Source organism: Sediminibacterium sp. GW821-FHT12F12 (assembly GCF_058806635.1).
Genome location: NZ_JBXAPW010000008.1, coordinates 95,760 through 153,430, shown reverse-complemented (window position 1 = coordinate 153,430; position 57,671 = coordinate 95,760). Strand labels below are relative to the sequence as shown.

Below are 57,671 nucleotides of genomic sequence, written 5' to 3'. Positions count from 1 at the left end.
AGATACGTTCAGCTTGATTTCTCTTGCCGTTGCATCAACGGTGGCGGTTATCACTACGGTTATTTCATTGGATGCCTGCTGACAGCCAAATCCATCTGTAACAACCGACTTGTATCTGCCTGCTTTGGTAGGTTTGTAACTCGCTTTATTGGCCAGGTTGATACCTGTATCATTGTAATACCACTGGTTGCCCGCGGCAATACTGCTTACGAGAGAGTCTCCCTGCTGACTGATTACCGGTGCAGCAATAGTGGCAGCTACTACCGGGATCCTGTCGCTTGTGCAGGCGCCGGTATTGATCTTCATATCATAAAAGAAATAGTAGAACTGACTCTGGGTGGTACCCGCACTGTTACCGGTGATCGATAAGATATTGGGTATGGAAATGGGGTAAGTATTTGCACCCGTAATACCATTGTTACGGAAAATGGTAGCTCCAAGATTAGTAATGGTATCAACATTTCCGTTTCTGTCTAAACATTCAGTTATGATGATGTGGTCACCCACAGAAGCTACCGGCAGGTCTAAACGGAAGATCGCTCCCGTATCAGCTGCCGTGTTTGAGGTTACGGCACCGGGGGTAGGGGTGCTGGTGGTGGCATAGGCATCCACTGTTGTTACTGCTAATGGCTGGTAGCTGAAAGAGGTAGAAGTTTCTGACAGTAGATTAGCCAGTGTAAACTTCACTTTACCAGGGTAACCGATATACAAGCGGGCTGTTTCTATCACCAACGGTACCGCATTATTGATTTTAACATAATTACCTCTAAAACTATTGTACCCACCTGTAGCAGCGATGGTGGTTTTGTTCACCGGCCCAATGGTTGTTTTTGCTTCCCTGGCAACATAATACGTTTTATCACTGGTGATGGTAGTGGTAGTAGCCGAGGGACCATTTGCGAAAGGTAAATTGCTTGTAGCGGAAGTGTACCAGAAATAATTAGAATTATCCGGACTGTTTATTTTCAGATTAACAGTGCTGCCGCAGATACCGGCTGCCGCAGATACCGATGCTGGTTTAGGCGCAGTAGTGATAGCGGAGGTAAGTGAGTTATTGGCTGTATACTGGTCGTTGGTTTTGTTAACCGCAGCCACAATGGTATAAGCCGTTGCCCCGTTGGTAACGATAGGGGTCTGGAAAGTATAGGTTTCTGTTGTTAACGGGGTTATCGGACCGGGATAGGTAAACGACAGGCTGGCCACAGTACCGGATGTGGTACTGATGGTTGCTGTAATGGGGATACTGCTTTGTGTGATTGAACCATTGTTACGGATCTTAACCGTTACATACTGGGCACCACTGGCACAATCATTACCGGCCGGAGCAACAATTTCGCTGATAGAAAGATCGTTGGAAGGACTGATTACCCTTACGCGGTAATCCTGTGTTTCACCTTTGCCATAAGGGCCGCAGGCGGCTACATCTCCTGCCACAGTGGTTTCCTGCACAATTACACGCATCAGGCAGATATTGCCAATGGTAACGGTACCCGGAGTAATGATATTGGCCGTAAATGTTTGTGCGGCTGAAGTTAATACGCCGCTGGTGGCTGCCAATTCAGTGGCAGCATCAAATACACCATTGTTATTGTAATCGATAAAGATCTTTACGATACGGCTGGCGGTAGTGGCATCTGCCGTACTTACCCTCACACGTACCGGGATGGTTTCTGCAGGTTCCACATCCGCCACAAAACGGGTATTATCGGTATAGGTTTTAGAACCGGCTGTGTTGGCAACCTGAATGCCTTTGAAACTCACACTGTCAATTCTGGCACCACCGCCACCAGATGCTGATGTACAAAATGCCGTTCCACCCACGCCGCTAACGAGCAAAGAATACGCCTGCGAACCCCTTGCCAGTGTACCCTTGTGTGATACAGTAATGGTATAGGTTTGACCCGGTACGGTGCTGTCAATATCAATTCTTTCTACATTATCGATGGTATTGTCGCCAGGCACAGCAGCTGCTCCCGGGTTGTTTACATCCAACGTCCATGGCAGATAAGTGCGGGTTCCTTTGGTGATACGGATATCCAGATCATTCACCAGATTTTTAGCGCGGTTATTCAGCAGATTTACTTTGTCTACGGAACCTTTTACATCCGTCCAGCAGATAGTAGCCTGCAAAGCACCTTTACCCGATGCAATCACCGTGGTGGTGAAACTTTGTCCCTGCGTTAAAGTATTCTCATACAAGAGGTGGTTACTGGTAGTTGCATTATTAGAGCTTACCGCTGCATTCATGGCCACCGCTGCTTTTTGCACATTCAATAAACCCCAGCCAAATTGGTAATCCGGTCCGGCAGCAATACCGGCTTCATCGGCTGTATGGATGGCCAAGCCTTTGAGGGTGGCTGAACGTAGAAAAGCCGTAGAGCTGTTTTTAAGTTTTGAATAATATTCCTGCAAAAGAAACAGGGATCCGGTTGCATTGGGTGCCGACATAGAAGTTCCGCTATACGTGGCATAACTGGTGGTAGAAGTAGCAATGGGAGATAAAAGGTTCACACCATCTGCCACCAGGTCAGGTTTAATCCTTCCATCATCGGTAGGTCCCCAGGAACTGAAGGCACTCATTACCACATCATCCACACGACTGTAACCGGAGGGGATACCATTTACTGCACCAACGGTTAAAATATTTTTAGCACCACAATCCCAGGAAATAATATCATAACCATCATTACTACTGATACCCGCCGGGCGGTTTCCGGCAGTAGTCATCTGTCCGCTTGCATTGCGGCGATAATAAGGCTGCCCAACTTCCGGTCCGTTCTCATTCCGGTTATTACCAGCTGATTTTACGATCAGGTAAAAAGGGGCATTGTAAGCGATAGAGTCCAGCGCCTGTGAATCATCGCTGTAATAACCGAATTTATAATCTTCTGTATCATCGGGGCGGCCATTGAATTCCCACCGGCTCTGGGTACTGTTATAACTCCATCCGGAAATAATAGAATAAGAGTGGTTGGATAAAAGCAGGGTGGAAGATTCATTCGCAATTTCTGCGAGGTCACTGGTAAAATCATAGGCTACAATACCGAGTGAGCCATAAGCCATTCCTTTGGCACTGCTGTTTACACCACTGGCGATCATGGTGCCGGCAACGTGTGTACTATGATCGCTGGAAGAAGAAGGATTGTCTTTTTGCGTAATGCGACCCGTTAATTCTACGTGCGAGCCCAGAACAGAACCTCCATCCCAGATCCCGAGTTTATTTTTGAGGTAAGTGGAACTGCCAGACAGATTCAAACCCGTAGCACCTCCTGGCCATAGCTGACTGGCCCGGGTTGTAGCTGCCGCGATAGTATTGTTATTGGTCATGTAATATTTGGGAAACCCAAAATCATCTACTCCTACCAATACCCCTTTTCTGCCATCACGTGAGAGAATGGTCAGGTCCCAGCCCTTTCTTTTGGCCAGTGAGAGGGCTTTGGCATAATTGGCCTCAAACGCCAGTTTATATCCTACCGAAGCCTGTTTCAGGATCCGGGTGTTGGTAGTTGTTTGGGCGGTAACAAAAAGTGCCAATCCAAAAATCACTACAAAAGACCCAACAATTTTTTTCATCATAACCTTAGAGATTTTCCTTCCGCCCTGTTTTGAAAAAATAGGCGTAATATTCACTAAATTAGATACTTTCATCATTCAAAGTGAGGTATGAAACACATTCTTTTTTTTCTTTTTACCGCCAGTTTGGTGCTCTTGGCCTGTTCGTCGGTAAAAAAGACAGATTCATCGGCCATCACCCAGGGAATTACCGGCCGGGTAACCGAACAAACCGGTAACCGGATGCCGATGAAAGATGCGGTGCCAGAAACACCTAAAGGGGTGGTTACCACTGTATTGATCTATGAACTCACCCATATCAGCCAGGTATCCCGCGAGGGTACTGCACCCATATATACGGCCATTCGTACCAAACTGGTTGCTTCTGTAGATACAGACAGTACCGGCAGTTTTACCGTTGCCTTACCCGTTGGAAATTATTCCCTCTTTGTGAAACTTGGACAGAACTTTTACGCCAATCTGTTCGACACCAATAACAATATCGCACCGTTTGCAGTAGAAGAAGGAAAATTAACCCAGGCTAACCTGTCGGTCAGCAACCGTGCCAGTTTCTAAGGTCGGGCAGGCTTTATAATGTTCTTCCTACTCATTATCTTTGCCCTCTTTTGTGAAGGAATTGATTAAGCGGATATGAATTTGAATGTGTTGCTGGAGCAGTATCAGAATTCCCCCCACCTTTTTCAGCTGGCGGACAGGTTATCATTTGCCCAAACCCAGCAACTCTTCCTCAAAAATTTACAGGGCAGCAGTTCAGAATTTGTGGTAAGTGCTGTGTTTATGCATCCCAACTGCCAGCAGTTGAATCACCTGGTGGTATTGAACGATGCGGAAGAAGCCGCTTATTTTCACAATACACTCGAGAACCTGACCCACGCGCTGGATCTGTTCTATTTTCCCTCGTCTTTTAAAAACCGCAAGAACTTCAGGTTGCTGAATAGTTCGCATGTAATGCTTCGGACTGAAGCATTAACCAAACTTTCCAACGGAGGTAATAAAAAGATCATCGTAACCTACCCTGAAGCATTATTTGAAAAAGTGGTGTTGCCCAAAACGCTCAGCAGTAATATCATCAGCATCAAAGCCCATGATACCATCAATCCTGACAGCCTGATGGATCTGTTTGTGATGTACGGATTTGAGCGTACCGACTTTGTGTATGAACCCGGCCAGTTTGCCCTTCGGGGAGGCATCCTCGATATTTATTCTTTTGGCAATGAAAAACCTTACCGGGTTGAGTTATTTGGGAACGAGGTAGATAGTATCCGCATCTTTGATCCGGAAACACAGTTGAGTGAAAGGAAATTGTTGCAGGTAAATATTATTCCGAATGTAGAAACACAGTTCGAAAGCGGGGAGAAAGTATCCATTCTCGAATTTCTTTCTGAGAATACGGTGGTATGGCTGAAGGATTGGGACGTGATCAGGGAAAAGATAGATGAGCAGGAAGCAGATATGCAGGGTTTCCGGGCTTTGCTGGATACGGGTTTCCGGATGCAGAACAATGAGGAAGAAGATGATACGCGGATCCTGAAAGAAGTAAAGGAAGCCGACTTTGTGAAAAGCAGTATCCTTGAAGAGCAGTTACAAAAAAGACATATAGTTGAGTTCGGTTATAAACCACAGATGGCAAAGGTGGAGATCGAATTCAAAACCCGTGCCCAACCTTCTTTTAACCGGCAGTTCGATCTGCTGATCAAAGACCTGAAAGCCCATGAAGCTGCGGGTTACGGACTGTATATTTTTGCAGAACAGGCCCGACAGCTGGAAAGACTGAACAGCATTTTTGCCGACCTGCATACAGAGATCCAGTTCGTGCCGGTGGCTACCGGGATTCATGAAGGGTTTATTGATGAGGAACTGAAAGTGGTCTGTTACACCGATCACCAGATTTTTCAGCGCTACCATAAATACAAGGTGAAACAGGCTTATAATAAGAACAAAGCCATCACCTTAAAAACCCTGCGCGATCTGCAGCCGGGCGATTATGTAACACATATCGATCATGGTGTGGGCACTTACAGTGGTCTGCAGAAAATTGAAGCCAATGGCAAAGTGCAGGAAGCGGTACGTATTATTTACAAAGACAGCGATATTCTGTATGTGAATATCAACTCACTGCATAAGATCTCGAAATATACCGGCAAGGAAGGAACGGTTCCCAAGATCAATAAACTTGGGTCGGATGTGTGGAATAAACTCAAAGAGAAAACCAAGACCAGGGTTAAGGAAATTGCGTTTGATCTGATCAAGCTATACGCGCAAAGAAAGGCACAGCATGGGTTTGCGCATACGCCTGATAATTATATGCAGACCGAGCTGGAAGCTTCTTTTATTTACGAAGACACTCCCGACCAGAGCAAAGCCACCGCCGATGTGAAGAAGGATATGGAAAGCGAAAGTCCGATGGACCGATTGGTTTGCGGTGACGTAGGTTTTGGTAAAACAGAAGTAGCCGTTCGGGCTGCTTTCAAAACCTGTGTGGATGGCAAACAGGCTGCTGTACTGGTTCCTACTACCATCCTGGCATTCCAGCATTTCAAAACTTTTCAGGAGCGACTGAAAGATTTCCCGGTAACAGTGGATTATATCAATCGTTTTAAATCGGCCAAAGAGAAAAAAGAAACACTGAAAAGACTGGAAGAAGGCAAGATCGATATCATCATCGGCACACATGGAATCCTGGGCAAGGAAGTAAAATTCAAGAACCTGGGATTGATGGTGATTGATGAGGAACAGAAATTTGGCGTGGGACATAAGGAGAAACTGAAGACACTGAAAACAAATGTGGACTGCTTAACGCTCACAGCCACCCCTATCCCGCGAACGCTGCAGTTCAGTTTGATGGGAGCAAGAGATCTTAGCATTATCAATACACCACCACCCAACCGGCAGCCGATACAGACAGAAGTACATGTATTCAACGACGACTTTATCCGCGATGCGATTTATTATGAAACGGAGCGTGGCGGGCAGGTATTCTTTATCCATAACCGCGTGCAGGGTTTGCCGGAAATGTGTGCGTTGATACAGGGGCTTTGCCCGGATCTGAGCATCGGCTTTGCCCACGGCCAGCTGGAAGGGCATGAACTGGAAGAGCGGATCCTTGATTTTATTGATAAGAAATACGATGTACTGGTTTGTACCAATATTGTGGAGAGCGGCGTAGATATTCCGAATGTGAATACCATCATCGTTAACAATGCCCATCACTTCGGCTTAAGCGATCTGCACCAGTTACGCGGCCGGGTAGGCAGAAGTAATAAAAAAGCATTCTGTTATCTGCTCGGTCCGCCAATGAGTACCATGCCCACCGATTCGAGAAAACGTTTGCAGACGCTGGAGCAATTCAGCGATCTGGGCAGCGGTTTCCAGATAGCCATGCGGGATCTTGATATCCGCGGTGCGGGTAACCTGCTGGGTGGCGAGCAAACGGGTTTTATGGCCGAGATCGGCTTTGAAATGTACCAGAAGATCCTCGAAGAAGCCATCCGCGAACTGAAGCGTACTTCGTTCAAAGACCTGTTCCAGGAAGAGATCAGTAAACAGGATGATTTTGTGAGCGATTGTACCATAGATACCGATCTGGAAATTCTGATCCCGGATAGTTATGTAGAAAGCATCACAGAGAGATTGTCTTTGTACACCCGTTTGGATAGCTGTGAGAAGGAAGAAGAACTGCAGGATTTTCACAAGGAAATGCTGGATCGTTTCGGTCCGGTACCGGCGCAGGTTGAAGATCTGTTTACTACTGTTCGCTGCCGCTGGCTGGCGGTGCAGTTAGGATTTGAGAAAATGGTCTTGAAAGATGAGACGCTGCGTTGCTATTTCATTAACCGCCCGGATTCTCCTTATTTCGAATCGGACCTGTTCCGCAAAGTGCTGGCTTATTTACAAACCGGCACCAATAAAGCCCGCCTGAAGCAGACCGGCCGTATGTTTATGCTGATTGTGGAGCCGATGAAAGACATGGTATCCATGCATCGTTTTCTCGAACATATGCATGGCGAAGTGGTTGGCAAAAAAGCCTGATCAGTCTTTTTTGATCAGGTTGATCAGGATCAGTTTGGCAACACGTGGGTCAACAATCACATTATCGTGTTCAAAGTCGAGTTTTAAGCGCCATTTCTGCATGGTATTAGCACCAATAATCACTTCTTCACTTAATCCAGGTACTACCAGAAACTCATCGCTCAGTCTCACTTCTTCATGATAAAAATCCAGCGTTGAGCGGTTGTTGATCTCCATATAAGTATGATCACTGGCCGTAGCTAACCGCATGGGGGTATGAAGCGGGGTTAATATCTCCAGATCCTCCACCAATGATTCATTGATACAGGAATAGGTAGCACCACTATCGAACAAAGCATAGAGATGTTTTTCTCCTTTGCTGCCTTCGAAACGTAAGGGTAAGCGGATAATCATGGATGGTGCTTTGTTCAAAATTAATCAATTCCCTTATTGGCAAACCGGGTATTAACCGCAGGTGAAAACACGGGATTACATAAAAAATCCGGCCCTGAAAGGGCCGGATCTAATCTCGTATCATTATGGCTTAGAAACCTTTTTTAGCAACACCATCAGCGATGGCCTGTAATGCTTTGGCTTCGCTCATGATAGCGGCCATTTTATTGCCTTTGCCATCATGACCGCCTGCCATATAACCACCTTTGGCAGTTTTGGTGATAACGGCATCCTGCATAGGAACGTTTTTTTCCTTTGTTTTCAGGCAATATGCTTTGATCATTTTTGAAGTGTCCATGTTGTTAGAATTTAAAAGTTAGTAGATAAACAATGGGTTATAGCGCACAATCTACCAATTTTTTTCAGGAAAGTGAAATTTCAGGGCTGAGGGGCTACTTAAACTCCGACAGCAGGTTAACAATGGAAAGGGAAAATAAAAAGCCGGTGCAGGGCACCGGCTTTCACTATTGTTTCATAAATCAGCTGTTTTTAGCTCATTTACACGTCGATTTTTGCGTATTTCGCATGACTTTCAATGAATTCACGGCGGGGGGCCACATCATCGCCCATCAGCATACTGAATACCCTGTCGGCTTCCGCGGCGCTTTCAATGGTTACCTGTTTCAGGGTACGGCGGGCTGGGTCCATGGTGGTTTCCCAGAGCTGGTCGGCGTTCATTTCACCCAAACCCTTGTATCGCTGAATGGTAACGCTATCGTCTTTTCCGCCCCCCAGTTTGGCTACCCAGCCTTTTCTTTGCTCTTCGCTATAGGCATATTCCTGGTCCTTTCCTTTTTTAACGAGGTATAAAGGCGGTTGAGCGATATATACATACCCCTGCTCCACCATTTCTTTCATATAACGGAACACAAAAGTCAGGATCAGTGTAGCGATATGCGAACCATCCACATCGGCATCGGTCATGATGATGAGTTTGTGGTAGCGCAGTTTGGCCATATTCAGGGCTTTGGGATCTTCCGGTGTGCCTACTGTAACGCCAAGAGCCGTGTACAGGTTACGGATCTCCTCATTTTCGTAGATCTTATGCTCCATGGCTTTTTCTACGTTCAGGATCTTACCACGTAAGGGCAGGATGGCCTGGTAACTTCTGTCGCGACCCTGTTTGGCCGTTCCACCCGCAGAGTCTCCCTCCACCAGGTATAATTCGCATTTCTGTGGGTCTCTTTCGCTGCAATCGGCCAGTTTACCGGGCAAACCGCCGCCGCTAAGTACCGTTTTACGCTGCACCATGTCCCGGGCCTTTTTGGCCGCTACCCTTGCCTGCGCTGCCAGAATGATCTTGGAGATCACATTTTTGGCTTCTTTGGGGTTTTCTTCCAGGTAAGCCTCCAGTGCACGGGCCACTGTGGTTTGCACGATCCCGCTTACTTCGCTGTTACCGAGTTTGGTCTTGGTTTGTCCTTCGAACTGCGGTTCAGGCACTTTTACAGAGATAATGGCGCTCAATCCTTCGCGGAAATCGTCTCCCTCAATGGTTACCTTGGCTTTTTCGAACAGGCCCTGTTTATCACCGTAGGTTTTGAACACACGGGTAAGCGCCTGGCGGAAACCGGTAACGTGGGTACCGCCTTCAATGGTATTAATATTATTTACATAGGAGAAGATATGCTCCTTGAAATCGTCGTTGTACGTTAAAGCCACTTCTACCGCAATATTGGAAGCTTCATCATGGCCATCCACATAAAGAGGAGAAGGAATCAGCGCGTTACGGTTACCGTTTTTGTCCAGCATTTCTACAAACTCAACGATACCGCCTTCGCTATAGAAGTTTTTGGAGTAGGCATTGCCGTCAGCATCCAGATCGCGCAGATCGGTGAGGGTGATGCTGATGCGTTTGTTGAGGTAGGAAAGTTCGCGCAAACGTCCTTCCAGGATCTCTTTGCGGTAAACGGTTTCCTGGAAAATGGTGGCGTCGGGCCAGAAATGAACAAGCGTACCGGTTTTATCGCTGGTGCCGATCTCTCTTACGGCATATTGCGGTACACCGATCTTGTATTCCTGTTCAAATATTTTTCCTTCGCGGTGTACGGTTACGTGCAGGGTGGTACTTAATGCATTCACGCAACTCACCCCTACACCGTGCAAACCACCCGATACTTTGTAAGTGTCTTTATCGAACTTACCACCGGCATGCAGCACGGTCATAACGATCTCGAGGGCACTTTTCTTTTCCTTGGTATTAATACCGGTAGGGATACCCCGGCCATCATCCTGCACACTGATGGAATTGTCTTCGTGGATGGTTACGGTAATATTCTTGCAATAACCGGCCAAAGCCTCATCAATGGAGTTATCTACTACTTCGTATACAAGGTGGTGGAGACCTTTGATGCCGATATCCCCGATATACATGGCGGGCCTTTTCCGCACCGCTTCCAAACCTTCCAATACCTGTATGCTGTCGGCGCCATAATTCCTGTTCTGGGCGTCGTTGCTATTCTGTTGTTCCTGGGTCATAAATGCTGATCAGTCCTGAGTTTTAACAATTTTTCAGAGGTGGGCAAATCTAACGAAAATAAAGGGGCTTTTTGGGCCAAAACAAGCCTATTTTTCCCCATTTTCAGGGCCATTGTGGATGAGAAAATGACGCTTGTATGACAGGCCCGGGAATGATGGGCTTGCAAAATAGATGTTTATACATTAAATTTGCGTTTGCATGTTACAGGTAATGGACATATTAAAGGTTTCGCAGCGCAGCGGTATTGAGCCCAGCATGGATCTGCTGTACGAGAAAGAGCAGAACATTCCGGGTTCCATTCAGTACAGCATCAAGCGTTACTACGCCCAGCATTCATGGGTGGCAGAAGATACCGGTATGATGGTATATCATTACAATGCCAAAAAGCCTGCTGAGAATTATCTTGAGCTCCGTTATTGTACTACCGGTAACCGCTATTGTGAAGAAAGAAGCTGCGGCCAGTGTAACCAGTTACCCACCAATAACTGCAGTGGTAAACACCAAACGGTGGATGTATTTACTTTCCATTTTACTTCCACATTTTTACACCAGTTCGTGCACAATGTGAAGATGAGTAACCGCAAGGATGAAGTGCTTGCGTTCAAACATCCACATGCTTTTACCAAAGTGTTTCCGCTGTGTAATAAAAAAAGAAACGTACTGGATGGATTACTGAACCACAGTTATTCCGGCTCGCTCGAAAATATTTTTGTGAATGCCAAGATCCATGAGCTCTTACTCTATAGCCTGGAATGCCTGGTTGACGAAAAAGAAGAAGGGTTTACCTGTAAGTTCCTGGCCGACGAAAGTGGTCGCGAAAGAATTTACCAATCGAGAGAAATTCTCCTGCAACATATCGGCGATCCCATTACCATCAAGGAACTGAGCCGCAAAGTGGCCATGAACGAGTGTTACCTGAAAAAAGGATTCAAAGAAGTGTTCGGCACCACCATCTTCGATTTTTACCAGCAGCAAAGAATGGAACACGCTAAATACCTTTTGTACGAGAAAGGATTAAGTGTTACAGATGTATCTGCTTTGCTTGGTTACTCTTCTATCTCTCATTTTTCCGCTGCTTTCAAAAAGCATACAGGGTTGAAGCCTTGTGAGCTGTTAAAGTAGACTGCTCCCTGCGGGAGAATATCGAATGTCGAACAGGGAATATCGATCACCGAAGTGAAAACATCCGAATTTCTCTGTGTATCTACTAACCTCTGTTTCTCTGTTTTGAAAAACACGACTATATTCCTATCATTCTACATTATCTGCCTGCTCTCAACATTGCTACCTGGAGATACAGAGGATTACAGCGTTTTAGATAGATCATCGAGTATTTTGTGGGTTAGAAATGATGTTTAAGGATAAACAACCTTACAACTTCGACATTCGACATTCCCTGCTCGACATTCGATATTCCCTCCTCCTCCCTATCTTTATCTCACTCAAACCATCACTATGCGAAAATTTCTTTTCCTGGGCATCCTCTTTGCCATCAGTTCCTGCTCCAGCTCCAAAGTAGACACCATCATACACCACGCCGTGGTTTACACAGTGGATTCTGCTTTTACCATGGCAGAAGCAATGGCGGTAAAAGACGGTAAGATTGTAGCAGTAGGAAAGAATGAGGAGATCATGGGCAAATACACGGCTACGGATAATATCGACGCCAAAGGCGAAGCGGTGTACCCGGGTTTCATTGATGCCCATGCGCATTTTGTGGGATATGGCCGTTCCCTGTTCCAGGCCGATCTGTTTGGTACCAATAGCTGGGAAGAAACGGTAGCCCGCATTAAAACTTTTGGAGAGGCACATCCCGATCTGCCCTGGATCCAGGGGCGGGGCTGGGACCAGAACCGCTGGCCGGGTAAAACCTATCCTACCAATGAGGAACTGAATAAACTGTTCCCGGATAAACCTGTGGTGATTACGCGGGTGGATGGACATGCATCTATTGCCAACCAGAAAGCACTGGAACTGGCCGGGATTGAAGCAGGGCAGACGGTGGTAGGTGGATCCATTGAAGTAAAGAACGGGAAACTGACCGGTGTGCTGATAGATAATGCCGATAACAAAGTACATGCACAGATTCCGGAGCCTACCAAAGAAACCTATCTGCAGTGGTTACAGGCGGCACAGAAGAATTGTTTTGAACAGGGACTGACCACTATCACCGATTGCGGACTTAGTTATCAGGATGTGGATGCCATTGATGCCTTACAAAAAGAAGGCAAACTGGATATGCGTTTGTTTGTGATGTTAAGTGATAATGATGATAATATTAGCCGGTACGTAAAGAAGGGGCCGTATAAAACGGATAAGTTATTTGTGAATGGATTCAAAGTGTATATGGATGGAGCGCTGGGCAGCCGCGGTGCCTGTTTGCTGGCGCCGTATGCAGATAAAGCAGGCTGGTCTGGTTTTTTGCTCCGCAATCAATCGCACTATGATTCTTTGGCCGGGGTGTTGATCAATACTTCGTTTCAGATGTGTACGCATGCCATCGGCGACAGTGCTAACCGCGAGATCCTGCATATTTACAACAAATACCTGCAGGGTAAAAATGATAAGCGCTGGCGGATTGAACATGCACAGATCATCAACCAGAATGATTTTAACCTGTTTGGTGCTGCCAATATCGTTCCATCGGTACAACCTACGCATGCTACCAGTGATATGTATTGGGCTGAAGAAAGACTGGGAAAAGAAAGACTGAAAGGCGGGTATGCTTTTAAACAATTACTGCAGCAGAATGGCTGGTTGCCATTGGGTACCGATTTTCCGGTGGAAGATATTTCTCCTTTCAAAACTTTCCTGGCGGCTGTGGCACGTAAGGATGCCCAGGGGTTTCCGGCAGATGGTTTTCAGAAAGAGAATGCTTTGAGCAGGGAAGAAACTTTACGGGGTATGACCATCTGGGCGGCCAAGGCCAGTTTTCTCGAAAAAGAAGTGGGCAGCCTGGAAGCGGGTAAAAAAGCTGATTTTATCATACTCGATAAAGACATTATGAAAGTAGCGGAGAACGCTATTCTGCAGGTGAAAGTAAATGCTACTTATCTGGGTGGCAAAAAAGTTCACTAAGAAGCACCAGGTTTACAGTGCCAATGCACAGATTTGCAAAATCTCTATTTTGTGGATCTGTGCATTTTCGTTTTCCATCTAATGGAATGGGGCTGCAAAGTTGTTTTCGTTACAAGCTGAAAAAAGCTAACTTTAAAACGATAAACGAATTGCTGTATGAGACTCCCCCGTCTTTCCAAACTTTCGTGGATAGTAACTATTCTCGTGCTGGGTGCAGCGGGTTTTTCGTTTATGATCTCCGGTCATACGGTTGATTACAATACAGAAGTAAAACCCATTTTCAACAAAAAATGTATTACCTGCCATGGCGGTGTTAAACGCCAGAGCGGGTTCAGTCTCTTATTCCGTTCCGAAGCATTGGCGGTGAATAAATCCGGAAAAGCGGCCATCATCCCCGGCGATCCCTCGCACAGTGAACTGGTCAGGCGTTTAACACTGAAAGATCCGGAAGAGCGGATGCCGTATAAACATCCTCCACTATCGGATGATGAAATCAATACCCTGAAAAAATGGATCAAACAGGGTGCCCCATGGGGAGATCACTGGGCTTATGTGCCCGTTGAAAAAACAACGGTTCCGAAAGTAGATAACTGGTTCTTCGGTACTACCGGTGGTGGTGATTGGGCGAAAAACGATATCGATCATTTTATTTACCAGCGTATGCGCGAAGAGGGGCTGACACCCTCTGCTGAAGCCGGCAAAGCCACGTTACTGCGAAGAGTAAGTTTGGATATTACCGGGTTACCCGCTTCTGTTGCAACCGCAGAAAAGTTTCTAACCAATAACAAAGCCGATGCATATGAAAAACTCGTAGACGAGCTGTTGGCCAATCCGCATTACGGAGAACGCTGGGCAGCCATGTGGATGGACCTGGCGAGATATGCCGATACCAAGGGCTATGAAAGAGACGACTGGCGTTCTATCTGGCGCTACCGCGATTGGCTGATACAGGCATTTAACGAGAACAAACCCTATAACCTTTTTTTAACAGAGCAACTGGCAGGAGATCTGTTACCTGATCCTACCGATGCGCAATACATCGCTACTGCCTTTCACCGCAACAGCATGACCAATGATGAAGGTGGAACAGATAATGAAGAATTCAGAACTGCTGCCGTGATTGACCGGGTGAACACTACCTGGGAAACCCTGATGGGTACCACTTTTGCCTGCGTACAATGCCACAGTCATCCCTATGATCCCTTCCGGCATGAAGAGTATTACCAGTTCATGGCTTTCTTTAATAACACAAGGGATGAAGACACGTATGATGATTATCCTTTGCTAAAAGAATTTCACAAAGAAGACAGCACTAAGTTCGTTCAACTGAAAACCTGGTTGGAAAAACAGGCGCCTGAAAGAGAAAAGGAACTGATCAAATTTGTAAAGACCGGACAGCCGGCCATTAACTCCATTGCAGCGGATCAGTTGGTGAATGCGGCTTTAACGGATACCAAATGGCTGGTCTTACGAAATAAAGCGGTTGCGAGAATTCCGGCGGTGGATTTTCAGAACCATACAGAACTGTTATACCGCTACAAAAGCTGGAAAACCGGTGGTACATGGGAGATCCACTTTGACAGGCCCAATGGTCCGCTGGTGAATGCTGTACAGGTAGCAGATACGAAAGGAGGTTGGAAGATCACTACATTGAGTCTGCCTGCCAGCTCCGGCGCTCGTGATCTGTTTTTTACTTACCGCAACAATTCACTCAGCAATGCAGAAGAAACCGGCATGCAGTTCGACTGGTTTTTTATCACCGATCCCTTTCCGGGAAAAGACAAACCGGGTCATGACAGTGCCGCTAAATATTTCAATGACCTGCTGGTTTCTCAACAGAAAACCATTACGCCGGTGATGGTAGAAAATCCTTCTTCTTTATTCCGTGCTACTTATCTGTTTGAAAGAGGTAACTGGCTCACCAAAGGGAAAAAAGTAACAGCCGCCGTACCGCGTTCGCTGGGAGCATTACCTGTTAATGCGCCGAAGAACCGGTTAGGACTGGCTGCCTGGATAACGGATAAAAAAAATCCGCTTACGGCCAGAACCATTGTGAACCGGATCTGGGAACAGTTCTTTGGGCAGGGTATTGCAGAAACATTGGAAGACCTGGGAACACAGGGGATCCCACCTACGCATCGGGAACTGCTGGATCATCTTTCCTGGAAACTAATGTATGAGTACAATTGGGATCTGAAAAAACTGATGAAAGAAATTCTCTTATCTGCCACTTACCGGCAGGATTCAAAACTGGATAAGGAAGCAACAACAAAAGATCCTTTTAATAAATTCTATGCAAGGGGTCCACGGGTTCGTTTATCGGCAGAGCAGGTGCGCGACCAGGCATTGGCGGTAAGTGGATTGTTATGCGAGAAAATGTACGGTCCAGGCGTATTTCCTTACCAGCCGGAAGGTATCTGGATGTCGCCATGGAATGGTGGAAGCTGGAAAAAAAGTGATAGCTGCGACCAGTACCGCAGGGCATTGTACACGTACTGGAAACGTTCTGCACCCTATCCTTCCATGATCAGTTTTGATGGCACATCGCGCGAAGTGTGCACACCAAGGCGGATCCGTACCAACACTCCCTTGCAATCGCTCACTACTTTGAATGATTCGGCGTATACAGAAGCTGCACAATTTTTTGCCTACCGGATGCAGGCAGAGGGTGGACAGGAATTAAAAACACAGATCAGCCGGGGGTATGAACTGGCCATGCACCAACCGATCTCTCCAGCAAAACTCGCTGTGTTTGAAAAGTTATATATGACAGCTTATAAAAGTTTCCGGACTGATACAGCGAAAACGAGATTGATGGCCGGCGCAGTTCTGAATAAACAAAACCCAACCACAGCTGCCCTGGTAGTAGTGGCCGGTGCTATGATGAACCTGGATGAATTCATTACCAAAAACTAAACCGCATGTCAAAGAACAACCATCGGATATTCAACGAAGCCAGGAATAAAAAACTGGAACTGGAAACCCGCCGGTTGTTTCTGAAAGAATGTTTATTGGGCATGGGCGGATTAGCCATGGGTTCGGTATTGGGTGGATGTAACTGGTTGGGAGGAAACGATACAGCAGCCGGCCAGTTGTATAACAGTGCCAATCCTTTGTTACCGCATTCACCACATTTTCCAGGTAAAGCACGATCAGTGATTTATCTGCACATGGCCGGTGCCCCCTCGCAGCTGGAATTGTTTGATTACAAACCAGACCTGATGAAATTAGACGGACAGGATTGTCCGCCCTCTTTACTCGAAGGGAAAAAATTTGCTTTTATCCGTGGTGTTCCTAAAATGATGGGGCCGCAGGCGGTATTTCAGCAACGGGGCCAGAGTGGCGCCTGGGTATCGGATCACTTACCCCATTTTGCCAAAGTAGCCGATGAAGTCAGTTTTCTGAAAGCGGTACAGACCGATCAGTTCAATCATGGTCCTGCCCAATTACTGATGCATACCGGAACCCCGCGTTTGGGAAGACCTAGTATCGGTGCCTGGTCTACTTACGGATTGGGCAGCGAGAACAGTAATCTCCCCGGATTTGTGGTACTCACTTCCGGCGGAAAATTTCCGGATGCGGGTAAGAGTGTGTGGGGCAGTGGTTTTCTTCCTTCGGTGTACCAGGGTGTGCAGTGCCGGAGTGAGGGTGATCCGGTATTATTTATCAAGGATCCCGCGGGCATGGATCGTGATCTGCGTAAAGCTTCTATTGATGCGATCAATGAAGCCAATCGCCTGAGTTTTGAAGAGTTTAAGGATCCCGAAATTCTCTCCCGCATCTCACAATATGAAATGGCCTACCGCATGCAGATCTCTGTACCGGAGATGATGAATATTAATGATGAACCCGCCTATATCCACGAAATGTATGGCACGCAGCCCGGTAAAGCCTGTTTTGCCAACAATGTACTGCTGGCGCGCAAGCTGGTGGAGAAAGGAGTTCGCTTTGTACAGTTATTTGATTGGGGGTGGGACAGCCATGGCACCGATGAAAACCTGGCCATTGATTATGGTTTTGTGAATAAATGCAGAAGCATTGATAAACCGATTACTGCTTTGCTACTCGATCTGAAACAGCGTGGTTTGCTGGATGAAACGCTGATTGTTTGGGGTGGAGAGTTTGGACGTACCCCAATGCAGGAGAACAGAGATGGCAAAAAGAATCCTTTCAAAGGAAGGGATCATCACACCGAAGCATTCACCATGTGGATGGCCGGTGGTGGTATTAAACAGGGCACCAGTTTTGGCGAAACGGATGAGATCGGATACGCAGCTATCAGCGGTAAAACAACGGCATTTGATATCCAGGCCACTATCCTGAACCAGTTAGGGTTTGATCATGAAAAACTGACCTATCAGTTTCAGGGAAGACCGTTCCGGTTAACGGATGTGCATGGGAGGGTGATCAATGAGATTGTTACGTGATGGTGATGATGTTGTTGGTCTGGCGACCAACAACGGCAATCTGAATTTTTGCCACGCTCTTCAGAGCGTGGGTAAGGAGATGAGATCTGATTTTTCTTTCGGGACTTTAGTCCCGAGTATATAGTGGATTTTATTTCTCAGAGTAGAATAGCCAGCATCGAAAAGCTGGAAAATATATGAGTGTAGACAGACGAAAATTTTTATCTATGACAGCAACCCTTGGGACACTGGCGCTTTCGCCATTCGAAGAATTGATGGCCGCAAAACCTGCATTTACGGTTCCCGCAGACTTTCGTTTACGGGTGCTGGGAACCAACTGGGGTTTTGCCGGAACGGTAGATGCTTTTTGTGCAAAAGCCAAAAAAGCAGGATATGATGGCATAGAAATGTGGTGGCCCGGAACAGCTGTAGCGCAGAGAGAATTATTTGATGCACTGCAGAAGTACCAGCTCGAGATCGGTTTTCTGGCAGGTGGATCTGATCCGGATCCAAAGAAACATTTTGAACAGTTCAAAGTCATGGTAGATGGGGCAGCTTATCAAACTGTACAGCGGCCTTTGTATATCAACTGTCATTCAGGACGAGATTTTTTCTCGATGAAAGAGAATGGGCCATTCATCGAATACACGAATAAGGTTGCGAAAGAAACGGGTATTATTATCTGCCACGAGTCGCATCGCAGCCGCATTCTCTTTGCGGCACATGTGGCCAAACAATATTTTCAGCAATATCCTGATCTGCGTTTAACACTGGATATTTCGCATTGGTGTAATGTACACGAATCATTGTTACACGACCAGGAGGAAACGGTACAACTGGCACTCAGCAGAACCGATCATGTGCATGCACGTATCGGTCATCCCGAAGGCCCACAGGTAAATGATCCCCGCGCACCGGAATGGGAAGGAACGGTAAAGCGGCACCTGGAATGGTGGGATACGGTGGTGCAGACCAAGATCAAACAGGGAACCAAACAGTTAACCATACTCACAGAGTTTGGTCCGCCGGATTATATGCCCACTTTGCCTTATACCCGGCAGGCATTATCTGACCAATGGGCCATTAACGAATACATGATGCAATTACTCCGTAAAAGATATCACCGCAACTGATGAATGCATTCACAAACTTCTTCGGACGATTTCACCCCTTGCTGGTACACCTGCCCATTGGCTTTTTGTTGATGGCATTGGTCTTGCAATGGCTTTGCAACAAAAAAAAGTATGCTGCCATTGCACCGGCTGTACCGGTTGTTTTTTTACTGGGGATGATCAGTGCGGTACTTTCCTGTATTTCCGGCTGGTCGCTGGCCACTGGTGGAGAATATGAAGAAGCCACATTGGAGCTGCACCGATGGATGGGTATCGGAGTGGCGGTTGTTTCGGTTGCCGCTTATTATTTTTCGCGGCAGACAAAACTGGTTGTGAAAAGCATACTGGCTGTGGTGCTGTTTCTGCTGATCCTGTTAGCAGGTCATTTGGGTGGTACCCTTACGCATGGTGAAGGTTTCCTGACCAAAGGGATCTCCGGTGGAGCAAAAGATTCAACCACATCTGCCCGAAAAACCATTGTGAATGTACAGGAGGCCCAGGTGTTTGCCGATATTGTTCAACCCGTTTTATTAGATAAATGTGGCACCTGCCACAGTGCCAAAAAACAAAAAGGCGGACTGCGGCTGGATGGTCAGGAATGGATATTGAAAGGAGGTAAGGAAGGGAAAGTAATTACGTTAGGTAATGCCGAAGCCAGTGAATTATACAAACGGATATTACTCGATCCCCTGGAAGAAAAACACATGCCACCCAAAGGCAAGCCGCAGTTAACCGAACAGGAAATTGCCCTGTTACACTGGTGGATCAGCAGTAATGCCGGCTTCGATAAAAAAGTAAAAGAAGTGGAACAGCCTGCAAACCTGAAACCTGCTTTACTCGCTATGCAATCTGCCGCTGTTACCATGCAAAGACCTGCCATCCCCGATGAACAGGTGGAAGCAGCCGGAACGGCTGTACTGGATACGCTCCGAAATGCAGGCGTTGTGGTTTTGCCTGTGGCTGCTAACAGTAATTACCTGCTCGCTAATTTTGTAAGCATTCCACAGATTTCAGAGAGAACGGTGGGACTGTTACAACAGATCAGCAAACAACTGGTGTGGTTAAAACTGGGTTATACAGCACTATCAGAGAATTCCTGGAAAATGATCGGTCAATGCACAAATCTCACCCGGCTGCAGGTAGATCATACCAATCTTACCGATGCGTCTGTCAGATACCTGACTTCTCTGCCAAAGCTTCAATACCTCAACCTTGTGGGAACCAAAATAACCGCACAGGGTGTTCAGCAATTAAAAGGACTGGCCAAATTAGAAAACATATATCTCGGCCAAACAATGGTGAAAGGAAATGATATAGCAGTGTTACAAAAACTATTTCCCAAAGTACAGATCGATTCCGGCAATTACCGCGTAGAAAATCTGGCAACAGACACGCAGGTTCTGAAAGCACCACCGGCTAAGAAATAAAACCTGAATTAGTAATTGATAATTAGTAGTTAGTAATTAAAAAAGCGACTGTCCGCAAAGAACAGTCGCCCAATTATTAATTTCTAATTACTAACTACTAATTATTTAATCTCGCCTACCATATTGCCCGGCACTACCCACTCATCAAATTCCTCAGCAGTCAGGTAACCCAGTTTTATTGCCATTTCTTTCAATGTGGTTCCTTCTTTATGCGCGGTCTGTGCAATTTCGGCTGCTTTGTAGTAACCGATCTTGGTGTTGAGGGCTGTAACCAGCATCAGGCTGTTATCAACGTGTTTTTTGATATTAGCTTCGATCGGTGCCAGTCCTACGGCGCATTTATCATTAAAACTTACACAACCATCGCCGATCAAACGGGCACTGTGCAGGAAGTTGTAGATCATGACCGGTTTAAATACATTCAATTCAAAGTGACCGGTTGCACCACCGATATTGATGGCCACATCGTTGCCCATTACCTGTGCGGCAATCATGGTTAATGCTTCGCACTGGGTAGGGTTTACTTTACCGGGCATGATAGAAGAACCTGGTTCGTTATCGGGTATAAACAGTTCGCCGATACCGCTTCGGGGGCCGGAAGAAAGCATACGGATATCATTGGCGATCTTCATCAGGCTAACGGCTACTGTTTTTAAAGCGCCATGGGCTTCCACAATGGCATCGTGAGCGGCCAGGGCTTCGAATTTATTTTCAGCCGTTACAAAAGGCAAACCGGTAAGGTTGGCAATGTGTTTGGCAACATTTACGTCATAGCCTTTGGGCGTGTTGATGCCGGTACCTACGGCAGTTCCGCCCAGTGCCAGTTCGCTCAGGTGAGCCAGGGTATTGCTGATCGCTTTCAGACCATGATCCAACTGCGATACATATCCGCTGATCTCCTGGCCCAGGGTAAGCGGGGTGGCATCCATGAAATGCGTACGTCCGATTTTTACCACGTGCATGAAATCTTTGCTTTTCTGTGCCAGGGTATCCCTTAATTTTTTGATACCGGGAATGGTGGTCTCCAGAAGGATCTTATATGCAGCAATGTGCATGGCAGTAGGAAAAGTATCGTTGGAGGATTGTGATTTGTTCACATCATCATTCGGATGCAGAAATTTATCCTTGTCGGTCAGCGAGCCTCCTTTGATCACATGACCACGGTAAGCCACCACTTCATTCACATTCATATTACTCTGGGTACCGCTACCGGTTTGCCAAACCACTAAAGGGAACTGGCTGTCTAATTTTCCTTCCAGGATTTCATCGCAAACCTGTCCGATCAGTTCTGCTTTTTCTTTGGGTAATACACCGGCATCCAGGTTGGTTAAAGCGGCCGCTTTTTTCAGGTAGGCAAATGCCTTGATGATCTCTTTAGGCATTTTATTGATATCCTGCGCAATCTTGAAATTTTCGATACTGCGCTGGGTCTGGGCTCCCCAATATACGTCGGCGGGTACATGCACTTCGCCCATGGTGTCTTTTTCGATACGGAATTCCATTATCTTGAATTTAGATGGTTGACGATCAGTTTTTATTGGTTTTGCAAAGGTAAGTGTCTGGGGGGAATCCTCGGGCAGGAATCGTGAGTCGTGAGTCGTCAGTAGTGAGTGGTGGGTATTTTTTTGGGGAGGCACTCACACCTCACGCTTCACGCCTTATATCTCGTCATATTTTGGTATTTTTCAGCAATAACTGGGTATATGAAAAGAATACTATGCACCATTTTTTTGCTGAACAGCTGGTTGATGATGCGCGCGCAACAAACGGAGAACATTATTATCATTACTACAGATGGGTTTCGCTGGCAGGAATTGTTTGGTGGGATGGATTCGGTACTGGCAGCAGATAAAGCTTATAACCAGAAAGACAGTTTTCGGATATTTTCCCGTTTCTGGTCGGAAGATGCCGGTGAGCGCCGTAAAAAATTAATGCCTTTTTTCTGGAATACCCTTGCCAATAACGGGCAGGTGTATGGCAACCGCTGGCTGGATAACAAAGTGGAAGTGTCTAATCCCTACCGTATCTCTTATCCGGGGTATAGCGAAATCATGTGCGGGTATGTGGATACAGCCATTAAAAGCAATGGTTACCCCGATAATCCCAATACCACCATTCTTGAATTCTTTAATCAACAACCCGGGCTGAAAGGAAAAGTAGCCGCATTTGGTGCGTGGGGCGTGTTTAACCGGATCATACCCGAACAGAAAAGCGGCGTGCCGGTGGTGGCCGCCTATGAGCATTTTGGGGGCAGAAATCCCACAGCCAATGAACAACTGCTCAATACCATGCTTGATCATTCGCATCGGGCCTGGCCGGACGAGTGTTTTGATGTGTTTACGCACTATGGAGCCATGGAGTACCTGAAAACACGTAAACCCAAAGTACTTTTTATCGGTTATGGAGAAACGGATGAGTTTGCGCATGGACGGGAGTACCGTTCATACCTGGATGCAGCCCATAGGGTTGATAGCTGGTTGCAAGAGATTTGGGATTTTGTACAGAGTGATCCGCAATACCGTAATAAAACTACCATCCTGTTTACCACAGATCATGGCAGGGGCGATAAAATAAAATCAAAATGGAATGCACACGGAACTTCCGTAGAGGATTCACATGAGATCTGGTTTGCTGCCATGGGGCCCAATACACCTGCTTTGGGCGAAGTAAAAACGGGAGGGCCACTTTACCAGAAACAGTTTGCCCAAACAATGGCGAAGTTGATGGGATTAACATTTGAGGCAGAACATCCGGTGGCAGAAGAAATCAAAACCGTAATCAAAAAATAAGTACTCAGCTGCCTGCTGGTTCCCCGCAGTAAAACATTTTTATCAGCGGAGCCGGCAGGCAGTAGCTCTTTATTTACCCGTAAACACCGCTTTCCTTTTTTCCAGGAAGGCCGCTGTTCCTTCTTTCATATCTTCTGTACCAAAACAATCACCGAAAGCATTTACTTCTACTTCGTAACCGTTTTTGGTTTCATCAAATACGGCATTGGCACTTTCTATGCATTTGCCAACGGCAATCGGGGCCTTGGTATTGATCAGATCCAGTATCGACTTTGCTTTGGTGAGCATTTCTTCCTGAGGTACCACATAGTTTACCAATCCATATTGTAAAGCGGCAGCAGCATCCAGCATCCCGCCACTCATCAGTAGTTCCAGTGCTCTCCCTTTACCAATCAGCTGTACCAGCCTTTGTGTGCCGCCGTAACCGGGTATCAGTCCCAGGTTTACTTCCGGTTGACCGAATTTGGCATTCTCTGATGCGATCCTGAAATGACAACTCATGGCCAGCTCACAACCCCCACCCAGCGCAAAACCGTTTACACAGGCAATAATGGGTTTGGGCGAATGTTCGATCCTGAAAAAAGTATCCTGTCCGGCCTTAGCCAATGCCTTACTGGCTGCTACGGTTAAACTGTTGAATTCACTGATATCGGCCCCTGCTACAAAGGCTTTGGGTCCGGCACCGGTAATGATGACAGAACGGATGGCAGGGTTACTGTATACTTCATCCAGCGCTTTGTTGAGGTCTGCAAATACTTCTTTGTTCAGCGCGTTCATTTTATCGGGGCGGTTAATGGTAATGGTAAATACGTGGTTTTCGAGGGTAGTTAGTAAAGTATGATACATGATAGCAAGTTTGTACCAAAGGTAAGCAGCTCCGTTCATTTTGTTATGGCTGAAATAAAGGTAGCGGATGCACTATCGTTTCATTGCCGGTTTTACCCGGTTCAACAGCTGATCAGGCTGCTTAACACAGGTAAGTTTCAATATGGAATGGCGAATGAGGAGATTTGCACTATCAAATAAAAAAACACATAATTATATGGAACACAGAATTCAATTATCAACCAACCTGCTGATCGCCGTAAAGGCCAAACCTGTCAAAAAGATCCGTAAACCGCTGGTAGCGGGTATTCAAATAGATGTGAATCCTGCTTCATTGCAGGAAAAAAGCCGCCACCTGGTAGATGTGCTGGGCAATATCATTCCGGAGGGCAGTAAAGAAATTATGCTGCTTTCCTAACGCGTTGATTTTTCATAGTACAGTTGATCAGAAAACAAGGCCCCGCCAATTGGCGGGGTTTTGTTTGCGAAGCTGTTCAAAACTTCTGTAAAAGGATCCACCTTCTTTTGTATTTTGAGGTATGAATCTGATCCAGATCATCATGTACTCGGGTATTTTTGTTTTTGCCGGTACCGGCGCGCTGAAAGCACGTACGCACCAGATGGATATTTTCGGCGGGGCTGTAATCGCTTTTGCCACGGCCTATGGTGGAGGTACCATCCGCGATCTGCTGATAGGTGCACACCCGGTAAACTGGATCAATGATTATCTTGCATTAGCCCTGGTTGTGAGTGCCGTTATTATTGTTTCCTTTTTCCGCACCGACCAGATCCGTTTCCGGCGTACCATTTTTTTTACCGATGCCATTGGCCTGGGCATGTTCACCGTAACCGGAATTGAGCGAAGCATCTCTTACAATATCAATGATGGGTATGCGATCATCATGGGTGTGATTACGGCTACTTTTGGCGGACTGCTGGCTGACCTGTTATGTGGCGAAAAACCCGACCTGCTGAAAAGGGGAGAACTCTATGCCACTGCCTGCGCCATTGGCGGAGTGATTTATATACTGCTGAAGAAATGGGGCATTGAATACAACCTGGGTCTCTTTATCTGTGTTTGTATAGTGGTAGCTGTCCGGATCTTTTCTAAAAAGAACCGGGTTCGTTTACCGGAGGTATAATATAGATTCTTTGATTACAATAGTGTTATAGACTATTCATGCAAAAAGCCTGTCAAACGACAGGCTTTGGTTTTTCCGGGATAGGAATGAGGGGATTAATTATATAAAAACTGTTTCAGAAACGCGATACTGCGTGCACGTGCAAGTACAGAAGCATTGGCATCGGTACCGGCTGCCGTTTCTCCGTCAAATCCATGTTCGGCACCACTGTACACTTGTTTAGTGATGGGGGCAGAAGCCGGGTTCAGTTGTGCTTTCTGGATTAATCCATCATAAGAACTGATCTGTGTATTATTATCCCAGTTGGTATAGGTACCGGTATACAAAGGATCAGCACCTGCAGCGTGAATCAGCATAGGAGCATAGTTTACATACTTACCGTCGCTGGGTGTACCGGGTTTGCCAAAATAACTGAACATAGCCGCGCCGGGATAGTAGGATACGGCTGCTACAAATCCACCCTCTGCCGGTTTGCTGGCAGGAGTCAGTACATTATTAGTGTAAGTGGTACCGGCACTGATCTGCGACCAGGCAGTATTTTTAGCCACTGCATCCGCATCAACCATGGTACCTAAAACGGTGGTTCCACCGTGCGAAAAACCTAAGAGACCGATTTTGTTAGGGATGATTTTCACCGTAAGCGTGCGCAGGTAGGCAAGCCCGGCATAGGCATCTCTTGGCCTTACAAATTCTGCCGCAATCGGTAAACTATTTGGCGGCACCATATTATGAAAGGTTTTGGTGCCACGGGGCGTATAGCTGTCTACAAAGAGTGCAGCGATCTTATGAACCCTGAACGAGTCGATCCAGCCCTTGAACTGAGAAGCCATTTTTGTATTGGTGCTATCGGTGCTGCTCCATAAGCCACCGCTACCGTGCATCACCACTACCGCCGGTACGGGAACCGATGTGGAAGGAATATATAATACCGCTTTCAGTTGGTTGCCTCCGGTTGGATTGGGCAGGTAAACAATTTGAGTGGTTTCAGGATTGGCGCCTGTTGTGCCCACCTCGATAGGAGTGGGTACCACATTACCGGCAGTATCTGTGTTGGTAACCGTTTTAGTACAGGAGAAAAGCAGCAGACTAATCGTTAATTTAATGGCACCCGCCAGCAGCATTTTTTTCCATCCGATTTGTTTGATCAGGTTCATTGTGTGTTTTTTTATTTGCATGTTTAAATATTTCGGGTGCAAAATTTGATTTTTACAATCCTCCCGCAAAACATACTACACCCACACGCAGTAAGTTTTTAATGAAGTGAGCCCAAACCCCAACGAACCGTAAATTCCAGCATTTGTTAAGGAACAACGCGGCAGCTGTTTATCTGATTACCTCAGGTACCCAACACTTTCTATCATAAAAACACAAAACAAAAAACTTATTACTCACCATTCACAATTGACCATTCACCACTCACTTCCCCGCTTCATTCCCCAAATCCCCCGCTTCATTACAATTCCACCATTCTTCATCCGCTTAAATTTTTACACGCCAGATTATCGCAGCAGATTTGTCCTGTCAAAACAAAAAAAACATGACAAAAAATACGCCTACCCAATTTGTACAGTACATAACGGCCGTATATGTTACCCTCGGTATTGCTGCCAGTTCCTATTATATCAATCATTGGTTCCTGCCGGCATCGCCGGTGGCTACGCAAAGCCAATCCTTGATTGACCTGAATACGGCTATCGGGAAAGAGCATGGCATCTATGTTCATTTCGTGCAATAATTTTTTCATCATTATAAATTCATACAATGACCAACCATCAGATCACACTTGTTAAAAATACCTGGGGCATGGTAGCATCGCTCGACCCGGTAACCGTAGGAGGTTTGTTTTATAACCGCTTGTTCGAGATCGCCCCGCCGATCCGCACCATGTTCCGTACACCCGTAGCCGAGCAATCTAAAAAACTGCTTACGATGATCGGGTATGTTATCAATAAGCTGGATAAGCTGGAAGATATCATTGATGAGGTAGCCAAACTGGCCAAAGGACATGTGCAGTACGGTGTAAAAGCAGAACATTATTCCATTGTGGGAGAAGCGCTGCTCTGGACACTTGAGAAAGGACTGGCAGAACACTGGACTGAAGAAGTAAAAGAAGCCTGGATACTTTGTTACACCACCCTGGCCAATGCCATGATCGCTGCTGCAGAAGATGTGCAGGCAGCTGCTTAATAAGCTCCATCCTGTGAAAATCCTGTTATCCCGTTCTTTGAGCGGGATAACTTACTGTTTTGTACCGGACCGAAAAGAAATTTTTGCAAACGGTTTTTATACAGGATGATTTAGTTTCTTTACACCTGATTTGTGCTAACGCAAAACACCCCCAATGACTGAGCGGCAAATGATACTGGTAAAGAATAGCTGGAAACTGTTCCGGAAAATTGAACCGAAATTTATCGGGGAGGTTTTTTATGGAAGACTGTTTCAGCAGTTGCCCTCGCTCCGTGCCATGTTCAAAAATGACATGTCTGCGCAATATGGCAAACTGGTGGATATGCTCAGCCTGGTCATTTCCCAGTTGGATAAGCCGGAAACCGTGAATGAGGAAATCCGGCAACTGGCTATCCGTCACGTGGAATATGGTGTACGCCCCGCCCATTACAAACTGGTTGGCGATGCCCTGTTATGGACCATGCAAAAGGGTTTGGGTACAGACTGGACAGATGAGACGGCTGAAGCCTGGATTACCTGTTATGCCATGTTATCCGATACCATGATCAAAGCAGCTGCCGGTATCGGCAAGGGCTGATGCCCAACGCTTCGATGCGTTTTTACTACGCTTCCTTTTAATTTTGCCCTGTTTCGTATATCGTTCTTTTCTAAGCCTGCGGTTTTATGTATTTTGTTTGTCTAATCCTGTAAAACAGGTACAAACCGGATGTACATGCAGCAACAAAAAAGCAGGCTTCCTTCTATTTTTTACTGGCTGGTTTCCGGTTTGCTACTGTGTGCAACTGCCCATGCCCAGCTTCCGCGCGATCTGAAGATCACCAACTTTGATGGTTCTGCCGGTTTTTACAGCCGCATGGTGCGCTGTTTTCTGAAAGATGATCAGGGGTTTATCTGGATCGGCACGGCAGATGGTTTATACCGTTATGATGGGTACACTTTCCGCAATTACCATAAACAACCCAACGATACCAATAGCCTGCCCGACAACAATGTATTACAGCTGGCTGCAGGTAAAGATGGTAAGATATGGATGGGATTGGAAAAAGGTGGCGTCAGCTGTTTTGATCCTGCTACGGGTACTTTCCGCAACTATCCCGTACGCATAAATGGTAAAACAGTACCGGCAGTTGTCTCGATGTTGCTGGTAGATCATGCTAACGAGGTATGGGTGGGCCTCAAACAAAAAGGTCTCTGGCAACTGAATACCCTTACCGGAACCTACACGGCTTATGACAGGTTAACGGACCCAAAGCGGCTGATACCAGATAGCAAAATATTCTCCTCCACTACCATCAGCACTGCTGTTGAGGGCGATCCGGGTGTGTTGTGGCTGGGTACCTATTATGGTTTGTTTCGTTTTACTACTGCTACCAAAGAACTCGTACCCATTCGCAGCCAGCCTTTGCAAACAACTGTTTTCAGGGATGATGATTTTATTTCAGTGGCACTGGATGGAGATCTGCTCTGGTTGGGTTCCTGGGCTGGTGGACTGAGTCGTTATGATATACAAACGGGCCAGTGGAAGAATTTTAAGATCAACCAAGCCGAACCCCAAAAATATACGACCAATATCATTTCCGGTATCAGGGTGCGTTCGAGCAAAGAACTCTGGATCAGCAGTAACGACCGCGGTTTGGGCATATTTAATAAACAGACAACACAGTTCAGTTTTTATGCAGATGATCCGGTGCATCGGAACGATATACCCGCTATTCTTTGTTATGACGTAGCCACCGACAAACACAATAATATCTGGTTAATGCACGAGTGGGGATTGACCCGCATTCAACCCCGGGAAAGTAAGTTCCGTTTTACAGAAGTGCCGGTAAGTAAAACAGACAACAAACAGTTCTATTATATCCGCGATCTGGTAGAAGATGAAGAGCATATCTATGTAGCTACTTTGCTGGCGGATGGATTTCATGTTAAAAATAAAAAAACAGGGGTTGATCGTCATTTCCCGGTAAAACTGATGCCGGGCGAGGAACCTTTTCTTTCCGTTTTTAAAATACTGAAAGACAGCAAGGGAAAGGTTTGGGTAGTATCGAGGGATTATATCTATCAGTATGATACACAACGGGAGAAGCTGGTGCTGATTGATCAGCCGACCGGTGCAGAACTACCAAAAGGGTCTAATCACTACAATAATATTACGGAAGATGCAAAAGGGAATATCTGGATTACCAGCACGCGTAATGGCGTGTTTCGCTATGATCCGATAACCGGGAAGTATGCGCATTTTTATCATGATCCGAAAAATAAACAGTCGCTTACGTCTAATACCATTACTGCGATTACGGCAGATAGTTACGGACGTGTCTGGATTGGTGGTCCAGCGGGCCTGCTCGCTTTTTATGATCTGCAAACGCAGCAATTCAGTGGTTACGCTTTCTACTCCTCAAAAAATAATGCAGAAGCCGGAAATACGATCACGGCTTTACTAGCTGATAGGAACGGAATGGTATGGGCAGGATCGGACGACGGGTTGATACAGATCGATATCACCAAACCGGTACCCAAGGTGGTTAAAGTATACAGTTCGCAGGATGGCTTGAGGGGAGATGTAGTGTATGCTATCCGGCAGGATTGGAACGGCACGATCTGGTTCACCACTAATTCTTCTCTCTGCATGGTAAACCAACGCACTCAACGTGTGAACAGCCTGCTGTTGAGTAATGATGTGATGAAAACGGTGGCAGATGGTATTTATCTGACCGTAAATGGCAACAAACTGCAGGTGCTTACCTATGGCGGCTACTACTCATTTGATCCCGTATCGCTGCGCGAAAAAGAAAAAGACTCGGTGATAACCATCACTTCTTTCCGTGTTAAAGACAAAGAATATTACTACCAGCAGGAACTGAAAGAAAAAGGCAGGGTACGTTTGGGTGCCACCGAAAACATGTTCACTTTTGAGTTTACGGTGTTGGATTTCAGCCAGTCAGATAACCGCCAGTACGCCTATATGCTGGAGGGGTTTGATAAGGATTGGGTAAATGCCGGCAGCAGGCGCTATGCCAGTTATACCAATATTCCCGGGGGCAATTATGTGTTCAAAGTAAAATCGCTGGATACCTATGGCGATGTGAATAGTTCTGTGGTGAGTATTCCTCTGCATGTGAATGCGCCTTTTTACAAAGCATGGTGGTTTATACTGATCGTTGCTGTGGTAATAACATCACTTTTATATGTGTTCTACCGTTTCAGGATAGAGAAAGAAAGGGAGATTCTGCAATTGCAGACAAAGGCCCAGACACTGGAGAAAGAAAAAACGCAGGTGCAGTACGAGAACCTGAAGCAGCACCTGAATCCGCATTTCCTGTTTAACTCCCTCACTTCTTTAAGCAGCCTCATCCGCATTAACCAGAAACTGGCAGGTGAGTTTCTGGATGGGATGAGCCGGATCTACCGTTATATACTGCAGAGTAAAGACAGTGAGTTGGTTCCGTTGAAAGATGAGATCCGCTTTATCCAGACTTTTATCAGTTTGCAGAAAACAAGGTTTAATGAAGGTTTGCAGGTGAATCTGCAGATCGATGAGGAATATATGCATCAAAAAATTGTGCCGGTTACCCTGCAGAATCTGATCGAGAATGCCATCAAGCACAATATTGTGGATGAGGAAACCCCTTTGGTGATTGAGTTATTTGTAGAAGATGGATACCTGTTTGTGAAGAATAACCTGCAGAAAAAATCTTTTGTTGATACCAGTAACAAACAGGGACTTGATAATCTCCTGTCATTATATAAATACCTCTCAGACCGTCCCATGCTGATTGAAGAGGACGAACTCTATTTCACTGTTAAAATTCCGCTGATATGATAAAGGCTGTGATCATTGAAGATGAGCAACTGATTGCCAAAGAACTGGCCAACAAGATTGCTAATGTGACAGATGATATTACCATTGTGGAGATATTACCCAGTTTAAAAACTGCTAAAAAATGGTTCATGCAGAATGCCGAACCCGATCTTCTGTTCATGGACATACAGCTGAGTGATGGGGTTAGTTTTGAACTCTTTGATCATTTTACATTGAAATGCCCGGTGATCTTTACTACAGCTTATGATGAATACGCGATCCGTGCTTTCAAAGTAAACGGGATCGATTACCTGCTAAAACCAATTGATGAAACAGACCTGAAAAATGCCATTGAAAAATACCGTAACCTGCTCAGCGGGAAAACAAATTTCCCTGTAGATATGCAGCAACTGATGGCTACGCTGTCTGCACCACAAGCATCACTGTACAAAGAAAAATTTATTGTAAATGTGCGCAATAACTGGATACCCGTGGATACCCGGGAGATTGCCTGTTTTATGCGCGATAACCTGAATTATCTGTATACGTTTGCAGGTGATAAATTTATCCTCGATTATACCACTCTGGAAGATGTAGAAGAACTGCTGGATCCCAAACTGTTTTACCGGGCCAACCGGCAAAGCATTATCCATATCAATGCCATACAAAGTGTGAAACCGCACGAGAACCAGAAACTATCTGTATTCCTGAAAGCCCCTCTTAAAATGGAAGTGGATATCAGCCGGGAAAAAGCGCCGGCCTTTAAAAAGTGGTTCGACCGATAATATGTACAGGCATGCTGTTGCAATTAGCCACAAACTAACTATTGTAAAAGCGGAGTTCTAGAAATTACGGTTAACTTTTACCCAGTCGGTAATATAGGCAGCAATATCTGCGGTAGCGGCCCCGGGGGCAAAGAGTTTGCCCACGCCCATCGCATGTAATTCTTTCATATCCTCTTCAGGAATAATGCCGCCGCCGGTAACCAATACATCATTCATTCCCTTTTCCTTCATAAAAGCCATTACTTTCGGAAACACGGTCATATGCGCGCCACTCAGGATACTGATGCCGATAGCGTCCACATCTTCCTGCAGGGCGGCATTTACCACCATCTCCGGGGTTTGCCGTAAGCCGGTATAGATCACTTCCATGCCCGCATCCCGCAAAGCGGTGGCAATTACTTTGGCGCCACGGTCGTGGCCATCCAGTCCAACTTTGGCAACTAAAACACGGATCGGTCTTTGCATATCGCTTAATTAAACAGGAATAATACTGTAAAAATAGTTCAATTGTACTTAGGTTTACACCTCTAACAGACGAATCAATGAACTACCGGAAATTTGGAAATACCGATCTTAGCGTAAGCGAGATCGGATTTGGTACCTGGGCCATCGGTGGTGCCGCTTTTGTAGGTAATACACCCATTGGCTGGGGACCATCAGATGATGCTGTTTCTATTGCCGCTTTACACAAAGCACTGGATGCCGGCATCAACTTTTTCGATACCGCCGATTTTTATGGTTTGGGTCATTCAGAAGAGTTGCTCGGTAAGATCATCGGTAACCGCAAAGATGTTCTCATCGCTTCTAAAGTGGGGCAGACCATCGGCGCCAATCATACCATCGAACTCAATTATACCAAAGACTATGTGATAAAAGCCTGCGATGCCAGCCTGCAAAGACTGAAACGTGATCATATCGATTTTCATCACCTGCACGTGGCACGCATACATCATCTCGAGAACGGTGAATGTATTGAAGCTATGCAACAGCTGCAGCAGCAGGGCAAGATTCGGTATTGGGGCATTTCGCTTATCACTTTTAATCCTTTTCCGGAAGCTGATTTCTTTTTTGAACACCACCTGGGGCAGGGATTTCAGCTGGTATTCAACCTCATTAACCAGAAAGCCTTACCCATCCTCACCAAAGCGGCTGCCCGTGGTTATGGAATTATTGCCCGTATGCCGCTCCAGTTCGGACTTTTATCCGGAAAGATCCAGCCCGATACTGTTTTTACGGCCGATGATCACCGGAGTTACCGGGTAGTGCCCCCGATTACAGAAGCTACTTTGCAGATTCTGAAAGAGCAGGTTTGGCCTTTGTGTGATAAATACCATACCACTGCGTCAGGACTGGCACTCAGTTATATCCTCAGTTATCCTGAAATTTCTACCGTGATTCCCGGCATCAGAACACCCGAACATGTATCACTCAACACCGATCACCTCGTTACCCTGGAAGCAGCAGATAAACAACATCTGCAGGATCTTTATGCATCACACTGGCTGCCGGTGATGGAGATGATGGAGAAACAGGGATGAGAGTTTGGGGTTTGGAGTTGGAAAAGTTGCTAAATTTTGTTTCTCGTTATTACTCCTGTTTCATTAGTTGATTTTATCGAAGATTAAATTGTTTTCTGCCCGCTTTGATATTGCGTTCGGCGATCACTTTTACGGAATCATCGGGGGCGCTGTAGAAGATGATCTTGTCTTTATACTGCCTGGATAGTTGATTGGTAACAGAGTCCAGGATCTCTCTTTTGCCCCAGTGATTAAAAAACGAATCATCGGCGTCTGGTAAGTCATCTGTTACGAATAAAAAATACCGGTAGTTGAATTGATCGGGTAACCAGAACAGAAAACTGGCATCATCGCTATAGATCTCCGGCAGGTGCAGGGGTTTTCGGTAAAAACTCAGGCAGGCTGCGTGCGAATAACTGTCGCCATAGATCATGGTTTGCTTTTTCACAGAATCGGGCAAGCTATGGTAAATCTTCGCTGTTTTATCGGCCATTTCTTTCCAGCCGATCATGTCGGCAAAATCCTGTGGTAATGGATGTTGCTTATGATCTTCCCAGCGTAGCATAGAACTTTTCCCGATGCCCATTCTCTGATAAGTTGCTGCCAGTTTCTCCGGCGACTGGTAAGGAATCAAGATGGGGAGTATCAGCAGCGTAAATGCCAGCATAAGTGTTGCCATGGTACCACCGATCCAGACGGCATATTTTCCTCTCATCCATCCTGAGAGCCAGATGCCGCCAAACGCCACAAGGGTTGGATAAATAGCCGCAGCATAATATCCTTTTCCGTTAAAGTATAACAAGAGGCCGATGATGCCCATATAGATAAATGCAATCAGCATGTATTTCCTTCCTTCTTGTTTCATCAGTATATACCACAGTCCGCCTATCCAGATAAAAAAGCCGGGCAGGAGCATGAGTAATTGATCCACCATAAAATCTGTGCGGCTATTATATTGTAACTGCTGTTTGGTAAGCAGGTTCATGTGGTGCATTACCGGAAAATGATGGATGTATTGCCAATACAGGTTGGGCAAGCAGACCAGTACGCCCAACAACATCGCCCAATAAAAATGAGGGTTCAATAACCATCTGCGCTGTTGCGTAAGTAAAAGGGCTGCAGTAAATGCGAGTATATAAAAAGCAGTAGAATATTTACCGAGTATTCCCAACCCAAAACAGATTCCGAGGTAGTAGAAATATTTTTTGTGCGGAGAGTTGATCAGGCAGATAATATGGTAGCTGCTTAGTGTCCAGAAAAATACATCCAGAAAATTAGGCTGAAAGAGGATATGCATCCGCAGAAAACCTGCACAAAGAAAACCGAGGCAGGCAAAGAATACAGCTGTACTGTTTCCTTTTAAGGCTAACACTATTTTGCCCACTACTATCATCGTTAAAGCACCGGATAAACCACTCCAGAAATAAACCGTGTAAACAGAACCGCCGGCCAGTTTGCTTAACCAGCCCAGCGCGGCCAGTAAGGGAGGCATTTCAATATAACCCCATGCCATATGATCTGCATCGGCGAGGTAAAGCAGTTCGTCTCTGTGCAATTCAAAACCAGGATGGATGAGTACGAAGGGAATCAGTAATTTGATCAGCGCAAAAAAACCAATGATGTATACCGGTCTGGACAAAGCCTTCATCAGGAAAGATTTCCAACAAGATATACAAAAAAGACGCCTCAGCAACTTTGCGGTACTATTTGTCCGCAAAAGCTCTGAGGCGAAGTAAAACAATATAAGAATTATTGCAGCAGAGCCAGGGTATGTTTGATGCGGTTAACCGTTTCATACATACCTATCAACGCCGCTATATCAAATACACCCGGCCCGAATTTGCCACCCACCAGCATAATACGGAAGGGCAACATCAGCTCGCCCGGTTTCAGGTGATTGGCAGCTGCCAGTTCCTTGAATTCATTTTCCAGTCCCTGTGCTTCCCAGGTATTGCTTAACTCATAAGCCCTGATCAGTTCAGTAAAGAACAGGTTTTTCTTATCGTCCCATTTGGGTTTGATGGCGTCTACTTCAACAGTAGCTGGTGCCTGAAAAAAGAAACTTCCCTGCTGCACAAAATCAGGCAGTAGCGTACAACGGTCTTTCACCAGTTCTATCACTTTCGGTAGTAACGCATCATCATCGGCAATACGGATTCCCCCTTTTTCAAATTCCGCTTTCACTCCCAACTCCAGACTCCCAACTCCTAACTTGCGTATCCATTCATGGTTATACCATTTGGCTTTTTCATAATCAAACTTGGCGCCGCCTTTGTGTACGCGCTCAATCGAAAACTTCTCAATCAGTTCCGGTAAAGAGAAGATCTCATTATCGGTACCATCGTTCCAGCCCAGCATGGCAAGCAGGTTCACAAAAGCTTCGGGTACAAACCCTCTTTCTTTAAATCCGATGGTGGTTTCGCCGGTTTTGGGATCGGTCCAGTCCATGGCAAATACCGGAAACCCCAGTCTGTCGCCATCGCGTTTGCTCAGTTTGCCATTACCATCAGGTTTTAAGATGAGGGGTAAATGTGCCCATTCCGGCATGTCAGATTCCCATCCCAGGTATTTCCATACCAGTAAATGAACAGGTGCAGAGGGCAACCATTCTTCACCACGAAAAGCATGCGTGATCTTCATCGCATAATCATCCACCACCACAGCCAGGTGATAAGTGGGCATACCATCGGCTTTCAATAAAACTTTATCATCTACCTGCGAAGTATGGAAAGAAACTTCCCCGCGGATCATATCCACAAAACGGATGGTTTCATTCTCGGGCATTTTGATACGGATCACATAGGGTGTTCCCTCTTCTAATAAACGTTCTGTCTCAGCTGCATCCAGGGTTAATGAATTGCGCATCTGCTCACGGATCTGCTGGTTGTATTGGGGGGAAGGATTTTCAGTCGTTTTAAAACGAATCCGCATCTCTTCCAGTTCGGCTGGTGTATCGAACGCATAATAGGCATATCCCTCTTTTACCAATTGCTCGGCATACTGGCGATAGCTCGGTTTGCGCTCGCTCTGCCGATAAGGGGCATAAGGACCGCCATGCACCGGACTCTCGTCGGGTTCAAGTCCACACCAGCGTAAAGTGTTCAGGATATATTCTTCTGCGCCGGGCACAAAACGTCCCTGATCGGTATCTTCAATACGTAATATAAAATCTCCTCCCTGCTGTTTGGCAAACAGGTAGTTAAACAACACTGTTCTCACCCCACCCAAATGCAGTCCCCCGGTAGGCGAGGGGGCAAAACGTACGCGGACCTTCTTATTCATGGGGCAAAGATAAGGAAGAGATGAACAGATGAACAAGGAACAGATGAACAAGGATCGGAGGGGAAGGTGAATATCGAATATTGAACAGGGAATATCGAATGCCGAAGGGAAGAGAAGAACAGATGAACAGACGAACAAGGAACAGACGAACAAGGATCGGAGGGGAAGGTGAATATCGAATATCGAACAGGGAATATCGAATGTCGAAGGGAAGAGATGAACAAGGAACAGATGAACAAGGATCGGAGGGGAAGGTGAATATCGAATATCGAACAGAGAATATCGAATGTCGAAGGGAAGACAGCCTTATTCCTTCGGCCTTCCTTCGTCTGTTCCTTGTTCGATATTCGTCTGTTCGATATTCTGCCCCTTATCTTTGCGCCATGTATCTCATCAAAACACCCTGGTGGTTGCGCCGGTTGTATCCTGGTTTGACCTGGCGGATCCCGGGGCGGGAGAAAATACTGTATCTCACATTTGATGATGGTCCGCACGAAATGGCTACGCCCTATGTGCTGGATCAGCTGCATTGTTTTGGCGCCAAAGCCACTTTTTTTTGTATAGGCAAAAATGTGGCAGCCTACCCCGAGATATATCAACGGATCTTAGCTGAAGGGCATGCTGTTGGGAACCATACCCAGCATCATGTAAACGGATGGAAAGTGAGTGATGAAGTATATATGCACGAGGTAAAACAGGCCGCTACCCTGATCCGGTCTGATCTGTTCCGTCCCCCCTATGGCCGTATCAAACGCAGCCAGCAACAAAAACTCCAAACCCAAAACCCCCAACTCCAAACCATTATGTGGGACGTGCTCAGTGCCGATTTTGATGAACAGCTTACCGGCGAAGCCTGCCTGGGATATGTGGTGTATCATAGCAAACCCGGTTCCATTATTGTTTTTCATGATAGTACAAAAGCCTGGAACAGGATGCAGTATGCACTACCGCGGGTGTTGGAATATTTCAGTAAAGAAGGATATGTATTTAAGACGATCCCTTCAACACGCTAACCCCAACTGACTACAAACAACTGTGCCGGTGTGGAAACACCGGCACTTTTTTTAATCCGTACCCTATAAAAACAGCGGTTAGTATTGGTTGGTTGAGGCGCTACCATAGTAGAATAGTCCTCGCTATCTAAACGACAACGCATTGGATTTTAGTATTTTATCCTCTAAAAAACCAATAACCCATGGACTGATTGGGTTTGTATCGTTTTTAGGAGGAATTTTGCTCTATGAACCTGATAGATACCCATTGCCACCTCTATTCCGAAGAATTTAATGCCGATCGGGATGCCATGATCCAGCGGGCCTTGGCTGTAGGGGTGTCGCGGTTTTACCTGCCAGCGATAGATAGCGAAGCCATTCCCGGTATGCTGGCACTCGAAGCCCAATATCCCGGCGTTTGTATAGCCATGATGGGATTGCACCCCTGTTATGTAAAAGCCAATTACAGGGAAGAACTCGCCATTGTGGAAGAATGGCTGGCAAAAAAGCCTTTTGTGGCCGTGGGCGAGATTGGTCTGGATTTTTATTGGGACAGAACCTTTGCCGCCGAACAGCTTGAAGCTTTCAACCTGCAAATGCAGTGGGCGCTGAACCGGAACCTGCCCATTGTGATCCATACCCGCAAAGCCATGTCGGAAACGCTTGCTGCTGTAAAACCCTTTGCCGCCAAAGGGCTACGGGGTATTTTTCACTGTTTCAGCGGTTCGGCACAGGATGCCGCACTGATCGTGAAAATGGGGTTTTACCTGGGTATTGGTGGAGTAGTAACCTATAAAAACGCCGGTTTACCCGATGCGCTGGCCGGAATAGGCCCCGAATACCTGGTGCTTGAAACAGATGCCCCTTACCTCAGTCCGGTACCCTACCGCGGCAAACGCAATGAGAGCAGCTATCTGGAGCCCATTCTGAACCGTTTGGCTGAGGTAAAAAACCTTTCTCCGGCCGAGATGGCGGCCATTACAACGGCCAATGCCCAAAAAATATTCGGTTGCTAACGCTGAAAAGCTATTTTTGCAGTCCTTAAAACGGGGGCCTTGTCCAAGGGCCGTATATCCCGTCATAAACAGAGAGGTGTCCGAGTGGTTGAAGGAGCACGCCTGGAAAGTGTGTATACGGGAAACCGTATCGAGGGTTCGAATCCCTTCCTCTCTGCGAGTAACAATTAAGTAAGATGTACTTAAAGCTGAAAAGCCTGCAAAATCAATGGTTTGCGGGCTTTTTGCTTTTTAGCCTTACCCGTATTTACCCCACTTTATTGCCATAGTTGACGGAGTAATTCGTGGAGTAGTGCTAAACTTTACTACTACTCCGGCTACTTTACACAAACGACTCGTTATTAACACTTTATAAGACCTGAACTATTCAGTTCACTACGCCCGAAGCGTAATTTTATCACCTTTTAAGTGGAGTAATTATGGAAAAAAGTTTTGGTCTACATTTTCACCTCAAAAAATGTATAAACAATGAGAATGAATTTCCCATTTACATGCGAATAACCGTTAATGGAGATTATCGGGAAATAAGCGTTAAAAGGAAATGTGATTCTGAAAAATGGAATGTTGGTGCTGGCAGAGTTGACGGCAAAACTGAGTTCGCCAAGTCTCTTAATTCTTATCTGGATGTATTGCAACGAAAGGTATATGATGCTCGTATAGACTTGCTTGAAAATGATCATCCGGTTACTGCAGAAAATATTAAAACCCTGATATTAGGAAAGGAGATTAGTGTCCATAAATACATGCTGATGGAGGTATTTAAACATCACAATGATCAGATGGCGGTACTTGTTGGCAGTGAATACGCAGCGGGAACTCTTGAACGCTATACCACATCCTACAATCATACGAGGTCTTTTCTGGAATGGAAGTATAAGATTTCTGATATAGACATTAGCCGACTTAACTATGAATTTATCTCTGAATATGAGTTTTGGTTAAAGAGCGTTCGCAAGTGTGACCATAATACAACCATGAAATACTTAAGCAATTTCCGAAAAATAGTAAAGCGGTGTCTCTTAAATGGCTGGCTACAGAAAGATCCTTTTATGGGCTTTAAAATGCCAAAAAGAGAGGTAGAAAGAACCGCATTAACTGAAATGGAATTGCAGACCATAGCCTCCAAAATATTTTCTATTGAACGGCTTACACTCGTGAGGGATATATTCCTGTTCAGTTGTTATTCAGGGTTAGCGTATGCAGACGTAAAAAAACTTCGTCGTACTGACATTATTATTGGTGTTGATGGTGAAAAATGGATTATCAGCAAACGGCAAAAGACAGATGTTACAGCCAGGATCCCCTTATTGCCTCCTGCACTTGCTATACTTGATCAATACCAGAACCACCCCTCATGTATTTTAGAAGATAGAATACTACCTATATTAAGTAATCAAAAAATGAACGCTTATTTAAAAGAGATAGCAGACTTGTGCAGCATCGTTAAGAGCCTTACCTATCATATTGCCCGGCACACTTTTGCAACAACTGTTACTTTAAGCAATGGGGTTCCGATTGAAACTGTTTCCAAAATGCTCGGACACCGGAATTTAAAGACAACCCAACACTATGCAAGAATTTTGGATACAAAGATCAGTAAGGATATGAAACTGTTACGCGGAAAGTTTGAGTAAATGAAAACTTAATTAAGTTTTTTTGGGATGTAAAGAAGCTGGTGTGGGAAGGGTATTGAAATTAGTCAGATGTGGTAGTTTTTTTACTGTCGCATTTGTGCTGTAGGATCAACCTGGTGTTCTTTCAGCCAACTTTCAAACAGAATGAGGTCCGATCGGCCGATGTTAGTGTAAAGTAACTGCTCCATTGACAGGAGTGACTTTGTTATTTTAATTTCCTTGTGCATTTTATTATATGAATCGATAACGTCTCTGAAGATTGGTCGTCTCGCTTTGAAAAGCATGGATGAATTAAGAAACATTGCAGTAAGCGCGCGTATTTTCAAGATGAACTTTTCTTGCTGTGCAGGACGTAACTTCATTTTTGCCACCTGTTGCAAGGCAGCGTTTTGGATCTCGAACATATACATGGTGCGGATGCAATGCGACATATAATTGAGCCAATTCTGGTGTATTGGTTGGTTTGCTGCCATCTTAAGGTTATGAAGCACGCGCTGGTAAAACACTGCGCCCGAAAACACACCAATCGGAAGAAATGTTCCTGTCACGGTAAGCGCACCTGCTTCTAGGAAAGCGTTGCTGATTGGGTTGAAATAACCCCAATTGGGAATCGTACTGCACGCAGAAAGTATCACTAGCGGCGCTGCTATCCCGCGCATGATGATCTCGTCTCCCCCAACCCAATCTTCCCCGAACTGGATCAGAGTGGTCTTATCTTCTTTCATCGTCTTTCCGTGGGAATCGATTATAAGTAGTCCCGGTTTATATTTTTCAATGGCAGCCTGCGCATCTGCTATACTGTCACATCTCACCGTTTTGTAACCAAAAAAATTGCTGTTCGCCTCAACATTTTTAAACGCATCATCAAAAGCCTTGTTGCGGCCATGTGTTGTGGGTACACAAAGCAATACCAATGTCTTAGATAATATGTCTTCCGGTACCGTGTACTTCACAAGTTGGTTTTTAAGGTAGGTGGCAAGTATACCACCATACGGCAGTTCGGGAATACGGCACACATCGTGCGAAAATGAAAGGGGTACACCGTCAATATTGAACCATTCTACCGGAAGATCGCTGATGCACACGAGTTGCCGGTCCTTAACGGTAAATTGTTTGATCAGTTCAGGATGCATCGTTTCTTGCACATAAGCTTCACCGAATTGCTGTACCATGCGGAAGAATTTCTGCGGCGCGGGCGGTGGTGCATCGGGATTGAAAATAGAGATGTGTTTGTTTAAGGAAGGTCCTTTGATCGGTAAGCGCAAAACCGGCGAATAGGTAAACGTTGCGTGCAGGTAACCCACCGTATCTAGAAAATAGGATTTGTCACCCAGTAACTGCACACTTGCTTTAAGAGCTTCCATCATACTTTCCGGGTCAGCGAATTTCGAAGCATCGATCTTACCGCGGTAATCATTATCCTGTTCGCTTTTATAAAGATCACGTACCATGGAATAACCGGATAGTTCCCGGATCTTTTTCGAGATCACATCATCAATCCTGGGGTAATGAAAAGGTGCCACAACAATGAGCGGCGTAAAACGCGGAATATTGGTTGGCAGGCGTGGCGTGTCGTCTTCAAGTAGCACCATACGGAAGCGATCAATCTTATCGATTTGATCATTTACGATGAGAATTCGTTCTGTACGTTGACCCATTCGCGCCGTCTCTTCTATCACTTCCTCTTCCGTCCTGCTGTCCTTATCGCTATCGTACTCATGCCAGCAATTGCCGACGTACTGGTTCAGAATGCAATGGTTATTGAGAGAAGGAACAAAAGGGTCTCGCTGGTTGAAGCCTGCAAATTCGGGAGGAACCTGCTGGTCAAAATCCAGTTCCACAGGGTCGCCATATTTTCTGAAATGCGCCATGATTTTATTGCAGTCCCGTTTAAGTAACTGAACTAGTTCGGCGGGTGACCCTATATGTGGAACTGTTTTACCATCCACTGTATAAAAGAAGAATTCCTTTGCATTTAATTTATCAAGTATACGCTGACGGTTCTCAACGCCAGGATCAATGAATACAAAAGTGACAGGAATGTTACTGGCATTGTCAAGATAAATATCAAGGTTATGTTCATAAACGACCTGCAGGTCGAGTCCTGTGTACTGGTGCATTGTCCAGCCGAGGGCGATCCACTGCGTTGTTCGGTCGTTTAATTGCACGAGATTTTTGGGCAGTAAACGTAAACCTGTGAGATAAGGATTTGCAAATTCCTGTGGCGGGAAAAAGGGGATAAGGGGATAGCCGGGACTAATCAACAAGCTACGCAACTGGTAAGGCGACGGCTGCCTTGGTTGTAATAAGTGAGGATCCATTGTCTACTTGTTTGGGTGCGACACGAGATTACTCATGATCATTTTAGCGTAAGGCATTTTGCCAAGCCGGATGCGGTCCAGTGCATAAAGCAGCATTACAATACCAACTGATAAAGCGGAAGTCGGTTCTACTTTTTTATGTATCAATTTGGATCGTCCTTCAACAAAAAAGGGTGATTCGTACACAATTCTTTCCTGTCCAGAAAGCCCTGGGAACAACAAATCTTTTTCGCCTGCTACAACCAGGTCGGGATAGGGCATTCCTGTCGGCAAAGCACAACGACCGAGAGCGTCCATCAGGTCGCCAGCCCCTTCGATTTTCACATGCCGCGCGATGATAGCCGTATACATCGGGTTCTGGATTTGCGGCAAGTGGTCGGCACCCACCTGTTCCATATTCTGCAACACAGTATAGGGATCGATCGCATAGGTGTCTCGTTTTTCCCTGAACAAAGATTTGGCTTTTGCCGCTTGCGCAAATGCTTTTTCAAAACCCTGCCCGCTTTCCGGTTTGCCAAACACTAGTGTATGCTTGGCTTCAATATAACAATATGCTGCTTCGGCCGGAATTTCCTGCTTAACAGAAAACTTGTCGCTTGCTTCAACACGTATGGTGGGAAAACGGTCCTTTGCATAAATAATAATGTCATCCCCTGCAAATGCATCTTTCTCATCCACGATGAACCCTCGGCATACACCATACTGATCCGGCAAAATGCTTGTTAGCAGTTCGCAGAGCGCTATCTCGAATTCATCGCCATGATCAAAGCCGTAGCGCGCGGAAATTTGCAGAAACCTACTTTCAATGGCAGTTGCAATGTTGTCGAATAGTTTTTTATAAGCCATTGTTCTTCTCTTTAAAATATTCAGTAATTGATCCAGCATATCCAATGCATCGTTGGTATAGGTTCAGCCCTAGTGTAGTAGGTATAAGATGGATTACGTAATCATTTTTTTCAGCCATAAAGCGAAACACTTCTCCAAAATGATCCCAGTGTATATAATTCAGGCGTAGGGAAAGCATGTGGGTCAATAAGCCCTGTACGTAGGCGATATCCCCACCATCGGTCAGTGGTTCAAACTGGGTATAATATAAGCTTTTGCCGCTCGCGCGTGGAAGGCAGGTATTCTTAATAAAGGAAACCTTGCAGTTTTCCACCATGTACTGGAGGATGCGCGCTTCGTGCAGACATAGTTGTTTTAAAATACTGGCATAAACCAGGTTTTCGTCTGTTGGTTTGTCCGCGATCGCGGACACGAAAAGACCCGCCCAGAGATCCTGCACCTCAGCCTGGCTCTCGTTAGCGCAGCTATCAAGAATGGCAATCGCGACTTTCGGGTTAACGGTGCCAGAAGGCTTTCCTTGGGACTCGTATAGCACTTTTGCTTTGGCTAATGTATCCGTCACATTCCGAAGTTGGAAAGCGCGGATGTCATCGGCCTTTAAATGCAGTATCTGCGCTTCTGCATCTGCGCATACAACCTGCAGGAATTGTTGTGATGGATCGATTGTTTGCATGGTTTAATGATTAATGCAAAAAGGCTGAACTGAAGTACCCAGGTTTTAAGTTGGGGGGATTTTAAAGGTAGCTTTATTTCAGGGCAGAAATACTTGATTTTCCAGCCATTTTTTCTGTGCTCAAGAGTCTGAAAGCACGTCGTATTAATATTGCACACTTATTCCATTGCTAGAAAGCTTGAAAAAATATCAGCGATTTCATCATGACCAGAAGACCTTTCTTCCGTATAGTCAATACGTTCATTCTCTTTTTCGGGTTCATCGTATTCTGATTCCAGGCGGTGTAATTCTTTACTCTCCTGTTCAAAATCCAGGTCATAGTACTTCTGGATTTCAGAAAATGTGCTTAAAAAGGTTATCAATATCATCCGCCTTCACTCGCTCAATTTCTTTTTCAGCTATACAGTACAAACGCTCAGAAAAATCATCTGCATTGATAAAAGCGCGATAAAATAAGATCATTTTATTTTATCTAATATCTTTTGCATCAATTCAATTTTCTCTTTTTCACTTTTGACTAAAGCATCGTATAATTCAATAATCTTTTCAATTGGGTTAAAAGAGCAATAATTATTTACTGCATTTAATGTGGAGTTGTCATGACTAGTAAAAGTATTTGCAATAATACTTACCGCTGCATCCTCATCGAAATTCTTAATCGCTTCCACAGGCACCTTCAAGACCTTAGCCACTTGCTCCAACAATTCCTGCTCAACTACTTCTTTTTGTTCCAAAAGCGATATTTTACGCTGGTTCCAGTCTTCGCCTAATTCCAATGCCAAACCTTCCTGTTTGATCCCCAACATCTCTCTGAAACGCTTAATATTCCTTCCCTGATGAATAGTCTTTTCCATAATTGCGGATTGTCGTTTGAACAAATATACTAAAAGTAAGATAGGTAATATACCGGGGTAAATACCCATATTTCCGGTAAAATACCTTTCTATCAGATTGTTTAGTCAAAGCAGGCTCCAGAACTTGGATTGGTAAAAATCAAACGCTATGAAAGAGAATCCAAGGAGGGAATTACTGACTAAGTATCCTGAATGGCATCTTAATCCATTACGATTAAGCATTGACGAGATTGAAGCCCCATATAGCGTTTTGGATCAATTTTTTGAATGTTATACCCTTCCGCAGATAAGGGCTTGTTTTCAGGAGCTGGTTTATGATTCGCTCCGGGCTGATGATACGGATGCCCCCAGTCATGTAACAACCCATGAGGATATTGAAAAACTGGTGGAAGCAGCCTGGGTCATTTTCAAGCAGAAGGGTAATGAAATAGAACCGAAAACGCAGGATTCAGTAAATGACAATCAAATCAAAGCGGTAGAGGAGAATGTGCAATTGGTTGGATCTTATAGCGTTATCCATGATTTTTTCGAATCCTTTACCCTTCCTTTTGCCCGTTATTACCTGGTTTCAGCCCTCAAAGCCTCTGAGGATCTCAGTATCTGGGATAAAAGAGCTCCAACAGACCTGCTTCATTTTTTTGATATGTTGAAAGGGTTGATATCCGCTGTTTATTCTATCGTAAAGAAGGACAACACGGTAAAGCGTGTAATACTTTCTAAGCCAACCGGTTCCCCAGATATCACCCAATATCATTTATACTGCGGTCCTTATGACCAGCTTGAGGCATGGGATTTTCTCCCACGTTGTCTTAGTGCAAAAGAATACGGTAATCCCTATAAGGCACTTCAAAAATTTGTCAAATGGCATACTAAACAAGAATGGCAAAAGACGCTGCGCTATATTCTGAGTTATGCACTCGGTAAAAGCAGTCTCTCAGAGTTAGGTGTCAACCTGGAACTGATCAAGAATTCGGAACTATTACAAAAAATGCTGGAAGCCTGCCATTTGATTTATGTAAGAACCGCCGTCCTACCCCAAAAACCATGAAACCATTCACTATATATCATTCGATAATAGAGTCAAATCCGGGTCAACAGAAGAAACTCGTAACCCTTATAAAGGAGGTGGTAGAACCCGACATCATCTATTTACTGGGGGCTTCCCTCTACAGACGGCGTAGCGAAAGTATTTTCTGCCCAACTGCACCCAGTTCTGGGCATGTGTCCGACTATTATTTTCTGGTATTGATTAGTAATGCCGATAACAGATCATTGACCCAATTGCAGGATCAAATAGAGCAACGGTGTAGCAATTTACTGCCGGTAACCATCATTTTATTGGAAACAGACTTATTCTCTGACTGGCTCGCCAATGGTCACCTTTTTGCCCGGACGGTTTGCCGGACTGCCATACCCGTTTTTGAGGCTGAGAATCTATCCCTTCCCCCGGTTGGTGACTACAACCCAGAAACTGAACTGAAAACCCTGGAAAAACTTTTTCGGGATGGCTTAACCAAGTCTCAGGAATTTCTGGCCGGGGTAGATTTGTACCGTATAAGAAAACATTACAGGCTGGCTGCATTTATGTTGCACCAGGCGGCTGAACAGGCATTAAGCACATTGGTAAAAATCGGAACGGGATACTACTCTTGTACCCACAATATTGAGAGGTTACTTCGATACGCGGGCTTGGTATCCTACCGGACTCCGGATATCTTCCCCAGAAAAACCGAGAACGAGAAAAGACTATTCAATATTTTACAGAAAGCCTATATAGATAGCCGCTACCGGGAAGACTATAGTATTGGGTTTACAGACCTTCTCGATCTCACCGAAAGAGTGCGGCTAATTCAGGATATTCTGGCAGAATATGGTAAAACAATTATTCAAAAAAAGGAAGACAAATCAACCAGCTAATCCGGATCCCGTCTCAATTATCATTAAATACTTTTTGCATCAGTTTTTTATTTGCCTTAGTCTGGTGCTTATAGAGGGTTTCCCATGCCTTCTGGTACTTATTGTTTTCATATTCTTTTGTAATCCATTTGTCCCCCAGTAGGTAGGCATATTTGGCAATACAAAGCATGACCAGCCAGAACAGGATCCGACCGAATACAACTTTATAATACTCAGTTGTTCCATGCTCCGGGAACAGCAGGATCCGGAACTCACGTTTTACCGGTTGGGCGTGGCTGAAAACCTGCGTCGAAAACGCCTCCAATTTCGTCCTGATAAATGTCTGCTGTTCTTCATTCTGGCTGTCAAATTTTTCTTCCATCCTTTGCAAAACCAGCAACTGTTCTTCCAAAAGCTGACCGTTCTTTTTGGCCAGTTGGTAAAATTGTTTCTGCTCTTCCAGCACTTCTGTAAGTACGGTCTCAATAATTTCGTTTTCCATAGTTAGAATTATAAGTGAAGTGATCTTTTTTTCTTTCTTTTCTTCTTCAATAAAGGGGCAGGTGAATAATCAAAATCTTGCACAGGTTTCAGTAAGATTTCAAGTGCATTTGGTATAACGGATTTGCTTTCCGGTACGCTGGTTTTTGTTGAGCCAGGATGAGTGAATTTTAGATCCTGCAGAGGTGCATTTTCTTTTCTGATATCCCGGCTGATCATCCTTTGCTTTTCGTAAAGTGTCAGTTGTAACATCTTTTCAATTTTTGATAAGGAAAACCCCAATTCACTGCCTTTGGCATACATCTTCTTTCCATCCCGAAAAGCAATACCCCTTGCCTTAATTACTTCATAACCCTTTTGCTTCAGTAAGCTTTCAAATTCTTCATAAGAATAACTTTCTAATAGTGAGATCCGGATATCCGTTTTCATGGCCTCTTTGCGACTATCCAGGCGGGGGATATTGCGCCCTTCCTTTGGCTGGAAAGCACGAGGACTTAAGACCTTCTGTAGGTTGTATTGCAGCTCCATTTTGCGGCAGCAGGCAGCGATCTTTTTAAAGTTATTACTGTCGCTTAACGTCTTCCCATCAAACCCTATCCGGTTTACCACAATATGCAGGTGCAGGTGACCGGTATCATTGTGGGTCACAGCTATGTACTGATTCTTCTCAAAGCCTAAGTCTTTGGCGCAGTCTTCTACCATTGCCAGTAAGGTATTTTCGTTGAGGGTTTCTCCTGGCGACAAACTTAGGATCACATGCATTACCGGCTTAGCTAATTTGGGGTTCAAAAACCGCACTTGGTTAAACTGTTCAATCAGCTCTTTTTTATCGCCAAAACACTGGTTAAAACTGATGAGTTCGGCTCTAGGTAAGGAGGGCGATCCGGGTACAGATGGCAGCTTGTTTTCCAGTACATAACTGATGCACCCGCGAAAGGATTTTCCGAGTATGATTTTACCGATCATTTGAGGTGGTTTTTAATGTCCTTGGTTAGTTGTTTTAGAGATTGGCTAAGCTGGTTTAAATGGGCTCTTTCCAGTGCGTTTAATTGGTCAAATTGGTTCCTTTTTTTAGCGATCTGGTTAAGGTTGGCAGCCATGTGATTAAGTGTTCCTATAACCTGTATAATTTCTTTTGGGATGCTGATTTTTGGCCTGTCAATTTTACAGCCCAGACCCAGATTTCTTAGGAATTCTGAAACGGTCAACCCACTATTTTTTGCATTGGCTCGAATCAGAAATTTTTCTACAGAGGTACATTTGACACCCAATAATTTATTGCGCTTGATTTCTTTAGTAGGTCGCCCGCCTTTGTTCCGGCTTGGTGGTTTTGATTCTGTTATCATAGCTCACTTTTCTTGATCCTCGATTTGGTTTTCTTTATGAATCCCGCCCCATGGCGGGATGAATAAAGCCAGCGTTTCGGTAAAACCGAAACATAGCTGGCTCCTGAAAATTTTAAAGCCTTCTCCCTATTCTTGGGGATTGCCTTTGTCCCGGATGTTCATTGGTCAGATACTCATTTAAGTCCTTATGATCCTTATACAAATTGCTTTTATCCTGGTACTTATTGCCAAGTGCCAGTATTTCTTGAGTGACCGCTATGCCCCTATTGTCCCTGTCGAGGTATAGATGAACAGAAGCATATTCATCCAATGTTGGCTTCATCTTTTCAATAAATCCTATGGAATTTAGGATCAGGAAATTGGACTGCTGTTTTGGCAGCAGGATCAGTTTTCGCTGGTGGATGGCCAGATAAGACAGAAAGTCAAAAAAGCCTTCAAAAACAAGGATGGTTTTGGAAAAATCTTTACCCATTAAGGTTACTTCCTTAGGACTGCTACTACCTTTAAAATGGGGGCTTCTGAGCTCATAACCACCGGCACTGTTTTTAAAGCCGATGGCGGTGCTTTTTTTATCGTATAAAAGGAAGTCAATTTCCTTACAAAATCGGTTGGCAATTGGCAAGGGGATTTTCCTTAACAATAAATACTGTTGTAAAGACAATAATTGAATGCCGTCCCGGATGTCGATGATGACGATCTTTGCCTTTTCACCAGCAGGGGTTACATCATTCTTTTTTGCTGTTGATAGCGGCGGGTGAAAAGAAAATGGTTGTTGCAGGTTCAATTTGTCTAAAAATTCACTGACTGAACATTTGAAATAGAGGATACCAAAATCAATCATATTCCCGCCTTTGGAAAGCCCAAAATCATACCAGACATTAAAGTGTCGGTTAACTTTAAAGGGGGCTGTATTTTCGTTGCGCAAAGGAGATAAATACCAGTAGTCGTTATTCCTGATTTTTTGAGGCTGGTAATCCAGCACTCCGAGGTATTCCACCAGATCGATTTGTTTGGCTTCTCTAACCAATAGTTTTTGCATACACTTCAATTTCGTTTTCACTTCTATTTTTTCTTCGCAGCTCGAACCTGCTACTTATTTTATAATCTGGGTCCTCTGCGGTGTTTATTTTGTCGCTTCTTAATAAGTAAGGATTTTGTGAATTCATGTTTGAAAATTGACATGGGGTTTTGGACAGCTTTTTGTAATCTCCATTCCATTTGATGAAAAGAAATCGACCGGGAAAGGAACTCTATTTTTTCTAATCGGTTTATATCCTGATGATACAACAAGGCTGCATGTGCCATCCGGATGTTTACATCAGGGTATTTTTGCACAAAGCAGTCAGTCATTTTTTCGAGTGGCATCCTTTCGAGCAAAAAGAACAGGTCGATAAAATCCTTTAACCGCGAACCGTTATTAAGTATCGCATTGAGTTTCATGGCGGCGATGTCCGTTAGCGAAAGCATACGGATGCCATCTTCAGTGGTTACCGGATAAATGTTGGGATATTGATGGGCGATGAGATCCACTTTCACATTTCCGATAAAGCATAATACGCCATTCTTAAGGGTGTTGATTTCTTCTACAGGGTAGTGGCGGGATACATGAGCGGCCAAATGTTTGGCATCAAAATCCCTGTTTGTAAAAAGATCTATGTCAATTGATTTGCGGTGTCCGATCTGTAAAGAGAGTGCCGTACCGCCGACCAGGTTAAAGGCTGAGAACTCGGCGTCTTTTAATAAGGTTTTAATCAGATCCAGTGTCCCGGCCTCGACTGTTTGCGTCTGAAGCATAACAATTCCTCCTCACGGAGCTGGAAATAAGCGCATACGTCCTTGATGGCATAATCGGCCAGAAATATGATCTCGTTTTTGATGGCGTTGATTACAAAAGCTTCCCCATAAAACCGGATGATTTCAGTCCAATTGTCCGGGGTGCCTCTTTCAATCACACGTGCAATAACGGTATGGTATTCTTTCCTCCATTCTATGTCATCATACCTGAATTCCCAGAACAGGCGTCTGGGTAGATCAGGCTTGTCCGTTATGACCACTTTTTCCTCCATGTTTTAAAGTTACAAAATCTATTTTATAGGTTCTTAGCATTGGGTATTGACCATGCCAGGGCTTAGGCGGCAGATTATTCACCAGATGGCTGTAAAAGCTGCTGAATATCCTGCCATAGGAAAAATACCCTTGAACGGATTTTAAAGGGCTTTAGCTTCCCGTGTCTGATCCAGTCGTAGATGGTAGGCTTAGTTACATTAAAAAGGGTGCAAACCTCAGCTATTTTGTAAAGGGGTTTGTAGGTTAGGCCGGTTGTTTGCCAGGAGGGTGAATCAGGTCTTTGTTTTTCGGCTTGGGTTACTTCCTCACGGATAATCTGGCGAATGGATTGCCAGAACTGTTCCGGCTCATAGGGGAACAGCATGGGGGTAGCGTGGCTACCACTGGTTACATTTTCTTTCATCACTTTTCGGGTTTAGGCGAGCAATATGGCCTTTGGGGAAGGAGAAAAGAAGCTAAGTATACTTAAACTTGGAAATTGGTGGGTTTATATAATCTGCCTTTAAAAAGCTACATATTGTGTTCACTCATGTGATTTGTTCACTGAAAGTGAACGTATGTAAATTAATGAACAAAATAGTCGGAAATGTCAAAATGTTCACTAAATTTGCATGTTCACTGAAAATGAACGTAAACAAATGGATGAACAGGAAATTATAGAGACCGCACTAGCCAACCTGAAGGAACATACCGGCATTAAGGGGAAATTCATTCCCCCCACGGATAGGCATATAGGTGATGGGGAGGTAGAACTGGGGCTCGTGGAGACAAGGCAAAGGCTTGCGGTGGAAATCAAGGGAGAGGTGAAACCTTACCAGTTGCCAAATATTATAAAAAAGGCAACCGGGAAGCCCTTTTTACTAGTAGCTCAGAAGTTATATGGAGCGACAAAGGCGGCACTGCGGGAAAAAAAGATCAATTACCTGGACATGGCAGGGAACATCTATTACAAGCACGGATTATATCTGATACAGGTTGACGGCAATAAGACGGGGGATGAAAGAAAAGTAGCAACCAATCGTGCGTTCACAAAAACAGGTTTAAAAACTGTCTTTTATTTCCTACTGGATGAACACGCACTGAACAAACCTTATCGGGAAACAGCTCTCATGACAGGGGTTGCATTGGGGAACATCGGCAAGATAGTAGAAGGCTTAAAGGAGGCAGGTTTTATTTTGCAAATGACTGACAAGACCTGCGTGCTGAAAAATAAAAAGGGGTTACTCGACAGATGGATCGCGGGTTACCGAGAAACACTGAAACCCAACCTCCACATTGGAAATTTCAAACTTCCCCCCGAAACAACCACTGCAAATTTGCAGGACAGGATAGGAAGGGACGCTAAAAATGCACTCGGTGGTGAACCAGCGGCAGAGATCATGACCGGCCACTTACGGCCGGAAATTTATACTTTTTATACCGAGCGTACCAAACCAGAACTCATACAAAATGCCAGGCTGATCCCAGATCCGAACGGCAAATTACAGGTGTTTAAAAAATTCTGGAGGACGGATTATCCGGTGACAATGGGTGCAAATATCGCCCATCCTCTACTAATCTATGCAGACCTTGTGATTACTGATGATCCACGATGTATTGAAACCGCGCAAATTATTTATGACCAATACCTTAAGTATGAATTTGAGCAACGTTAAGGAAGGCGCATTAAAAGAAGTGTACGACGCAGTGGAAGAAGCGTTCAAGGCCTTGGGGATCGATTATTACCTGATAGGCGCGATAGCGCGGGACACATGGTATGCTTGCGCCAAAAAAGAACCTCGCAAAACATTTGATGTGGACTTCGCAGCACTTGTAGGCAGCAACGCAGAATATGAAAAGGTGAAACAATATCTAAAAGATCACAAGCAATACCAAGATACAAGATGGAATACTTTTGTCATGATCGCGCCTTCGGGAATGCAGGTGGACATACTGCCTTTCGGGGAAATTGAGATAGACGATGGAATACGACTGGAAGGCAAAGGGCTAACCACAATCAAAGTCAACGGTTTTAAAGAAGTATATGATAGCGGGACGCAAAGTGTTGAGATGGATACAGGGCATACCTTCCAAGTAGCTACCCTTTCAGCTATCGTGCTGTTGAAGCTTATTTCATACGATGACAGACCAGAGCTGAGACTCAAAGACGCGGGCGATATCGGCAATATCATCATCCATTTTGAGGACCTGGAGCCGGACCTGATCTATGCCGAACATAATCTGGATATGTATACAGGTGATGATCCCTATATAGAAACGCACAGCATGCAAAGTGCAAGTGCAGTCATCATAGGAAGAGAAATCAAAAGGATCATTGAAGGAAATGAAAATCTGCTGAACCGGGTGCGGGCTATTCTGGTCGATAAAATTGAGAAACAGGAAAACAGTCCATTTGTCCGCAGAATGACTGATGAAACTGGTTCGAATGTAGCGGAGGTTATGGATTGGATAGGGGGACTGCAAAAGGGAATAGAAATATGATAGATAATCCGAGGTTTAAAGACGCACATATCTCTTAATACTTGTGGAATCCCTCGTGAAAAGCACTGCATATAACTTCAGTTTTGCAATAGTTGGGCGGATAGAAGAGACCAATCAGAAGTAGGAATTTTGAGCCTGCTTGAGTAATTTGGTTTCTGCTAATCGATATATTGTGACCAAGTGGACGGCAGAATATTAAGTCCCAGCTTTCGCAAAGCCCTGAACGTTTCACACAATTATTTAGACCATTCTCGTTATGAAACATATTAAAAAAAGATTTTTACTTGAGTTTGAAGACGAAAATCAATTAATTGAAAAACAGGGTTTAGATGGATTCAAAATCACAAAAGAATTTGATCATAAAAATCTTGATGCACAAAAGAACAGAATTGTTTTGCTTGTCACCGAGACAAAAAATGTTTATGGTGGCTTTGTGCACAAAGTGAACAATAAGAATTTTGTTTTCCCTGTTCCAGACCCGACTCTCATTTATTTTCACAATGCTCAAATTAGTGTCGCAAGAATAGAGGCAGCTAGGGAAAAATTACTTAAAAAGTTAGACTTTAATGAACAACTCAGCGAGTCTGCAATAAATGAAATCTATGAATTCTATGGCGAAACCAGCAGTTTTGTGATTTACCTTTTCACTTCAATAGAATCATTCACAAATCAATTAATTCCTGACAATTATATTTTCGTAAGAAAACTGACCTCCAAAACAGAGTCCTTTGATAAAAACCAAATTCAAGACAACATTGATTTTAAAACTAAAATCAAAGAGGTTTTAAAAGATGCAATGGGCAAAGGTTTTTTCGATAAGGATACTCCAGCAAATCAACACATTTGGAACTTGAAAGAATTTAGGAATGATATAATTCACACAAAGCCCAAAAAAGATAATGTCTTATGGTATGACAACTTGATAAAAAAATCCTTGAATTTTAGGTACACTGAAACCTTAGAAGCTGTAGCTAAGTTTATGAACTTCTATAAGCCTGACTTTATTATCGAGTGTGATTGTGGTAAGGACTTTTAAATTCGCCATAAAAGCCTCGAACGTTGACTACTAGCTTAGACAGACAACAATATGTTTAAACGATTTTTCAACAAAAAAACAAAACACTAGGACGGACTTTCCAAAGTTGACTATTGGAGAAAATGGGAACTATTTGAGTTGTTTGACAACATACATGGAAATACCACTATTTCAGTACCTCGGATACCATTTGTGCTTGACCCCTATGAAATGCTTCTGTTTAATATTTGTGAAATTTAAACAACTGTATGATATTCAATACTTCTTGGGGATCAATATTATCTGGTCGATAGGGATCATACAAAAATGGGAAGGATGGGTCAAAGTACTCTGGGGAATGGGGGTCAATGAGTCCGGTTTTTCCAGCCTGACGCAGAAACAACTGGTTATTTGTTGCACATTAGAAACAAATTTAAAATACCGGTCTATTATAGGGCATTGGATATTCATACCGGAGAACTGTAGCGCGAATTTTGAAGATTATTTTGCAGTTAAGACCGATATGGAATAACTGATTTTTTAATTGTGACATTTTCATAGTGATGCTTCTTAAACAACGCATTCAATTCCTCACTGGCTTCCTCCATATTGAGCAAAGGACCAATGATCACTTCCTCTATCGGCAATTGTTTTGTCAAATAGGTTGGTTCCGGCTCGTCAATCTCTTTGGTCCTTTGAAAATAATGGTATTCTGTTTCAAGCGAGATATAGGGCACGCGGGCAGATTCCTTTGTCCTGAATTGAATATCTTTTTGTATACCGTCTTTTTGGAAATCAGCTATGCGCAATTCAAGCCTATATTCAAGTTCTTCGGAAAATGAATCATTCTTATAATCCGAGATCAATATTTCTAAAAACTCAATCATTGATACCGCTGCCACCTGCTCAAATAAATCATCACCCCAGTCAAAAAGTTCCCTTCTTTCTAAAAAAAAGTTCGCACCCTTTTCTAAAAACCACCGGATAGCTCTTTCCTGTTTGGCACGGTCATACAAAATATATTTCCCATACACGTGCCTGTCGAGGCAGGACTTTAATTCTCTTTGATTAAACCCGATGGAAACGCCTTTGCAGTTATTTGCATATGCCCTCCACTGGCTCAAAAGATCGCCTTTTTTTGAAAAGCAGGCAACATAGCGGTCGCTTTGATACAATCTTTTGGATTTAAGGACAATCTGGTTTAAAATGCCCCTGTTATCATCTGTTGCGATGCGCTGAGTGATTTCTTTGATAAGTGCTACCCCATGCGAAAATTCGGTGCTGTCATTCAGGTAATTCAGATCCGTTGCCCACAGTTGCTGAGTTTCTACTATTTTAATAAGGGTAGGCAATTCGGTATAGTGATACACCCTATCAACGAGGGAATGTTCGTAAGAGAGGCTCGTATCAACCACGGCATCAAAAATCGCCATATTAGCCAACTGGTATCGCAGGGTAGCAAGTGCGGTTTCTGTGAGTTTTATTTTCTCCATTGCCTTAAATGTAAGGCAGTTATGTATATTTAAAGTAACTTTTATCACTATGGCAGAGTTTTTAACCACCAACGGAACGTCTTATAATATTGAGAACATTATACTGGAGGCCAGAACGAAATTGGTTTTGGTTTCCCCGTATCTGCAATTATCCAAAACCTTTTATGAGCGTTTAAAGGATTGCTCGAATAAAGGTGTCGCCATTAAGATTGTTTATGGTAAGGATGATTTAAAGCCCAATGAGCGAAATTCCCTCGCCGAATTGAAAAATGTAGAGCTTTTTTATTTTGACAATTTGCATGCGAAATGTTATTTCAATGAAACAAAGATGGTGATCACTTCCATGAATATGTATGAGTTTTCAGAAAAGAATAACAGGGAAATGGGTGTATTGATTAACAGGAATACCGATAAAGAATTATTTGACAAAGCTGTAGAAGAAACGGCCTCCATTATTCAGTCAGCCGAACCGGTTGCCTTAAAAAAAGCCGATAGGAAAATATATACGAATACCCAGCAAACTAATACTTCTGTCTCTCCAAAAAAACAAGTTCGTGGTTATTGTATCCGGTGTGAAACAAGAATCCATTTTGATCCGAACAAACCTTACTGCCCGGAATGCTTTTCCATCTGGGCACAGTATGAAAATCCTGAATATACTGAAACGGTTTGCCACCGTTGTGGAGAATATGAAGGAACCAGCATGAACAAACCGCAATGTTATACCTGCTATAGCCAGTCCCAAAGGTTATGATACAATATTTCTATACTAGGTTTGGCGAAATATATCCCGGCTACGAATATCCTGAACCGACCTTACCGGGGTATAAGGTAATTATCCAGGCGAATAAATCTAACGCCTATCAACTGCTAACCTCGGCTGATAAAACAATTGAAAAAATTGAGGAATATGGTTGGGTGCTGAGCAACGATGTTATCACAAGAATAGTAAACCATAATCAGCTTCCTGCTGTTCAACCTCCTACGCAAAGCCAATCTTTTTATGGCGAATTTGACAAAAAAAACCTTTTCATTTTTGGAGCCGGTGCCTCTGCGAACTGCGTATATGGAGAAGCGAAAGCCGGTTATTTAGCTGATCCATTGCGTCCCCCACTCGGCAACGGCCTGTTTGATAAATGCTTTAAAGATCATTACGCCTCATACAAAGGCGTAAAAGAATCATTGGTCATTCTACAAGGACAAGGCGTGGATGTGGAGGCCCTGTTTGAAGAAGAATGGACAGAAATACACAGGCACAACAACCAGGAAATTTTAAGCAGGCATATCAACATCCAGTATTACTTGCAGAGATTGCTTGGTTTCCTGAGTAATCATATCATAGAAAACTATTCATCAAAAAATTTATACGCGCTGTTGTCGTATAAACTTCAAAAGATCCATGCAGCAAGCAAAAAAAATGAATATGGCAGAACATCATTCAAGAAATTTGCTTTTGTTTCTTTTAACCAGGATAACTTACTGGAACATTATATCACGCAATATTTTAAAAGACCAATCAGCAAGATGGATGATTATATAGAAGTCAATAATAGCCCTTACTGTATTTTTAAACCGCATGGATCTTTTAACTGGGGTTGGAAATTTCCCGCAATAGTCGGCACAGGAAACAATACACAGGAATGGTTATACGAAAACAATATTGATTTCGAT

The 57,671-nt window shown here is 44.6% G+C and carries 50 protein-coding genes and 1 tRNA gene (2 of these 51 cut by a window edge); 28 read left to right on the top strand and 23 right to left on the bottom strand.

The window, feature by feature from the left end; all coding sequences use genetic code 11:
* Positions 1-3,576: the 5' portion of a S8 family serine peptidase gene (locus AC1RNB_RS12670; RefSeq protein ID WP_493083307.1), read on the bottom strand. It extends 234 nt beyond the left edge of the window; 3,576 of the gene's 3,810 nt are visible here — the first part of the coding sequence; it begins with the start codon at positions 3,574-3,576; its stop codon lies off the left edge, out of view.
* Between the two features lie 87 nt (positions 3,577-3,663).
* On the opposite strand from AC1RNB_RS12670, the gene AC1RNB_RS12665 reads away from it, so the two are divergent.
* Positions 3,664-4,128 carry a hypothetical protein gene (locus AC1RNB_RS12665; RefSeq protein WP_493083305.1) on the top strand — a complete coding sequence of 155 codons (465 nt, stop codon included), beginning with the start codon at positions 3,664-3,666 and terminating at the stop codon, positions 4,126-4,128.
* A gap of 75 nt (positions 4,129-4,203) precedes the next feature.
* A complete protein-coding gene (gene mfd / locus AC1RNB_RS12660; RefSeq protein ID WP_493083304.1) occupies positions 4,204-7,602 on the top strand; it encodes a transcription-repair coupling factor in 3,399 nt (1,132 codons plus the stop codon).
* On the opposite strand, the gene AC1RNB_RS12655 is transcribed toward mfd, so the two are convergent.
* The 3 genes from AC1RNB_RS12655 to gyrB all read right to left on the bottom strand — a co-directional run bounded on the left by AC1RNB_RS12655 (position 7,603) and on the right by gyrB (position 10,512).
* Positions 7,603-7,995: a retropepsin-like aspartic protease gene (locus AC1RNB_RS12655; protein WP_493083302.1), complete on the bottom strand. Its 393-nt coding sequence runs from the start codon at positions 7,993-7,995 to the stop codon at positions 7,603-7,605.
* 130 nt (positions 7,996-8,125) lie between these two features.
* Positions 8,126-8,332: a hypothetical protein gene (locus AC1RNB_RS12650; RefSeq protein ID WP_493083300.1), complete on the bottom strand. Its 207-nt coding sequence runs from the start codon at positions 8,330-8,332 to the stop codon at positions 8,126-8,128.
* A gap of 200 nt (positions 8,333-8,532) precedes the next feature.
* Positions 8,533-10,512 (bottom strand): DNA topoisomerase (ATP-hydrolyzing) subunit B, encoded by a 1,980-nt coding sequence (gyrB, locus tag AC1RNB_RS12645; protein WP_493083299.1) that lies wholly within the window; start codon positions 10,510-10,512, stop codon positions 8,533-8,535.
* 199 nt (positions 10,513-10,711) lie between these two features.
* Here gyrB and AC1RNB_RS12640 point away from each other — a divergent pair, with 199 nt between their 5' ends.
* The 6 genes from AC1RNB_RS12640 (at position 10,712) to AC1RNB_RS12615 (ending at position 20,536) form a co-directional block, all read left to right on the top strand.
* Positions 10,712-11,635 carry a helix-turn-helix domain-containing protein gene (locus AC1RNB_RS12640; RefSeq protein ID WP_493083296.1) on the top strand — a complete coding sequence of 308 codons (924 nt, stop codon included), beginning with the start codon at positions 10,712-10,714 and terminating at the stop codon, positions 11,633-11,635.
* 333 nt (positions 11,636-11,968) lie between these two features.
* Positions 11,969-13,591 carry an amidohydrolase gene (locus tag AC1RNB_RS12635; protein WP_493083294.1) on the top strand — a complete coding sequence of 541 codons (1,623 nt, stop codon included), beginning with the start codon at positions 11,969-11,971 and terminating at the stop codon, positions 13,589-13,591.
* Positions 13,592-13,747: 156 nt separating this feature from the next.
* Positions 13,748-16,507, top strand: coding sequence for a DUF1553 domain-containing protein (locus tag AC1RNB_RS12630; RefSeq protein ID WP_493083293.1), 2,760 nt, complete (start codon positions 13,748-13,750; stop codon positions 16,505-16,507).
* Positions 16,508-16,512: 5 nt separating this feature from the next.
* Positions 16,513-18,018, top strand: a complete 1,506-nt coding sequence (locus AC1RNB_RS12625) for a DUF1501 domain-containing protein (RefSeq protein WP_493083292.1) — start codon at positions 16,513-16,515, stop codon at positions 18,016-18,018.
* Between the two features lie 206 nt (positions 18,019-18,224).
* Positions 18,225-19,130, top strand: a complete 906-nt coding sequence (locus AC1RNB_RS12620) for a sugar phosphate isomerase/epimerase family protein (protein ID WP_493083290.1) — start codon at positions 18,225-18,227, stop codon at positions 19,128-19,130.
* On the top strand, positions 19,130-20,536 hold the full coding sequence (locus tag AC1RNB_RS12615; protein WP_493083288.1) for a c-type cytochrome domain-containing protein: 1,407 nt from the start codon (positions 19,130-19,132) through the stop codon (positions 20,534-20,536). Before AC1RNB_RS12620 ends, AC1RNB_RS12615 begins: the two co-directional genes overlap by 1 nt.
* Before the next feature lie 101 nt (positions 20,537-20,637).
* Here AC1RNB_RS12615 and fumC read toward each other — a convergent pair whose 3' ends face one another.
* Positions 20,638-22,038: a class II fumarate hydratase gene (fumC, locus tag AC1RNB_RS12610; RefSeq protein ID WP_493083287.1), complete on the bottom strand. Its 1,401-nt coding sequence runs from the start codon at positions 22,036-22,038 to the stop codon at positions 20,638-20,640.
* A gap of 201 nt (positions 22,039-22,239) precedes the next feature.
* On the opposite strand from fumC, the gene AC1RNB_RS12605 reads away from it, so the two are divergent.
* The gene (locus AC1RNB_RS12605; protein ID WP_493083286.1) at positions 22,240-23,325 is read left to right on the top strand and encodes a hypothetical protein; all 1,086 of its coding nucleotides are present in this window, start codon (positions 22,240-22,242) and stop codon (positions 23,323-23,325) included.
* Positions 23,326-23,394: 69 nt separating this feature from the next.
* Here AC1RNB_RS12605 and AC1RNB_RS12600 read toward each other — a convergent pair whose 3' ends face one another.
* Positions 23,395-24,171, bottom strand: a complete 777-nt coding sequence (locus AC1RNB_RS12600; protein ID WP_493083284.1) for an enoyl-CoA hydratase/isomerase family protein — start codon at positions 24,169-24,171, stop codon at positions 23,395-23,397.
* Between the two features lie 196 nt (positions 24,172-24,367).
* Between AC1RNB_RS12600 and AC1RNB_RS12595 the strand changes: the two genes are divergently transcribed.
* Both AC1RNB_RS12595 and AC1RNB_RS12590 read left to right on the top strand, forming a co-directional pair.
* Positions 24,368-24,568: a hypothetical protein gene (locus AC1RNB_RS12595; RefSeq protein ID WP_493083282.1), complete on the top strand. Its 201-nt coding sequence runs from the start codon at positions 24,368-24,370 to the stop codon at positions 24,566-24,568.
* Between the two features lie 121 nt (positions 24,569-24,689).
* A complete protein-coding gene (locus tag AC1RNB_RS12590) occupies positions 24,690-25,292 on the top strand; it encodes a trimeric intracellular cation channel family protein (protein WP_493083280.1) in 603 nt (200 codons plus the stop codon).
* A 95-nt stretch (positions 25,293-25,387) separates the two neighbouring features.
* On the opposite strand, the gene AC1RNB_RS12585 is transcribed toward AC1RNB_RS12590, so the two are convergent.
* Positions 25,388-26,446, bottom strand: coding sequence for a dienelactone hydrolase family protein (locus AC1RNB_RS12585; protein WP_493083278.1), 1,059 nt, complete (start codon positions 26,444-26,446; stop codon positions 25,388-25,390).
* A gap of 383 nt (positions 26,447-26,829) precedes the next feature.
* On the opposite strand from AC1RNB_RS12585, the gene AC1RNB_RS12580 reads away from it, so the two are divergent.
* From AC1RNB_RS12580 to AC1RNB_RS12560, 5 genes are all read left to right on the top strand, one after another.
* A complete protein-coding gene (locus tag AC1RNB_RS12580) occupies positions 26,830-27,027 on the top strand; it encodes a hypothetical protein (RefSeq protein WP_493083276.1) in 198 nt (65 codons plus the stop codon).
* 26 nt (positions 27,028-27,053) lie between these two features.
* Positions 27,054-27,479, top strand: coding sequence for a globin domain-containing protein (locus AC1RNB_RS12575; protein ID WP_493083275.1), 426 nt, complete (start codon positions 27,054-27,056; stop codon positions 27,477-27,479).
* A 154-nt stretch (positions 27,480-27,633) separates the two neighbouring features.
* The gene (locus AC1RNB_RS12570; protein WP_493083273.1) at positions 27,634-28,056 is read left to right on the top strand and encodes a globin domain-containing protein; all 423 of its coding nucleotides are present in this window, start codon (positions 27,634-27,636) and stop codon (positions 28,054-28,056) included.
* Between the two features lie 135 nt (positions 28,057-28,191).
* A complete protein-coding gene (locus AC1RNB_RS12565) occupies positions 28,192-31,302 on the top strand; it encodes a ligand-binding sensor domain-containing protein (RefSeq protein ID WP_493083271.1) in 3,111 nt (1,036 codons plus the stop codon).
* Positions 31,299-32,066 carry a LytR/AlgR family response regulator transcription factor gene (locus tag AC1RNB_RS12560; protein WP_493083269.1) on the top strand — a complete coding sequence of 256 codons (768 nt, stop codon included), beginning with the start codon at positions 31,299-31,301 and terminating at the stop codon, positions 32,064-32,066. Before AC1RNB_RS12565 ends, AC1RNB_RS12560 begins: the two co-directional genes overlap by 4 nt.
* Before the next feature lie 57 nt (positions 32,067-32,123).
* Here AC1RNB_RS12560 and AC1RNB_RS12555 read toward each other — a convergent pair whose 3' ends face one another.
* Positions 32,124-32,531: a cobalamin B12-binding domain-containing protein gene (locus AC1RNB_RS12555; RefSeq protein ID WP_493083267.1), complete on the bottom strand. Its 408-nt coding sequence runs from the start codon at positions 32,529-32,531 to the stop codon at positions 32,124-32,126.
* Between the two features lie 77 nt (positions 32,532-32,608).
* Here AC1RNB_RS12555 and AC1RNB_RS12550 point away from each other — a divergent pair, with 77 nt between their 5' ends.
* On the top strand, positions 32,609-33,604 hold the full coding sequence (locus AC1RNB_RS12550; RefSeq protein ID WP_493083265.1) for an aldo/keto reductase: 996 nt from the start codon (positions 32,609-32,611) through the stop codon (positions 33,602-33,604).
* Between the two features lie 73 nt (positions 33,605-33,677).
* Here the strand turns inward: AC1RNB_RS12550 and AC1RNB_RS12545 are convergent, their stop codons facing one another.
* A complete protein-coding gene (locus tag AC1RNB_RS12545) occupies positions 33,678-35,231 on the bottom strand; it encodes a glycosyltransferase family 39 protein (RefSeq protein ID WP_493083263.1) in 1,554 nt (517 codons plus the stop codon).
* 101 nt (positions 35,232-35,332) lie between these two features.
* The gene (gene gltX / locus AC1RNB_RS12540; RefSeq protein WP_493083261.1) at positions 35,333-36,865 is read right to left on the bottom strand and encodes a glutamate--tRNA ligase; all 1,533 of its coding nucleotides are present in this window, start codon (positions 36,863-36,865) and stop codon (positions 35,333-35,335) included.
* 200 nt (positions 36,866-37,065) lie between these two features.
* Between gltX and AC1RNB_RS12535 the strand changes: the two genes are divergently transcribed.
* The 4 genes from AC1RNB_RS12535 to AC1RNB_RS12520 all read left to right on the top strand — a co-directional run bounded on the left by AC1RNB_RS12535 (position 37,066) and on the right by AC1RNB_RS12520 (position 40,507).
* The gene (locus tag AC1RNB_RS12535) at positions 37,066-37,878 is read left to right on the top strand and encodes a polysaccharide deacetylase family protein (protein WP_493083259.1); all 813 of its coding nucleotides are present in this window, start codon (positions 37,066-37,068) and stop codon (positions 37,876-37,878) included.
* 227 nt (positions 37,879-38,105) lie between these two features.
* The gene (locus AC1RNB_RS12530; RefSeq protein WP_493083257.1) at positions 38,106-38,873 is read left to right on the top strand and encodes a TatD family hydrolase; all 768 of its coding nucleotides are present in this window, start codon (positions 38,106-38,108) and stop codon (positions 38,871-38,873) included.
* 70 nt (positions 38,874-38,943) lie between these two features.
* Positions 38,944-39,030: transfer RNA gene (locus tag AC1RNB_RS12525), tRNA-Ser, on the top strand.
* Positions 39,031-39,292: 262 nt separating this feature from the next.
* Positions 39,293-40,507 carry a site-specific integrase gene (locus tag AC1RNB_RS12520; RefSeq protein WP_493083255.1) on the top strand — a complete coding sequence of 405 codons (1,215 nt, stop codon included), beginning with the start codon at positions 39,293-39,295 and terminating at the stop codon, positions 40,505-40,507.
* Positions 40,508-40,590: 83 nt separating this feature from the next.
* Here AC1RNB_RS12520 and AC1RNB_RS12515 read toward each other — a convergent pair whose 3' ends face one another.
* The 5 genes from AC1RNB_RS12515 to AC1RNB_RS12495 all read right to left on the bottom strand — a co-directional run bounded on the left by AC1RNB_RS12515 (position 40,591) and on the right by AC1RNB_RS12495 (position 45,201).
* Positions 40,591-42,828 (bottom strand): CHAT domain-containing protein, encoded by a 2,238-nt coding sequence (locus tag AC1RNB_RS12515; RefSeq protein WP_493083254.1) that lies wholly within the window; start codon positions 42,826-42,828, stop codon positions 40,591-40,593.
* A gap of 3 nt (positions 42,829-42,831) precedes the next feature.
* Positions 42,832-43,713 carry a DUF6602 domain-containing protein gene (locus AC1RNB_RS12510; protein WP_493083252.1) on the bottom strand — a complete coding sequence of 294 codons (882 nt, stop codon included), beginning with the start codon at positions 43,711-43,713 and terminating at the stop codon, positions 42,832-42,834.
* Positions 43,664-44,347: an Abi-alpha family protein gene (locus AC1RNB_RS12505; RefSeq protein WP_493083250.1), complete on the bottom strand. Its 684-nt coding sequence runs from the start codon at positions 44,345-44,347 to the stop codon at positions 43,664-43,666. Before AC1RNB_RS12505 ends, AC1RNB_RS12510 begins: the two co-directional genes overlap by 50 nt.
* Positions 44,348-44,505: 158 nt before the next feature.
* Complete coding sequence (locus AC1RNB_RS12500) at positions 44,506-44,715, bottom strand: hypothetical protein (protein ID WP_493083248.1); 210 nt, start codon at positions 44,713-44,715, stop codon at positions 44,506-44,508.
* Between the two features lie 90 nt (positions 44,716-44,805).
* On the bottom strand, positions 44,806-45,201 hold the full coding sequence (locus AC1RNB_RS12495) for a helix-turn-helix domain-containing protein (RefSeq protein ID WP_493083247.1): 396 nt from the start codon (positions 45,199-45,201) through the stop codon (positions 44,806-44,808).
* 148 nt (positions 45,202-45,349) lie between these two features.
* Here AC1RNB_RS12495 and AC1RNB_RS12490 point away from each other — a divergent pair, with 148 nt between their 5' ends.
* Positions 45,350-46,249 (top strand): hypothetical protein, encoded by a 900-nt coding sequence (locus tag AC1RNB_RS12490; RefSeq protein WP_493083246.1) that lies wholly within the window; start codon positions 45,350-45,352, stop codon positions 46,247-46,249.
* The gene (locus AC1RNB_RS12485) at positions 46,246-47,118 is read left to right on the top strand and encodes a HEPN domain-containing protein (protein WP_493083244.1); all 873 of its coding nucleotides are present in this window, start codon (positions 46,246-46,248) and stop codon (positions 47,116-47,118) included. Before AC1RNB_RS12490 ends, AC1RNB_RS12485 begins: the two co-directional genes overlap by 4 nt.
* Before the next feature lie 13 nt (positions 47,119-47,131).
* Here AC1RNB_RS12485 and AC1RNB_RS12480 read toward each other — a convergent pair whose 3' ends face one another.
* From AC1RNB_RS12480 to AC1RNB_RS12450, 7 genes are all read right to left on the bottom strand, one after another.
* The gene (locus AC1RNB_RS12480; protein WP_493083243.1) at positions 47,132-47,599 is read right to left on the bottom strand and encodes a hypothetical protein; all 468 of its coding nucleotides are present in this window, start codon (positions 47,597-47,599) and stop codon (positions 47,132-47,134) included.
* 8 nt (positions 47,600-47,607) lie between these two features.
* Positions 47,608-48,564, bottom strand: coding sequence for a relaxase/mobilization nuclease domain-containing protein (locus tag AC1RNB_RS12475; protein ID WP_493083241.1), 957 nt, complete (start codon positions 48,562-48,564; stop codon positions 47,608-47,610).
* Positions 48,561-48,944: a plasmid mobilization protein gene (locus AC1RNB_RS12470; protein WP_493083239.1), complete on the bottom strand. Its 384-nt coding sequence runs from the start codon at positions 48,942-48,944 to the stop codon at positions 48,561-48,563. Before AC1RNB_RS12470 ends, AC1RNB_RS12475 begins: the two co-directional genes overlap by 4 nt.
* Positions 48,945-49,056: 112 nt before the next feature.
* Entirely contained in the window at positions 49,057-49,983 is a 927-nt protein-coding gene (locus tag AC1RNB_RS12465) for a DUF8464 domain-containing protein (RefSeq protein ID WP_493083237.1), read from the bottom strand.
* A gap of 59 nt (positions 49,984-50,042) precedes the next feature.
* A complete protein-coding gene (locus AC1RNB_RS12460; RefSeq protein WP_493083235.1) occupies positions 50,043-50,738 on the bottom strand; it encodes a nucleotidyl transferase AbiEii/AbiGii toxin family protein in 696 nt (231 codons plus the stop codon).
* Positions 50,696-51,010 (bottom strand): DUF6922 domain-containing protein, encoded by a 315-nt coding sequence (locus tag AC1RNB_RS12455; protein ID WP_493083234.1) that lies wholly within the window; start codon positions 51,008-51,010, stop codon positions 50,696-50,698. Before AC1RNB_RS12455 ends, AC1RNB_RS12460 begins: the two co-directional genes overlap by 43 nt.
* A gap of 74 nt (positions 51,011-51,084) precedes the next feature.
* Positions 51,085-51,414: a helix-turn-helix domain-containing protein gene (locus tag AC1RNB_RS12450; protein WP_493083233.1), complete on the bottom strand. Its 330-nt coding sequence runs from the start codon at positions 51,412-51,414 to the stop codon at positions 51,085-51,087.
* Between the two features lie 235 nt (positions 51,415-51,649).
* Here AC1RNB_RS12450 and AC1RNB_RS12445 point away from each other — a divergent pair, with 235 nt between their 5' ends.
* From AC1RNB_RS12445 to AC1RNB_RS12435, 3 genes are all read left to right on the top strand, one after another.
* Positions 51,650-52,666, top strand: coding sequence for a type IV toxin-antitoxin system AbiEi family antitoxin (locus AC1RNB_RS12445; RefSeq protein WP_493083231.1), 1,017 nt, complete (start codon positions 51,650-51,652; stop codon positions 52,664-52,666).
* Positions 52,629-53,492: a hypothetical protein gene (locus AC1RNB_RS12440; RefSeq protein ID WP_493083229.1), complete on the top strand. Its 864-nt coding sequence runs from the start codon at positions 52,629-52,631 to the stop codon at positions 53,490-53,492. Before AC1RNB_RS12445 ends, AC1RNB_RS12440 begins: the two co-directional genes overlap by 38 nt.
* A gap of 256 nt (positions 53,493-53,748) precedes the next feature.
* Positions 53,749-54,528 (top strand): hypothetical protein, encoded by a 780-nt coding sequence (locus AC1RNB_RS12435; protein ID WP_493083227.1) that lies wholly within the window; start codon positions 53,749-53,751, stop codon positions 54,526-54,528.
* 491 nt (positions 54,529-55,019) lie between these two features.
* On the opposite strand, the gene AC1RNB_RS12430 is transcribed toward AC1RNB_RS12435, so the two are convergent.
* Positions 55,020-56,000, bottom strand: coding sequence for a DUF2971 domain-containing protein (locus AC1RNB_RS12430; RefSeq protein ID WP_493083226.1), 981 nt, complete (start codon positions 55,998-56,000; stop codon positions 55,020-55,022).
* Here AC1RNB_RS12430 and AC1RNB_RS12425 point away from each other — a divergent pair.
* Together AC1RNB_RS12425 and AC1RNB_RS12420 are read left to right on the top strand one after the other, a co-directional pair.
* A complete protein-coding gene (locus tag AC1RNB_RS12425) occupies positions 55,981-56,754 on the top strand; it encodes a phospholipase D family protein (RefSeq protein WP_493083224.1) in 774 nt (257 codons plus the stop codon). The two genes, AC1RNB_RS12430 and AC1RNB_RS12425, sit on opposite strands and share 20 nt — an antisense overlap.
* A protein-coding gene (locus tag AC1RNB_RS12420; protein WP_493083222.1) for a hypothetical protein crosses the window boundary here: on the top strand, positions 56,751-57,671 show its 5' portion. 468 nt of this gene lie beyond the right edge of the window; only the first 921 of its 1,389 coding nucleotides appear in the window; the start codon lies at positions 56,751-56,753; the stop codon falls past the right edge of the window. The genes AC1RNB_RS12425 and AC1RNB_RS12420 overlap by 4 nt, the downstream gene beginning before the upstream one ends.

Bases quoted from the DNA above. Each gene is read 5' to 3' on its own strand.
- AC1RNB_RS12665 (WP_493083305.1), top strand. From the start codon at position 3,664: ATGAAACACATTCTTTTTTTTCTTTTTACCGCCAGTTTGGTGCTCTTG.
- mfd (WP_493083304.1), top strand. From the start codon at position 4,204: ATGAATTTGAATGTGTTGCTGGAGCAGTATCAGAATTCCCCCCACCTT.
- AC1RNB_RS12655 (WP_493083302.1), bottom strand. From the start codon at position 7,995: ATGATTATCCGCTTACCCTTACGTTTCGAAGGCAGCAAAGGAGAAAAA.
- AC1RNB_RS12650 (WP_493083300.1), bottom strand. From the start codon at position 8,332: ATGGACACTTCAAAAATGATCAAAGCATATTGCCTGAAAACAAAGGAA.
- gyrB (WP_493083299.1), bottom strand. From the start codon at position 10,512: ATGACCCAGGAACAACAGAATAGCAACGACGCCCAGAACAGGAATTAT.
- AC1RNB_RS12640 (WP_493083296.1), top strand. From the start codon at position 10,712: ATGTTACAGGTAATGGACATATTAAAGGTTTCGCAGCGCAGCGGTATT.
- AC1RNB_RS12635 (WP_493083294.1), top strand. From the start codon at position 11,969: ATGCGAAAATTTCTTTTCCTGGGCATCCTCTTTGCCATCAGTTCCTGC.
- AC1RNB_RS12630 (WP_493083293.1), top strand. From the start codon at position 13,748: ATGAGACTCCCCCGTCTTTCCAAACTTTCGTGGATAGTAACTATTCTC.
- AC1RNB_RS12625 (WP_493083292.1), top strand. From the start codon at position 16,513: ATGTCAAAGAACAACCATCGGATATTCAACGAAGCCAGGAATAAAAAA.
- AC1RNB_RS12620 (WP_493083290.1), top strand. From the start codon at position 18,225: ATGACAGCAACCCTTGGGACACTGGCGCTTTCGCCATTCGAAGAATTG.
- AC1RNB_RS12615 (WP_493083288.1), top strand. From the start codon at position 19,130: ATGAATGCATTCACAAACTTCTTCGGACGATTTCACCCCTTGCTGGTA.
- fumC (WP_493083287.1), bottom strand. From the start codon at position 22,038: ATGGAATTCCGTATCGAAAAAGACACCATGGGCGAAGTGCATGTACCC.
- AC1RNB_RS12605 (WP_493083286.1), top strand. From the start codon at position 22,240: ATGAAAAGAATACTATGCACCATTTTTTTGCTGAACAGCTGGTTGATG.
- AC1RNB_RS12600 (WP_493083284.1), bottom strand. From the start codon at position 24,171: ATGTATCATACTTTACTAACTACCCTCGAAAACCACGTATTTACCATT.
- AC1RNB_RS12595 (WP_493083282.1), top strand. From the start codon at position 24,368: ATGGAACACAGAATTCAATTATCAACCAACCTGCTGATCGCCGTAAAG.
- AC1RNB_RS12590 (WP_493083280.1), top strand. From the start codon at position 24,690: ATGAATCTGATCCAGATCATCATGTACTCGGGTATTTTTGTTTTTGCC.
- AC1RNB_RS12585 (WP_493083278.1), bottom strand. From the start codon at position 26,446: ATGAACCTGATCAAACAAATCGGATGGAAAAAAATGCTGCTGGCGGGT.
- AC1RNB_RS12580 (WP_493083276.1), top strand. From the start codon at position 26,830: ATGACAAAAAATACGCCTACCCAATTTGTACAGTACATAACGGCCGTA.
- AC1RNB_RS12575 (WP_493083275.1), top strand. From the start codon at position 27,054: ATGACCAACCATCAGATCACACTTGTTAAAAATACCTGGGGCATGGTA.
- AC1RNB_RS12570 (WP_493083273.1), top strand. From the start codon at position 27,634: ATGACTGAGCGGCAAATGATACTGGTAAAGAATAGCTGGAAACTGTTC.
- AC1RNB_RS12565 (WP_493083271.1), top strand. From the start codon at position 28,192: ATGCAGCAACAAAAAAGCAGGCTTCCTTCTATTTTTTACTGGCTGGTT.
- AC1RNB_RS12560 (WP_493083269.1), top strand. From the start codon at position 31,299: ATGATAAAGGCTGTGATCATTGAAGATGAGCAACTGATTGCCAAAGAA.
- AC1RNB_RS12555 (WP_493083267.1), bottom strand. From the start codon at position 32,531: ATGCAAAGACCGATCCGTGTTTTAGTTGCCAAAGTTGGACTGGATGGC.
- AC1RNB_RS12550 (WP_493083265.1), top strand. From the start codon at position 32,609: ATGAACTACCGGAAATTTGGAAATACCGATCTTAGCGTAAGCGAGATC.
- AC1RNB_RS12545 (WP_493083263.1), bottom strand. From the start codon at position 35,231: ATGAAGGCTTTGTCCAGACCGGTATACATCATTGGTTTTTTTGCGCTG.
- gltX (WP_493083261.1), bottom strand. From the start codon at position 36,865: ATGAATAAGAAGGTCCGCGTACGTTTTGCCCCCTCGCCTACCGGGGGA.
- AC1RNB_RS12535 (WP_493083259.1), top strand. From the start codon at position 37,066: ATGTCGAAGGGAAGAGATGAACAAGGAACAGATGAACAAGGATCGGAG.
- AC1RNB_RS12530 (WP_493083257.1), top strand. From the start codon at position 38,106: ATGAACCTGATAGATACCCATTGCCACCTCTATTCCGAAGAATTTAAT.
- AC1RNB_RS12520 (WP_493083255.1), top strand. From the start codon at position 39,293: ATGGAAAAAAGTTTTGGTCTACATTTTCACCTCAAAAAATGTATAAAC.
- AC1RNB_RS12515 (WP_493083254.1), bottom strand. From the start codon at position 42,828: ATGGATCCTCACTTATTACAACCAAGGCAGCCGTCGCCTTACCAGTTG.
- AC1RNB_RS12510 (WP_493083252.1), bottom strand. From the start codon at position 43,713: ATGCTGGATCAATTACTGAATATTTTAAAGAGAAGAACAATGGCTTAT.
- AC1RNB_RS12505 (WP_493083250.1), bottom strand. From the start codon at position 44,347: ATGCAAACAATCGATCCATCACAACAATTCCTGCAGGTTGTATGCGCA.
- AC1RNB_RS12500 (WP_493083248.1), bottom strand. From the start codon at position 44,715: ATGATATTGATAACCTTTTTAAGCACATTTTCTGAAATCCAGAAGTAC.
- AC1RNB_RS12495 (WP_493083247.1), bottom strand. From the start codon at position 45,201: ATGGAAAAGACTATTCATCAGGGAAGGAATATTAAGCGTTTCAGAGAG.
- AC1RNB_RS12490 (WP_493083246.1), top strand. From the start codon at position 45,350: ATGAAAGAGAATCCAAGGAGGGAATTACTGACTAAGTATCCTGAATGG.
- AC1RNB_RS12485 (WP_493083244.1), top strand. From the start codon at position 46,246: ATGAAACCATTCACTATATATCATTCGATAATAGAGTCAAATCCGGGT.
- AC1RNB_RS12480 (WP_493083243.1), bottom strand. From the start codon at position 47,599: ATGGAAAACGAAATTATTGAGACCGTACTTACAGAAGTGCTGGAAGAG.
- AC1RNB_RS12475 (WP_493083241.1), bottom strand. From the start codon at position 48,564: ATGATCGGTAAAATCATACTCGGAAAATCCTTTCGCGGGTGCATCAGT.
- AC1RNB_RS12470 (WP_493083239.1), bottom strand. From the start codon at position 48,944: ATGATAACAGAATCAAAACCACCAAGCCGGAACAAAGGCGGGCGACCT.
- AC1RNB_RS12465 (WP_493083237.1), bottom strand. From the start codon at position 49,983: ATGCAAAAACTATTGGTTAGAGAAGCCAAACAAATCGATCTGGTGGAA.
- AC1RNB_RS12460 (WP_493083235.1), bottom strand. From the start codon at position 50,738: ATGCTTCAGACGCAAACAGTCGAGGCCGGGACACTGGATCTGATTAAA.
- AC1RNB_RS12455 (WP_493083234.1), bottom strand. From the start codon at position 51,010: ATGGAGGAAAAAGTGGTCATAACGGACAAGCCTGATCTACCCAGACGC.
- AC1RNB_RS12450 (WP_493083233.1), bottom strand. From the start codon at position 51,414: ATGAAAGAAAATGTAACCAGTGGTAGCCACGCTACCCCCATGCTGTTC.
- AC1RNB_RS12445 (WP_493083231.1), top strand. From the start codon at position 51,650: ATGGATGAACAGGAAATTATAGAGACCGCACTAGCCAACCTGAAGGAA.
- AC1RNB_RS12440 (WP_493083229.1), top strand. From the start codon at position 52,629: ATGACCAATACCTTAAGTATGAATTTGAGCAACGTTAAGGAAGGCGCA.
- AC1RNB_RS12435 (WP_493083227.1), top strand. From the start codon at position 53,749: ATGAAACATATTAAAAAAAGATTTTTACTTGAGTTTGAAGACGAAAAT.
- AC1RNB_RS12430 (WP_493083226.1), bottom strand. From the start codon at position 56,000: ATGGAGAAAATAAAACTCACAGAAACCGCACTTGCTACCCTGCGATAC.